Raw genomic sequence first — 55,393 nt, 5'->3', positions numbered from 1 at the left:
CATCGGTGATCAGCTCGTCAGGATCCCGCGGCCGGAGTTCGAAGACCGCAGTGAGCCATTTGCCACCCTCGCCTCCCTCCGGGAAATGGTTCAGCGGCACGGCAACTTGCAGGGAGTCGTTCGGGCCAGGGAAGCGCTCGAACTAATGCGTGTGGGCGCAGATTCCGGCCCGGAAACCCTCTTGCGCCTGGCCATGCTCGACGGCGGCCTGCCGGAGCCGGACTTGCAGCTCAAGCTCTGGAACAGCCCAACGGCACCATCGGCCGACGCCGGATACCGTGCCAGGCGGATTGCGCTGCAATACGACGGGGCCCACCACTTGGACGCCTTGCAGCGGCACAGCGACCGGCGCCGGGACAAGGCATTCGAAGCTGCCGGCTGGACAGTACTTACATTCACCAACGAAGATTTGGCGGACGGATTCGACCAAGCCGTGCGCAAGATCAAGCAGGCGCTCAGGAGTGCGTGGATCGACCCCACAATCGCCTCCGGGTTCGCGTCCGGGACTTGACCGTGCCGCGGAAAAACAGGACGCCCCCAGAACGTCGAGGGAGCGTCGGGCGGAGGGCCGCGAATCCTGAGGGAGCGTCCTGCACAATCCCGCGAATCCTGAGGGAGCGTCGGGCGGAGGGCCGCGAAAAGTGAGGGAGCGTCCTGTTGGTGGTTAGGCGGCGGCCATGGCCTCTTCACGAACGGACTGCAGGGCGCGGGTCCACGGCACCAGCTGGTCGAGCATGGGAGCCAGGGACGCGGCCTGCAGCTCGGTTGGCTTGAAGGTGGAGAAGTTCTCAAAGTCGGTGAACAGGGAGAACATGCCAGTCTTCTGAACATGGGCCACCTGAAGCTCCGACAAGATGCCGCGCAGGTGCTCGACGGCGCGGACGCCAAACGCCGAACCGTAGCCTACAAGCCCGGCAGCCTTGTTGTTGAACTCCACGTTGAGGTAGGAGATGGCGTTGGCGAGGGCGGGCTGGACCGAGTGGTTGTATTCGCCGGTGACGAAAATGTAGCCGTCGAACTCGGCAATCTTGGCAGCCCAGGCCTTGGTGTGGTCATTCTGGTAGTTCTGGAAACCGGCGGGGTAGGCCTCGTCCAATACGGGGAGCTTGAAGTCCGCGATGTCGACCAGTTCGTAGTCGGCATCGCCGCGGAGCTGGGCCTGGGCCAGCACCCACTCCGCAACGCCCTTGTTGATGCGTCCGGGGCGGGTGGAACCGGTGATGATGGCAATCTTCGTCATGGTGCTCTCCTGTACATCCCTGTGACCGTCCCAAAATTGGATGACGTGTCAACTAAAATTTGCTGTCTCCATCATGGACCGCAATAATTGACATGTCAACAACGTGAAGAAAATGTGAGGTGGATCATGTCGGGGCCCTGTGAAGGCGATGCTGAGCCGTGTGAACCCAGGTGGCTCTCCATCGAGGAACAGCACCTGTGGCTGGAGCTGCGCGAATTCGCCTCGGGGCTGCCGCGCGCCATCGACCGGCAGCTCAGCCAGGATTCCGGCGTCTCCGGCGTGGAATATGCCGTGCTTGCCGCGGTGTCCGAAGCGCCCCCCGACGGAGTCCGGTCCGGAGACCTGGCAGCTTTGCTGGAATGGGAAAAGTCGCGCGTTTCACACCTGCTGCGACGGATGGAATGCAAGGGCCTGGTGACCCGCTGTGCCGCCAGCGACGATGGGCGCGGCCAGGACATCTCCCTCACGGGTGCGGGCTGGGACACCGTCCGCGCCGCGGCACCGGGACATGTGACCCTGGTCCGTGAGGCCATTTTCGACCCCCTCACGCCCGAGGAATTGGCACAGCTGCGGGTCTCCCTGCAAAAGATCCGCACCGCAGCCGTAGAGAAAGGCCTCTGGTAGTTTCCAGCGAGGGAGTGCTTGGGTAGGCCCCCGCCTGCGAGGGGCCCCGGGCCGAGGAACGAGGCTCGGGGAGCAGGTGGGGAATACTGGAAGCATGCAGCATCGCAAAGTAATTCTCCTTGGCTCCACCGGTTCCATCGGCACCCAGGCGCTGGACGTCGTCGGCCGGGCCACGCTCCCGGACGGCTCCCCGCGCTTCACCGTCACTGCCCTGAGTGCCGGTGGCGGCAACCTGGAACTGCTGGCCGAACAGGCCGTGCACCTTAGGGTCCTGGCGGTGGGAATTGCCGCGGACGACGCCGGCCCCCTCCGTGCGCTGCTTGCCTCCCGTGCCGCTGCGGCCGGGTTGGGGGAGTGGATGCCGGAAATACTCACCGGCCCCGGTGCCTCGACTGCCATCGCGGCCTGGGGTGCCGGCACGGCGGATGCCGCCGACGTGGTCCTCAATGGCATCACCGGCTCCATTGGCCTGGACCCCACGTTGGCGGCCCTGGGTACCACGGCCATCCTGGCGCTGGCCAACAAGGAGTCGCTCATCGTGGGCGGGCAGCTGGTCAAGGATGCTGCTTCCCCGGGGCAGCTGGTGCCCGTGGATTCCGAACATTCCGCCCTGGCCCAGGCCCTGCGCTCGGGCAGCGCAGGGGAGGTGGAGAAGCTCATTGTCACCGCGTCCGGCGGGCCGTTCCGCGGGCGGAGCCGTGCCGAGCTGGCGGAGGTCACCCCGGAGCAGGCCCTCAGGCACCCCACCTGGGACATGGGCCCCATGGTCACCACCAATTCCGCCACCTTGGTCAACAAGGGCCTGGAAGTTATTGAGGCGCACCTGCTCTTTGACGTGCCGCTGGACCGCATTGAAGCCGTGGTGCATCCGCAGTCCGTGGTCCACTCGATGGTGCAGTTCACCGACGGCTCCACACTGGCCCAGTGCTCGCCGCCGGACATGCGCCTGCCCATCGCCCTCGGTTTGGGCTGGCCCGAACGCGTTCCCGGCGCCGCGCAGGCATGCGACTGGACGAAGGCCGCCACCTGGACGTTTGAGCCGCTGGACAACGCCGCCTTCCCCGCGGTCGAACTGGCCAAGGATGCGGCGCGCCGCGGGGGCACCTGCCCGGCCGTCTACAACGCCGCGAATGAGGAAGCGGTGCATGCCTTTCATGCCGGGACCATAGCTTTCCTGGACATTGTGGACACCATTGCCCAGGTTCTCAGTGAACATACACCGGATTCGCAGCTGACGCTTCAGTCCGTGCTGGATGCTGAAACATGGGCACGGGCACGCGCCAACGAGCTGCTGGCCGCCAGGGGCTGAACTGGTTCGGGCGGACATCAGCTTGCGCGCCTAAGCTTGGTGGTGACGGTTAACTCAGAGCGGGAAAGTTCATTGTGACGGTATTGCTTTTCATTGGCGGCGTGCTCTTTGTCGCCATCGGCGTGGCCTTGTCCATTGCCCTGCACGAGGTGGGCCACCTGCTGCCCGCCAAGCTCTTCAAGGTGCGCGTCACCCGGTACATGATCGGCTTTGGGCCCACCGTGTGGTCCCGCACCAGGGGCGAGACGGAGTATGGCATCAAGGCCATCCCGGCCGGCGGTTATGTGGCCATGATCGGCATGTACCCGCCCAACCCCGTGGACGGCAGTGTCCGCCCCTCCAGCACGGGGCTGTTCCAGACCCTCGCCACCGAGGCCCGCAGCGCCGCCCATGAGGACGTTGGGCCCGAAGACGCCAACCGTGTGTTTTACAAGCTGCCCGTGTGGAAAAAGATTGTCATCATGCTGGGCGGGCCCACCATGAACCTGCTGATCGGCGTGGTGCTGATGGCGGTGCTGCTCATGGGTTTTGGCGCACCCCAGGCCACCACCACGGTGGCCGTGGTCAACGCCTGCCAGGTGGCCTACGGTGCCCCGGAACCGACCGACATGGCCACGTGCACCAAGACGCCGGCCGCGGCGGCCGGGCTGAAGCCGGGTGACACCATCAAGACCTTTGACGGCCGCGCCGTCACGGATTGGACCAGCCTGACGGACTGGATCCGCGCCTCCGCCGGCAAGGCCGTGGAGCTGAGCTACCAGAGGGGCGCGCAAACCATTTCCACCACCATCACGCCCGTGCTGACGGCCCGGCCAGTGCTGGATGCCAACGGCAACGCCAAGGTTGACGCCAGCGGCAAGGCAGTCACGGTCCAGGTGGGCTTCATCGGCATGGGCCCCACCTCCGCCATCGTGCCCCAGCCGGCGTCGGCCGTGCTGCCCGCCGTCGGCCGGAACATTGCCCGGGTGGGCGGCGTGGTGTTCCAGCTGCCGCAAAAGCTCGTGGCAGTGGGCCAGGCGGCCTTCAGCTCAGCCCCGCGCGACCCCAACGGCCCCATTTCCGTGGTCGGCGTGGGCCGGGTGGCCGGGGAGGTGGCCGCGATGGAGCAGGTGCCGCTCAGCTCCCGGGTGGCCACGCTCATTGGCCTGATGGCCGGGGTGAACCTGGCCCTGTTTGTCTTCAACCTCATCCCGCTGCTCCCGCTCGACGGCGGACATGTGCTGGGGGCCCTCTACGAAGGGGCGCGCCGCCAGCTTGCAAAGCTGTTCAAGCGCCGCGACCCCGGCCCCTTCGACATAGCCAGGATGCTGCCGGTGACCTACGTTGCCGCCGTGGTGCTCATGGCCATGGGGGCGCTGCTGATCTACGCCGACATCGTCAAGCCGGTCAATATTTTCGGCTGACGGTTGACGGCTGGCCACCGCCCCGCCCGGACGGGCGCGCCAAAAAAGTCCGTCAGAGCAGGTGGACATGGTCCGGCGTCAGCTCCGAGATTTTGCTGACGCCCAGCAGCGCCATGGTGCGGCGCATGTCCGTCTCGAGGATTTCCAGGGTGCGGTCCACGCCCGCCCGCCCGCCGGCCATGAGCCCGTACAGGTAGGCCCGGCCGACGAGTGTGAAGTCGGCACCCATGGCCAGCGCGGCAATGATGTCCGCGCCGCCCATGATGCCCGTGTCCAGGATGACGGCGGCATCGCTGCTGTCCGCAGCCAGGGCCGCCTTGACGTCGGGCAGGAGGTGGAAGGGAATGGGCGCCCTGTCCAGCTGGCGGCCGCCATGGTTGGAGAGGATGATGCCGTCGGCGCCGTGGTCCACCACCTTGCGGGCGTCCTCGACAGTCTGGATGCCCTTGACCACCAGCTTGCCCTTCCAGGTTTCGCGGAGCCAGTCCAGGTCCGCGTACGTCAAGGTCGGGTCAAACATGGAGTTGATCAGCTCCGCCACGGTGCCCGAATATCGCGAGAGTGAGGCGAAGGCCAGGGGTTCATGGGTCAGGAAGTTGAACCACCAGGCCGGACGGTAGGAGGCATCCAGCACCGTCTTGAGCGTCAGCGCGGGCGGGATCGTCATGCCGTTGCGGACGTCGCGCAGCCGCGCCCCGGCCACCGCGGTATCCACCGTGACCATGAGGGTGTCGTTTCCGGCCCTCGCAGCCCGCTCGATGAGTTCCATGGAGCGCTCGCGGTCGGTCCACAGGTACAGCTGGAACCAGTTGCGGCCGTGGGGTGCGGCCTTTGCCACGTCCTCGATGGACGCCGTGCCCATGGTCGAGAGCGTGTAGGGGATGCCTGCCGACTGGGCCGCCTGTGAGCCGGCGTACTCGCCCTCGGACTGCATCATGCGGGTGAAGCCTGTGGGGGCGATGCCCACGGGCAGCCGGGAGTCCTTGCCAAGGATGGGGGTGGTGAGGTCGATGGAGGAGACGTCGCGCAGGATCCCCGGGCGGAATTCGATGTCCAGGAACGCCCGGCGGGCGCGGCCCAGGGTGATTTCCGCTTCCGCAGCCCCGTCGGTGTAGTCGAACGGCGCCTTCGGTGTGCGGCGTTTGGCCATGGCGCGCAGTTCCCAGATGGTGTTTGCCCTGCGCAGCCGCGCGGCCTGGCCCAGCTCCGGTTTCTTGAACTGCATCAGGGGCGCCAGGTCGGAATACTTGGGGAAGCGGCGCCGGAGGGCGTCAGGCGCCTGCCGGGATCCGCTGCTGCCGTGATCGGTGGTCTGCGTCATTGCCTGCTCCAGGGTGTCAGTCGGGAATCTTGTGGTCCAACCACATGGTACGCCACCTCGCAGGCCTTCGGCAGTCAAATATGGTTGATTCTCAACTATCAACCGATTATGATTTATTCATGTTTGTCATGACGATTGATCAGCGCGGCAGCCGCACAGTGGGCGACCGCGTGCCGGAGCTCCTCGCCACCCTTCGCGGCATCAGGACAGTCCTGCCGTTTGAGCGGTCTGTGGGCGACGAGGTCCAGGGCCTGCTGGATTCCCCTGCGGAGGTGGTTGAGGCGGCCCTGCGCGCCCTCCGTGCGGGCGGCTGGTACGTCGGCATAGGGATCGGCAGCGTTGAGAGGCCCCTGCCCTCCAGCCCCCGCGAGGCCGCCGGACCGGCCCTGGTGCAGGCCCGGCTGGCGGTTGACCGGGCGAAGCGGACGGGGGAGCGGGTGGCCCTCGCCGTTGAGTACGACGGCGGTCCCGGCCTTCCGGGGGAGGGTGCGGCTGCCGCTTCAGCGGCTGAGGCGGTCCTGGTGCTGGTTGGCGACCTGGTCCGGCATCGGTCCGCAGCCGAATGGCGGGTCCTGGATGCGTTGACGGAGCCCGGCCCGCGGCGCCAGGTGGACGTTGCCCAGTCCCTGGGCGTCACGCCCCAGGCCGTGAGCCAGGCGATCCTGCGTTCCGGGCGGCAGGAGGAACAGCGCGGACGGGATGCCGCCGAACTGCTGCTCACGCTGGCCGGCCGTGCTGTGGACGGGGAACCCGTTCCACGTGTCAGTGGCCGCGGATAGGCTCAACGGTAAAGGGGAGGCGCAATGACAGCAGCGGCAATCATGGGTGGAGTGCCCGCCTGGGCCGTGGTGGGCTGGGTGGCCGCCGCGGTCGTCGTCGCCAGCCTGGGCGGCTGGCCCGTAACGGCGGGAATTCTGCGGCTGGCAAAGTCGCACACCGTCCGGGAGGCCGAAAGCCGCGAACGCGGCGATGCGCGGGACGCCGGCGTGCCGCGCCACAGGAACGAGCCTGCGCCGGCGGCTGAACCGGCGGCTGAACCGGCGGCCGAACCGGCGGCCTCCGGCGTTCTCCGCGGCGGCCTGTTGATCGGCGTGTTGGAGCGTGCCGCCGTCGTGCTTGCCATCCTGGCGGGACAGCCCGTGGCCATCGCCTATGTCGTGGCCATCAAGGGCCTGGGCCGCTATCCGGAGCTGAAGGGCACTCCGGGGGCCAGTGAGCGGTTCATTATCGGGACCCTGGCCTCGCTGCTGTGGGCATCCGCTGTGGCCACGCTGGCGAGATTGCTCCTGTTATAGGGTGAAGGCATGACTATCTTTGCCGTTGAATACGTTTATGGTGCCGAAGCGGAAGCTGCCCGGACCGAGCACCGGCCCAAGCACCGCGAATGGCTGGCCGCCCAGGCGGAGGCCGAAGTGGTGCTGGCCTCGGGGCCGTACGGGGACGGGGCCGGTGCGCTGCTGATCTTCCGGGCGGCCGATGAAGCCGCCCTGCACGAGGTCCTGAAACAAGATCCCATGAGCGTTGGCGGCGGCGTCACGGGCCTAAAGATTTCCGAATGGAAGCCTGTCATCGGCCAGCTCAGCAAATATATGTCCTAGGACTCACGCGGAGACGGACGGCGGGGAACACGCCTACAATTTAGAACAGATGGTGCGTGATTATCCCTGCGGCCCAGGGCCTGTGCCGCGCACGCACCGTTCCACCATTTTCAAGGAGCATATTTTGACCTCGGTCAGTCTCGGAATGCCGCCATTGCCACCCCCCGTTCTCGCACCGCGTCGCAAAACCCGGCAGATCAAGGTCGGCTCCGTCGGCGTCGGCTCCGACTTCCCCATCAGCGTCCAGTCGATGACCACCACCAAGACCACGGACATCAATGCCACGCTGCAGCAGATTGCCGAACTGACGGCGTCGGGCTGTGACATTGTGCGCGTGGCGTGCCCGTCGCAGGATGATGCCGAGGCGCTGCCCATCATCGCCAAAAAGTCGCAGATTCCCGTGATTGCGGACATCCACTTCCAGCCGAAATATGTGTTTGCGGCCATCGAAGCAGGCTGCGCGGCTGTCCGCGTCAACCCCGGCAACATCCGCAAGTTTGATGACCAGGTCAAGGAAATTGCGCAGGCCGCCAAGGACCACGGCACCTCCATCCGGATTGGCGTGAACGCCGGTTCGCTGGAGCCGGGCATCATGAAGAAGTACGGCAAGGCAACCCCGGAAGCCCTGGTTGAATCCGCCGTGTGGGAGGCGTCCCTCTTCGAGGAGCACGGTTTCCACGACTTCAAGATCTCCGTCAAGCACAATGACCCCGTGGTCATGGTTGCCGCCTACGAGATGCTCGCCGAACGCGGCGACTGGCCCCTGCACCTGGGTGTCACCGAGGCTGGCCCGTCTTTCCAGGGCACCATCAAGTCCGCCGTCGCCTTCGGCGCCCTGCTCTCCAAGGGCATTGGCGACACCATCCGCGTCTCCCTTTCCGCCCCGCCGGTGGAGGAGATCAAGGTGGGCGACCAAATCCTGCAGTCGCTGAACCTGCGCCCGCGCAAGCTTGAAATTGTCTCCTGCCCTTCCTGCGGCCGTGCTCAGGTGGACGTATACAAGCTGGCGGAGGAAGTCACCGCCGGGCTGGAGGGACTCACCGTCCCCCTGCGCGTGGCCGTCATGGGCTGCGTTGTGAACGGCCCCGGCGAAGCCCGTGAGGCAGATTTGGGCGTTGCCTCCGGCAATGGCAAGGGCCAGATCTTCGTCAAGGGCAAGGTCATCAAGACCGTGCCCGAGGACCAAATTGTTGAAACCCTGATCGAAGAAGCCATGAGAATCGCCGAAGAGATGGAGTCCGATGCCGACAATCCGCTCCCGGGTGGCCCCGTGGTTAGCATCGCGTAAGCCCGCCGCCAGCGGTCCGGTGCGCGCCCTGGTCCATGAGGACACCGACGCACTCCGGGCCTTGGTGGCGCGCGACCCCGTGGCGAACGTCTTTATCGATTCGCTGCTGACCCAGGGCCGCAGCGCCGTGCCCAGCCAGCCGGGGGCCGTGATTCTGGGCTTCTTTGACAATTTCGAGCACGACGGCGGCGAGCTGGCTGCCGCCTGCTGGGTCGGTTCCAATGTGGTCCCCGTCGAGATGACTGCTTCCCAGAGCGCGTATTTTGGCCGGTGGATTGCAGCCAACTGGCGGCCCCATGCCTCGATCTTTGGCCCCGCCGGGGCGGTGCTGGGCATGATGGCCGAGCTCTCCGCCGCAGGCATCACCGCCCACGAGGTCCGCCCCAGCCAGCCGCTGCTGGCCATCGAGGGCACCTCGCCGTTTCCGGCGAACCGGGCGCTGACGGTGAGCCGCAGCGGCCAGTTCGCCGAGGTGCTGGCCGCCGCCGCGGCCATGTTCGAGGAGGAAGTGGGCTATTCCCCCTTTCTGGGCGGCGAGGAAAACTACCGGCGGCGGGTGGCCTGGCTCATCAACCGCGGGCACTCCTTCAGCCACTGCACCTCCGGCGGCGAGGTCATCTTCAAGGCGGACCTTGGCGCCGTGACCATCCGGGCCACCCAGATCCAGGGAGTGTGGATGAACCCCCGGTTCAGGGGGCGCGGCCTGAGCAACGGCTACATGGCGGCCTCCGTGAACCTGGCCCAGGTCCTTGCCCCCGTGACCAGCCTGTACGTCAATGACTTCAATGCCCGCGCCCGGGCCGTCTACGCCAAAGTGGGATTTGAGCAAGTGGGGACTTTCGCCACCGTGCTGTTCTGAGCTCCCCTGCTTGTGCGCTAAGATTATGCAACTTGTTGCGCAAAGGAGTGCATGAATGTCTGCTGAACGGTACCCCCACCTTTTCGAGCCGCTGGACCTGGGCTTCACCATGCTCCCCAACCGGGTGGTGATGGGCTCCATGCACGTGGGGCTCGAGGAGCTCCCGGGCGGCTTTGCCCGCATGGCTGCCTTCTACGCGGAACGGGCGCGCGGCGGCGTGGGCCTCATGGTCACCGGCGGCATTTCACCCAACGACGCCGGCCGGCCCATGAAAGGCGGGGCCAAAATCAGCACACCCGAGGACGCCGAGCGGCACCGGGTGGTCACCGAAGCCGTCCACGCCGAGGGTGCAAAGATTGCGCTGCAGCTGCTGCACTTTGGCCGCTACGCCTCACATCAGGACCTGGTTGCCCCGAGCAGCGTGCAGGCCCCCATCAGCCCCCTCACCCCGCATCCGCTCACCGAGGATGAGGTGGAGTCCACCATTGAGGACTTTGCGGTGGCGGCCCGGTTGGCGCAGGGGGCAGGCTACGACGGCGTCGAAGTTATGGGTTCCGAGGGCTACCTGATCAACGAGTTCATCGCCGAACGCACCAACCGGCGCTCCGACAAATGGGGCGGGCCGTACCTGAACCGGATGCGCTTCCCCGTCGAAATTGTACGGCGCATCCGTGAACGCGTGGGGGAGGACTTCATCATCATCTACCGACTCTCCATGCTGGACCTGGTAGAGGGCGGCTCCACGGTGGAGGAGGTCATTGAGCTGGCGCAGGCCGTTGAAAAGGCCGGGGCCACGCTCATCAACACCGGCATCGGCTGGCATGAAGCCCGCATCCCCACCATCGCCACCTCCGTGCCCCGTGCGGGTTTCGCCTGGGTCACCAAAAGGGTCATGGGGCAGGTGGGCATCCCGTTGATCACCACCAACCGCATCAACACCCCCGAGGTTGCCGAGCAGGTCCTGGCCGAGGGCAATGCGGACATGGTGTCCATGGCGCGCCCGTTCCTGGCGGACCCCTTTTTCCTCCGCAAGGCCGGCCAGGGGCGCAGCGACGAAATCAACAGCTGCATTGCGTGCAACCAGGCTTGCCTTGACCACACTTTTGCCGGCAAGACGTCCTCCTGCCTGGTCAACCCGCGTGCCTGCCATGAAACGGAACTTGTCATTGAGCCGGCAACGCAACTCAAGAAGCTGGCCGTGGTTGGTGCGGGGCCGGCCGGGCTGGCCTTTGCCGTCACGGCCGCGGAGCGCGGGCACCGGGTGACCTTGTTTGAGGCCGCCGCGGAGATCGGCGGCCAATTCAACATTGCCAAACAGATCCCCGGCAAGGAGGAGTTTAGCGAGACCATCCGCTACTTTGGCCGCCAGCTCCAGCTCCGCGGCATCGAACTGCGCCTCAACACCGCTGCCACCGCGGATTCCCTGCTTGCAGGCGGCTTTGACGAGGTGGTGCTGGCCACCGGCGTCAGCCCGCGCACTCCCGAGATCGACGGCGTCGGGCATCACAGCGTCCTGAACTACCTTGACGTGCTGCGGGACAAGCAGCCTGTTGGCACCAACGTGGCCATCCTGGGCGCGGGCGGGATCGGCTTTGACGTGGCCGAATACATCACCGCACAGGGGACAAGTGCCGCCTTGGTGCCGGAGAAGTTTTACCGGGAGTGGGGCATCGATGCCGGCTACAGCGGCGCGGGCGGGCTGGCGGACGCCGTGCGGGAGAAACCGGACCGCCGCGTGGGCCTGTTCCAGCGCAAGGAGACCAAGGTGGGTGCCGGCCTGGGCAAGACCACCGGCTGGATCCACCGCACGGAGCTCAAGACCAGGGGGGTGCAAATGGTCCCGGGTGTCGAGTACCGCCGCATTGACGACGCCGGACTCCACGTGAGCGTCAACGGCACCGACACCGTGCTGGCCGTGGACACCGTGATCCTGTGCACGGGCCAGGAGCCGCGCCGCGAACTCCAGGCTGGGCTGGAAGCAGGCGGCGCCGTGGTGCACCTCATCGGCGGGGCGGACGTTGCCGCCGAGCTGGATGCCAAGCGCGCCATCGACCAGGGCACGCGCCTGGCCGCGCGGATCTAGGGGCCGGAATGTCGCTGCCGCACGCCATCCTGACGTCCCTGCTGGAAAGGCCCTGCACCGGTGCTGAACTGGCACGGCGCTTTGACAAGTCGATCGGCCACTTTTGGCAGGCCACGCACCAGCAGATTTACCGGGCGTTGGGGGCGCTGGAAGCCGGCGGGCTGATTGCCGCCCGGGACCAGGCGACGGCGCGGGGGAGCCAGCGGCATTATGACGTGCAGCCTGCCGGGCGCGCGGAGCTGGAACGCTGGACGGCCGTGGAGGCCCCGCCCCGTCCCATCCGGGACGAGCTACTGGTCCGGGTCCGGGCGGCCGCCGCCCTGGGCACGGTGGACATGGCCGCGGAAATCCGGCGCCAGCAGCGCCTGCACGCCACCGCGCTGCAGCGCTACCGGGACATTGAAGCCCGGGACTTTCCTGCAGATGGGGTGCCGGCCGGCCGCCAGCTTGAGCTCCAGCATGCCGTGCTGCGGGCGGGAATCCTGTTTGAGGAGGCGTGGCTTGCCTGGTGCGCCGAAACCCTCGCAACTGTGCGTCACTAAGTGCACAAAATGACGCTCGGAAAACGGTTTCCAATGCCGTATCTGACTCACAGTTGGGGGGTGGGTTAGCGGCTGGCCTGTTCCTGTTCGGCGGCCTGCGCCTTGATGGTCCGTGCCGTCTCTCCCAGCATGGCGGCTGCCTTGGCTATGACAGGGGCGTAGGAGGACTGCCAGGCGTGCCGGAACACGAAGGCGTCCGGGCCTTCCCAGCGCAGATTGTTGGTGATCCGGGCGCCCAGCTCGCTCCGCAAGGCCAGCAGCCGGTCGTGGGCCTGGTCCAGTTCGTGGGCAAAGCGTCGCATGTCCTCGGGGTCTGCGCCCTGTAGGCCGGTCGTCATTCGCGCTCCCACGATTGGAGTTGATCGTCAGAGTCCAGACTAGGTGCCGGGGCCGGGCTGCGGCGATGGGCAGAGCTACCCATCACCGGGGCTGCATGGGCCGCAGCTTCCGTCCCGCCACCCGGGGCAGCCGGAAAGCCAAGCGGGCCTGTCAGGTAGTTTTGCAGCACGGGAGCCACCAACGCCACCAGCTCGTCGTGCCCGGCGGACGCGAGCGGCTCCACCCGCAGCAGGTACCTGGCCACCATCAGCCCGATCATCTGGCTGGCCAGCAGAGCCCCGCGACGGTCCAGCTCCTCCTGGCTGCCTGGAAGCCCCGCCAGGGCGCGCGTGAGGATGCGCTTGAACAGGACCTGGCGGATCAGCGAACCCTGGGCCTTGGACCCTGCCACGTTGCGCAGGAGGGCAAGCAGGGCCGGCTGCGCGCCGGAGTCCCAGAGGGCAAGCAGCGCGCGGAGCAGCGCCTCGCCCCGGATGTCGGCCGGAGTTTCGCTTACGGCCCCCAGCACCTGGGCCGGATCGGCGGGCAGCTCCACGCAGGCGTTGAACAGTTCTTCCTTGCTGGCAAACCAGTGGTGCACCATGGCCGCATCCACGCCCGCGTCCCTGGCGATTTCCCGCAGGCTCGTGGCGGCGTAACCGTGTTCGGCAAAGAGCTTCCGGGCACTGGCCAGGATGAGCCTGCGGGACGTGGAACGCCCCTGCCGGCGGCCCCGCGCCGGTCCGCCGTGCGCGCCCTGGCCGTTCATGGTCCTAGGCCGTCCGGCGCCGCAGGGTCAGCGATGCCAGCAGCAGCACCACCACCACGATGGCGGCGACCACCACCAGGTCCGTGACCATGGCCGAGGTGGCATCGGCGTGCTGGGCAATCTGCTGGAGGGCGTCCACCGAAAACGTCAGCGGGAGCACATTGGAGATGGCCTCAAGGACCGAATTCATCTGGTCCCGCGCCACGAACAGCCCGCACAGCAGGATTTGCGGGACCACCACCACCGGCATGAACTGCACCGCCTGGAACTCCGTGGTGGCAAACGCTGAGCACAGCAGGCCCAGCGCCACACCCAGCACGGAATTGACCACTGCCACCAGCACCACCAGGCCGGCGTTGCCCTGGATGTTCATGCCGAACACCCAGTACGCAACGCCCGTGGCGGCCAGGGACTGCAGGGCAGCCATGAGGGAGAACGCGAGGGCGTAGCCAAACAGGAGGTCGCCCTTGTGGATGGGTGTGGTGAGCAAGCGTTCCAGGGTGCCGGAGGTGCGCTCCCGGAGCATGGTGATGGAAGTGACCAGGAACATCACCACAAACGGGAAGATGACCAGCATCATCAGGCCAACGCGGTCAAAGGTGCGCGGCACCCCGGGCGGCAGCTTTTCATTTTGGTACAGCCAATACACCACGGCCAGCAGCACGGAGGGCACCACCAGGATCAAGGCAATGCTGCGTGGATCGGCCCTGAGCTGCTGGAGCACCCTCACATTCGTCGCCCACATCATGCGCCAGTTCATCGTGCCCCTCCCAAGGCTTGTGCCCGCATGGCCCCTGGTGTGTGTTCCTGGGCCAGTTCATCCGCCTGGATCAGGTGAAGGAACGCCAGCTCCAGGTCATCGGTCCCTCCGCGCCGGCGCAATTCGGCCGGGGTCAGCTGTGCCAGCAGCCGCGCCTCGCGCAACAGCAGCAGCGAGTCGCAGTGCCCAGCCTCCTCCATGACGTGGCTTGAGATCACCAACGTTGTCCCGGCCTTCGCCATGTCCGCAAACTGTGACCACAAGTCCGCCCGGAGCACAGGGTCAAGCCCTACGGTGGGTTCATCCAGAAAGAGCAGCTGCGGCTTCGCCACCAGTGCGCATGCAAGCGAGACGCGGCTGAACTGCCCGCCCGAAAGATCCGCGGCCCTGCGTTTGAGCAGGTCCCCGAGTCCGACGGCGGTCGCGGCCTCAAGCGCATCCGCCCGGTTGCGTCCGTGCATCGCCCCGAAATACCGGATGTTGTCCAGGACGGTGAGGTCCCGGTAGACGCTGGCCGCCTGGGTGACGTAGCCGACGTCGTTCCTCAGGAGTGCGTCCCCGGCCGGCCGGCCCAGCACGCTGACCTGGCCGGCTGTGATTTTCTGAACGCCGACCAGGGCCCTGATCAGCGTGGTCTTCCCGCTGCCGGAGGGGCCCAGCAGGCCGGTGATGCGCCCGGCGGGGATGGCGAAGCTGAGGTCCGCCAGGACATCCGTGCTGCCGCGGTGCACCGTCAGGTTTTCCACCGTGACACTGGCGGGGCCGGTTCCCGGCGTTCCGCCGGACGCGGCCGCCGGAACCGGCGCGTGCAGCACGGCGCCCGGGTTTGGAAGTTCTGCCCTGTGTGACATTGGCCCTCCAGCCCTTCGTAATTCATCACGTGATGAATTAAAAGTAGACGGCGGATGGGCGCTTGTCCAGTGCCCCGGTTGGGGCGGGTGCGGGCGCCGCCCGGGCATGGCCTGAACGAAGTTAACGGCAAGTTCCCAGCCAAGACCATTGAACTGTCCAGTACGGGTGGCATAGTTTGGCATAGGCGGCGCCGCCAAGGCGCGGCTTCCACCCGGTGGAGCTCGTAAACATAACGGAAGGACACATGCGATGGCTGTTTCTGTTGATTTGGCGAAGGCACTTGACAAGGATTTTGAGGACAAGTCACTGAAGGAAATCCTCGATGCCTCGCCGGCCGCGCTGGCGGGCATCACCGATGCCAAGGCTGCTGCATTGAAGGAGCAGCTGGGCATCAAGACCATCCGTGAGCTCGGCAGCAACAAGTATTTTGCCGTTGCGGGCGTCTTGGTGGCCCTTGAAGGCAAGGCCGGCTAGGCCACATCGATTCCACGGGCGGCACACCTGCCGCGGCGCATCGCCGCGGCAGGTGTGCCGCTCTTTTGCGTGAACCGGTAGATTAGTACTGGCCCGCCAATCGCCGGCGGGCGCCAAACTGCTCAAGAAACGGAAAATACGCGTGGCTCTTCGCCTTTCCACCCTCTTCCTTCGCACCCTCCGTGAGGACCCCGTCGACGCCGAGGTCGACAGCCACAAGCTGCTGCTGCGCGCCGGCTACATCCGCCGTGCGGCGCCCGGCATCTACACGTGGCTGCCGCTGGGCCTGCGCGTGCTGCGCAAGGTGGAGGCCATTGTGCGCGAAGAGATGGATGGGATCGGCGCCCAGGAAGTCCACTTCCCGGCACTGCTGCCCAAGGAGCCCTACGAGGTGACCAACCGCTGGCTGGAATACGGCGACGGCATCTTCCGCCTGCAGGACCGCAAGGGCGCCGACTACCTGCTGGCCCCCACGCACGAGGAAATGTTCACGCTGCTGGTCAAGGACCTGTACTCGTCCTACAAGGACCTGCCGCTGTCCATCTACCAGATCCAGAACAAGTACCGCGACGAGGCCCGCCCCCGTGCCGGACTGCTGCGCGGGCGCGAGTTCATCATGAAGGACTCCTACTCCTTCGACATTGACGACGCCGGCCTGGACGCCAGCTACATGGCCCACCGCGGCGCCTACCTGCGCATCTTTGCACGCCTGGGGCTGGAGGTCATCCCGGTTGCGGCCACGGCAGGGGCCATGGGCGGCTCCCGCAGCGAAGAGTTCCTGCACCCCGTGGCGATCGGCGAGGACACCTTTGTCCGCTCCGCAGGAGGCTACGCAGCGAACGTCGAAGCCGTCACCACGGTAGTGCCGGACGACATTGATTTCAGCAACGCCCCCGCCGCCGACGTCCGTGACACCCCCGAAACCCCCACCATCGACACGCTCGTGGCCGCCGCCAATTCCATGGTGCCGCGCGACGGCGGCGAATGGACGGCGGCAGACACCCTCAAGAACGTGGTCCTGGCCATCGACCTGCCCACGGGCGTCCGCCAGGTAGTGGTCATCGGCGTCCCCGGGGACCGCGCGGTGGACCTCAAGCGCATCGAGGCAAACATTGGCGCACACCTTGGCGTGGGCGGCGAAGTGGGCGTCGAGGCTGCCGGTGAGGAAGACCTCAAAAAGCACCCCGGCCTTGTCAAGGGGTACATCGGCCCGGGCCTTTCCCTGGACGCGCCGGTGCTGGGCAGCGAATCCTCCACCAAGCTGCCGTACCTTGTGGATCCCCGCATTGTCTCCGGCACCAGCTGGATCACGGGGGCCAATGAAGCCGGGAAGCACGTGTTTGGCCTGGTCGCCGGGCGCGACTTCAGCTGGGACGGCACCATTGAGGCAGTGGAAGTGCGCGAGGGCGATCCCGCGCCTGACGGTTCCGGCCCCCTCGAAGCTGCCCGCGGCATCGAAATGGGCCACATCTTTGCCCTGGGCCGCAAGTACAGCGAGGCCCTGGACCTGAAGGTGCTGGATCAAAACGGGAAGCTGGCCGTGGTCACCATGGGCTCCTACGGCATTGGCGTCACCCGCGCCGTCGCCGCCCTGGCCGAGTCCAACCACGACGACAAGGGCCTCATCTGGCCGGCGAACGTGGCCCCCGCCAACGTCCACGTCGTCGCCGTCGGCCGCGGCACCGAGATCTTCGAGGCCGCCGAGCAGCTCACCGCCGAACTGGAGGCCGCGGGACTGGAAGTCATCTACGACGACCGTCCCAAGGTTTCCCCCGGCGTCAAGTTCGGCGACGCCGAGCTCCTGGGCGTCCCCACCATCCTGGCCGTTGGCCGCGGGCTCGTGGACGGCGTGGTTGAGATCAAGGACCGCGCCACCGGCGTTGCCGAGAATGTCCCAGTGGCCGACGCCGTCAAGTACATCCTCGATAAGCAGTAGCCCCCGCGCAGCCCCGCTGGTCGAGCCCGTGCCCCGGTGGTCGAGCAGCGAGCTCTGCGAGCGCGTCGAGACCGTGCGTGGCGTGGCTGGCTTCGGCGCAGGCCCGGCATTTTTCCGGCGACTATCCGACACCACGGCCGCTGGCGGCCTTAGGTGTCTCCTTTACGTCGCCTACAAAAAATACCGGCTCCTGCGCCTGGTGGGCACGTCACCGCAGCCCCTTGCCGCGCGCTGCGCGCGGCAAGGGGCGGCACCTGTGGCACTAGGCTGCGGAGCCGGCGTTTTTGTAGCCCGGCGTAAAGGAGACGGAGGCCGCCCGCGGCCGATCGTCGGGGCCCACGAGCGCGAGGGACCCGCGGCGAGCTTGCGAGCAGTGGGAGCGCTTGGGGAATAGCCGGGCGGAAAACGCCGGGCCGAAGCCGGACCCAACCACTCGGGGGCCACGCGCGGGACCGACGGGGGCCACGCTCGGGGCCACGCGCGGGACAGCCAACGACGAATGGGAAGACATGATTTCCGGTTTTGAGGACATCACCACTGCCACGATCCTGCTGATCCTTGTTGCCGGGTTCGCGGCCGGCTGGATTGACGCCGTCGTGGGCGGGGGAGGGCTGCTGCAGCTGCCGGTGCTGTTGATGATTCCGGGGATTACGCCGGTGCAGGCACTGGCAACGAACAAGATGGGGTCCATCTTTGGCACGTCCACCAGTGCCATCACCTATTATCGGCGCGTGAAGCCGGACCTGCGCACGGCCCTGCCGATGGCCGCGGTGGCACTGGTGGGCAGCGTGTGCGGGGCGGTGGTGGCGGCCAGCCTGCCAGGGTCGGTGTTCAAGCCCATCATCGTGGCCGCACTGGTCGCCGTGCTGGCATTCACGGCGTTCAAGCCAAACATCGGCGAAACCACCGCCCTGCGCCATTCCGGCCGTACCCATTACGTTGTCGCTGCCTGCATTGGCGGCGTGATCGGATTTTATGACGGCCTGATCGGCCCTGGCACGGGTTCGTTTCTGGTGATCGCGCTGGTCAGCCTCATGGGCTACGCCTTCCTGGAGGCAAGTGCCAAGGCGAAAATCGTCAACCTGGCCACCAACGCCGGCGCGCTCATGTTCTTCCTGCCGCACGGCTCACTGTTGTGGGGCGTGGGCCTGGTCCTTGGGGCGGCCAACATGGCGGGCGGCTATCTGGGGGCGCGCACGGCGGTGAAGCAGGGCAACAAGTTCATCCGGATCGTCTTCCTTGCCGTGGTGACGGTCTTGATTGTCAAGCTGGGCGTTGACGTCTGGAATGAAAACGGCGCGGGGGCCTGGTGGGCGGCAAATATCGCCAGGTAGTGCTTTCGGCCCGGCCCCGCAAGGCCTAGTCCAGCATCTTCAAGTCGCGGGCTGCCGGGAGCCCTGGCATCGGCCTGCCTGCCATGGTGCTGGCCACCCAGAGGGAGCGCTGGGCGTCACCCTGGTGCCCGGCGCCCTCCAGGTACCACAGGGCGTTTTCCACCTCCCGGACCACGGCCCATTCGGCAGCAATCCCGGCGTCGAGTCCTGCCGCTGCAGCCAGTTGGGAGGCTCGACGCCGGAGCGCGGCTTCGGCGTTCCGCACAGGCAGCTCTCGGAGCCGGTTCCACAGGCACGGTGCCACGGCGAATTCGGCGTCGCCGAGCTGGGCCTGCGGGTCAATGGCCACGAAACCGGAGCCGTCCACGGTGGCCAGGATGTTCAGGTAATGCAGGTCCGTGTGGACCAGGACGTCATGGGCGCGGCGGCGTGAAACCGCCCCTCGGGTCTGGCACACTTCCAGTGCAGCCTCCAGCAGCCAGCGGGGGAAAGGCCGGTTGAGGTGTTCCCAGCGTTCCGGCAGTTCGTCCGAGTAGCGTTCAGCCAAGGCTGCGACATGGGGAATGTCAACCCATTCCCGGCGGCTGTCCGGCTCGATGGAAAGTTGCCTGACCAGCCCGCCCCACACCTCCACGGCCTCTTCCATGGGGACATCGATGAGGGACTTCACGGCATCGAGGCGGGCGATCAGCATGGAGCAGCTGCCGGCGTCGTCGGCCAGGAGCCTGACGGTGCCGCGGCCGTCCCACAGGCGCAGGGCTGGAGCCTCGAGCCGCGACTCGTCATACGGAAACGCAATTTTCAGGGCCGCCGCTGCCCCGTCCGGCAGGCGCACAGGGACGACAATGGCTGTGTGGCCATGCCATGCCTGGACCCCCCGGGGCAGGTCAACGGCAAGCCCCCAGCGCGCCAATGCGCCCTCCATCAGCGTGGGGAGGGCGGCCAGCCACTCACGGCCAGCCGGCGTCCGGCCGAAACGCGCCTGCAGGGCGTCGGGGATGTCAACGGTGGCGGCCATGGCACCCAGCCTATCGTCAGCCGACCAATCCGCTCGCGCCGAGCAGGTGGCCAATGGCAAACGTGGCAGCCAGGGCCAGGGCCCCGCCCAGGACCACCCGGGAGGCGGCGCGCAGCCGCGATCCGCCACCAATAGTCGCACCGATCCAGCCCGTGATGCCCAGGGCTGCCAGGACCACGGCGAAGGTGACAGGCACCCGGACCGCATCCGGCGGGAGGAGGATGGCCAGCATGGGCAAGATGGCACCCAGCGTAAAGGCCACGGCGGAAGCGAAGGCGGCGTGCCAGGGGCTGACGACGTCGTCCTCGTCCAGGTTTAGCTCGGCCGCCAGGTGTGAGCCCAAAGCATCAAAATCCGTGAGCTCATCCGCCACCCGCGCCGCCGTGGAGGGGCTGAGCCCCTTGTCCTCATACAGCCGGGCCAAGTTTGCCCGGTTCTCCTCGGGACGCAGTTCCAAGTCGCGGCGCTTTTCGGCAATCATGTGCTTTTGGCTGTCGCTCTGACTGCTGACGGAGACGTATTCGCCCAGGGCCATGGAAATCGCACCGCCCACCAGCGCGGCCATGCCGGCCGTCAGGATGGGGCCTGCGCTGCCGGTGGCTCCGGCAACCCCAACCACGACGGCGGCAACAGAGACAATTCCGTCATTGGCGCCCAAAACACCAGCCCGGAGCCAGTTGAGACGCTGTGCAATCTCGCCGGTGTGCACAGGCTCCCGGGGGGCTTGAAGATCAACTGCTCGCTTCATGCTTATAGCAAAGCACTCGCGTGATTTGGCCGCCAGCAAGGTGAGGATGTCCTCGCTGAGGGAAGGCTCACCTGCCCTTAGGGCCGCGCCGGGGCGGAGGGGAATGCCGAGGCAGTTGCGGAATCGGAGGCGGTGCTGGAAGCGCCGCCGGGGGCGCTGCCGGAAGCGCCACTGGACGGAGCCGCCGTGGCGGTGGCTGTGGGTGTGACGGCGATGCCGGGGAGCGGAGATGCATTGCCGCCCCATGCCTGCGCAGTGAGGGACGACTCCAGCAGCCAGGAAACCGCCATGGCCCTGGCCGATGCAGGCGTGCCGCCATCGGGGCCGGAGGCTGATCCGGAGGCTGATCCGGAGGCTGATCCGGCAGCCGTGGCGGCGTCCGTTGCCCGGGCAGCGCCCGTGGAAGGCTGCGAGGAAGCGAAACTGCCGGCCGGCGTCGTGCTTGGGCTGCTCAGGGCTGCCAGGTCTCCGTAGGCTGCAGCCAATTGTTGTTCCAGCTGCGCAAGGGCCTGCTCCGGTTGGGCCGTGAAACGGGGGTCGAGGACAAAGCCGGGGGCGCCGGCAACAATGGGCAGGCAACTGACCGCCAGCTGGGCGTTGAGCAGCTCAAGTCGCTGGCTGTGGACGGCGAGGATCGCAAGGGCCTGGGTGTGTGCTTGCCCGACGAGCCGGGAACCGGCCACTTGGTAGGCGTAGACGGCCTTTTGCTCGCTTTGGGCGGCGCTGGTCAGCGCGTTGTCTGCGTTGGCCCCGGGTGACGGCGTCAGTGTGGCCTGGCAGGCCGGCCCCGTCGCGGCGTCAAAGCGGCTGTTTGCCGGCAGGGCCGGGGAGTCCGGGACGGGAAGGCCGTTTTCCCGCGCGATGGTCCTGGCCTGCAGCAGCTGGCCGGTGCCCGCCGACGCGAAGACCCGGCCCATGGCCCCCTCGGCCGTCAGCGCATGCTCCAGGAGCGTGTTGGCGCTTGCCGCGAGGGCGCGGTTAAAATCTGCCAGCGTGGGGCGCGGACCGGTTGTGGCGGTGGATTTGGGCTGCGCGCTGGCCGTGGGAATGCCGTCGGAGAGGGCTGCGGACTGGATTTGCAGCGCAGACACCACGCCAGCCGGCAGGGTCGCGGTGGATGCACCGGACGCCGGGCCCGCCAGGGCGGTGGCCTGCGCCAGCAGGGATTCGGTGGCCTCCCAGGCCTGGGACCGGTTCGACTCGGTGGCCGAGGCCTTGGCGGAACCAGCCCCGTTGCCTGTGACCACCGTTCCCATGGCCACGACAACCGCAGCAATCACCAGAAACAGCAGCACGCCGCGCAGCAGCGACCAGCCGCGTTTGCGGTGCCTGCGTCCAGGATGGCCGGACGACCGCCCCGAAGTGTCCGCGCCGGCAGGGAGAGCAGGGGCGACCCCTGGGGCCGCAGCCGCGCCCGGCCAGGCAGGCTGGTCCGCTTGGGGCTCTCCGGCCAGAGGCTCGACGCCGTCCGGCCGGCCCTGTTCGGCAATCCGCCGCTCCCGCCGGGAAAGGGGTGCCGCGACTGGGTCACCGGCGTCGGGTTCGGTGGGCTCGGAGGTGGTGGGGTCGGAGTCGGTTTCTAGTTCGGATTTGGTGTCAGTGCTGGAAGCGGCGCCAGTGGCGGAACCGGTGTCTAGCCCGGAGCCGGCGTTGGGTTCGGTGACTTCCGCGAGGGTGGATTCGGGCACTGGGTCGACGCCCCCGTCGCCAACAGTGAGAGATTCTGCGGCGCTGTCCCCGGATGTGCCCTTCGAATCGGAAGCCGCATCCCCGTTTGGTGCGTCCGGCTCTGCATTGACACCTGGTGCCGCCGCATCGCCATCCGCGTCGTTACGTGAACTTGTTGCCGCAGTGACAGTAGGTGCTGCGGAGGCCGGCACAATTTCCGGCTCGGCCCGGTCGGCTCCCTCCGCATCGGTGGGGCTGTCGCCGCCCGGTTGGGCCACGTCGCCATCGTCGTTGTTGGCCTCAGGATCGTCGTCGGCCACGGTTTCGGCCGCGGCCTCGGCTTCCGCTTCAACCCCGGCCTCGGCTTCCGGTTCGGCTCCCGGTTCGGCGTCGGCCGCAGTTTCGGTCTCGCCCTCGGCTTCATCCCCGGAGTCGGCGACGGTTTCTGCTTCGCCCCCGGCATTGTCGACGCCCCCATCGGCCAAGGCAGGAGCCGCGCTGGAAGGCTGGGGGCCGCCGTCGTTCTTCAGCGGAAGCTGCACTTCAGTGTGCGTGGCGGATGCTTCGGGCAGCGGTGCCGCGTCCGTGCCAACTGTGAGGAGGGCCGGCTGCCCGCTCGAAATCCGGGGAGGCCCGGCGGGGGCGGTGGCCCGGCGGGGGCCGCGCCGGGGCTTGGGCGCGGGCGTGCCGGGGGTCGGCTGGCCGCTGGCGGAAGCGCCCGTATGCTGGTCGGACGAGGAACGGGAATTGGTCACAACTGTTGATGATCTCACGCTGGGCGGTGTTTACACACACTTTGACCTTCCCTTTAAGGCGCCGGGGGTCCATAATGCGTTCTTACTCACAGCAAAAACGTTCTGCGGCACAGTCTGAAACTCGGTAGTCTGTATACCTACAACATCATTTAAGGGAGGCGGGAGTTTCATGACCAAGCCGGAGCGGCCCAAAACGGCCCGAAGCTCGGGAAACCTGCACCCAACCGCCGATCCCCTTGCGGAAGCCCAGCGGCTCATGGTGCTGCTTGGCCCCACTGTTGATGCTGCCGGGTTGTTCCTGGAGGACGTCAAGGTCCACCTGGCCGGGGTGCACCGCACGGTCTCAGTCGTGGTGGACCTGCCGGAGACGGAAATTGGCGGCGTGGGCCTGGACGCCATATCCAAGGTGTCCAAGGCGCTCTCCGAGACCATGGACGCCGATCCCCGCGATGACGGCCAGCCCTATGACCTTGAAATTTCCTCCCCCGGCGCCACTCGCCCCCTGACTGAACCCCGCCATTGGCGCCGCGCCCTTGGACGCATGGTGAAGGTCAATGCCAGTGACCGGGACAACCTGGTGGGCCGGATTCTTGCGGTGGAGCCCGACGGCGTGATCTTGCGGCCGGAACTGCCCGTGAAGAAGGGGATGAAGCCCAAACAGGGCGAACCCGAGAAAGTATTGTTTTCCGTGATTCGCCGGGGCGTTGTGGAAATAGAGTTTGCTCGCCTGGATGAGGCCGAGCTTGATTTGGATTTTGAGCCGACCGGCGGCAACGCGGTCGATGGAGAGGAAAGCTGACCATGGATATCGATATGAGCGCGCTGCGAATACTGGAGCGTGAACGCGAGATCCCGCTGGATCTGCTGATCCCCACCATCGAGCAGGCCCTGCTGATGGCCTACCACAAGTCTCCGGGCGCCATCGAACAGGCCCGGGCAGAGCTGGACCGCAAGAGCGGCCACGTCACCATCTGGGCGGCTGAGGTGGATGAGGAAGGCGAGCGGATCGGCGAATTCGACGACACCCCCGCCGGGTTTGGCCGCATTGCCGCCAGCACCGCCCGCCAGATCATCCTGCAGCGCCTGCGCGACGTGGAGGATGACAATGTGTTGGGCGAATTCCGCGGCAAGGAGGGCGAGCTGGTCTCCGGGCAGATCCAACAGGGCAACAACCCCAACATGATCCAGGTCAACCTCGGCGCCGTGGAGGGTGTGCTGCCTCCCAACGAGCAAGTGCCGGGGGAGAGCTACCGCCACGGCACACGCGTGCGCGCCTTTGTGGTTGATGTGCACCGCGGCTTGAAGGGCCCGTCCATCACCCTGTCCCGCTCCCACCCGGGCCTGGTGCGCAAGCTCTTTGAAATGGAAGTCCCGGAAATCGCGGACAACACCGTGGAGATTGTTGCCCTCGCCCGCGAGGCCGGGCACCGCACCAAGATTGCGGTCAAGGCCAACAAGGCCGGCGTCAACGCCAAGGGCGCCTGCATCGGGGAAATGGGGTCCCGTGTCCGGGCGGTCATGACTGAACTCAACGATGAAAAGATCGACATTGTTGACTTCAGTGAGGATCCGGCCACATTTATCGCCAGCGCCCTCTCCCCGTCGAAGGTGATTTCCGTCACCATCGTGGATGCAGACGGACGTTCCGCACGGGTGGTGGTGCCCGATTATCAGCTGTCCCTGGCCATTGGCAAGGAAGGGCAGAACGCCCGCCTGGCGGCAAAGCTGACAGGATGGCGCATCGACATCATCTCGGACGCCGCCGCAGAATAGGAAAGCAGCTTGCTGGCACGGTAGAATAGTGGGGACCGGGTGTCCGGGCTGCCTGCCAGCAGTTTTGAACAAGTTTGAACAAGCTGATTGGGCAGGCATCGTCCGGTATGGCCAGTAAGGGTTGCATAGTTGGGAAAGAACGCTGAAGAAGCGCGGACCTTGTCCGTTGCCTCCTCCGAAGCTGTGCGAACCTGCATTGGTTGCAGGAAAACCGATGCCCGGGAAAAATTAGTGCGACTGGTCAAGTCAGCCAGCGAAACCGGCGAGCCGGAGGCGCTGGTTGATTTACGACGTCGCATGCCTGGCCGGGGAGCGTGGCTGCACCCCAGTACGAAATGTTTGCAACTGGCGCTCAAGCGCCGCGCCATTGGGCGGGCCCTTCCGGGCGTGACCAGCGCGGGCGGCTTGGAAGCCGTGTTTGCAGGCTTTTCCGGCCACGCCGACTGAACCACCGTCAACCGACATTGTCCCTTTGTGAAAGCGGGTCAGAAAACCGATGGAAACCCGATGAGTACCCAGCGATGAGTGCCCAAAAATGAGCATCTTCGTGCTCACTCATGCCGCCCATTCCGACATGGAATGTTGCAGTAAGAATTAAGCGGTTCGTACCTGTCCGGTGCGGGCCGAGACAGGAGAAATGTGGCCAAGGCCCGCGTCCACGAGCTTGCAAAAGAGCTCGGCATCACTTCCAAAGAGGCAGTGAGCAAATTGCAGGAACTCGGCGAATTCGTTCGCTCAGCGTCCTCCACCATTGAAGCCCCCGTCGTGAAGAAACTTCGCGACGCCTTCCCGGCTGCGAAGCCGGCGGCCAGCAAGCCTGCCCCCGCGGCGGCTGTGAAGGTAACCCCGGCAGCTCCGGCCCCCGCCCCGGCTGCCCCCGCCAAGGCTGCGGATGCCGCTCCGGCCCAGGCCGCGGCTCCGGTCCAGGCTGCCGCTACGGCCGCCCCGGCTGCCGCGCCCGCAGTGGTTCCCGGCCCGAAGGCTGCCAGCCCGGCCAAGCCCGGCGTCAAGCCTGCCCCGGCTGCGGACACCGCAGCCAAGCACACTCCTGCCGCAGGCGGCCCCCGCCCCGGCAACAACCCGTTTGCCTCCTCCCAGGGCATGCCCCGTGGCGGTTCGCGCCCCGACCGCCGTGAGGACCACGACGGCGGCCGCCCCTCCCGTTCCGCGGGTACGGGTGCCGGTGGCCCGCGCCCCGGCAACAACCCGTTTGCACCGTCCCAGGGGATGCCCCGTCCGGGTGCCCCGCGCAGCGCCGAGCCCGGAGCCGGCGGCCCCCGTCCGGGCGGTCCCCGCCCCGGCGCACCCCGTCCGGCAGCTGCCGGCGCCGGCGGTCCGCGCCCCGGTGCACCCCGTCCGGGCGCCCCGCGTCCGGGTGGTCCCCGCCCCACTCCGGGCATGATGCCCAACAGGACCGAACGTCCCGCAGCCCCCGGCCGCGGAAACGACCGTCCCGGCGGAGCAGGCAGGGGCCGTCCGGGTGCCCCCGGCGCAACGCCGGGTGCCGCACCAGGCGGCGCTCCCGCCGGAGGAGGCTTTGGCAAGGGCGGCCGCGGCCGCGGCGGCACCCAGGGTGCCTTTGGCAAGGGCGGCGCAGGCCGTGGCAAGCAGCGCAAGTCGAAGCGTGCCAAGCGCCAGGAACTGGAGCAGATGAGCGCTCCATCGCTCGGCGGCGTCAGCGTACCCCGCGGCGACGGCAACACCGTTGTCCGGTTGCGCCGCGGCTCCTCCATCACGGACTTTGCCGACAAGATTGAGGCAAACCCGGCAGCACTGGTGACCGTGCTCTTCCACCTGGGCGAAATGGCCACAGCCACGCAGTCCCTGGATGAGGACACCTTTGCCCTGCTGGGAGCCGAACTTGGCTACAAGGTCCAGGTTGTCTCCCCCGAAGACGAAGAGCGCGAGCTGCTCAGCAGCTTCGACATCGACTTTGAGGCTGAGCTTGAGGCTGAAGGCGACGAGGACCTCGAGGTCCGCCCGCCCGTCGTCACTGTCATGGGCCACGTTGACCACGGTAAAACCCGCCTGCTGGACGCCATCCGCAAGTCGGATGTCGTGGCAGACGAGCACGGCGGCATCACGCAGCACATCGGTGCCTACCAGATCGTGCATGAGCACGAAGGCAACGAACGCCGCATCACCTTCATTGACACCCCCGGCCACGAGGCGTTCACCGCCATGCGTGCCCGTGGTGCCAAGGTCACCGACATCGCCATCCTGGTGGTTGCGGCCGACGACGGCGTCATGCCCCAGACTGTTGAGGCGCTCAACCACGCCCAGGCAGCCAACGTGCCGATCGTCGTCGCGGTCAACAAGATTGACAAGGACTCGGCAAACCCGGAGAAGATCCGCGGCCAGCTGACCGAATACGGCCTGGTGCCCGAAGAATACGGTGGCGACACCATGTTCGTGGACGTCTCTGCACGCAACGGCATCAACATCGAGGAACTTCTCGAAGCGGTGCTGCTGACGGCCGACGCCGCCCTGGACATGCGCGCCAACCCGAACAAGGATGCCCGCGGCATCGCCATCGAGGCGAACCTGGACAAGGGCCGCGGTTCCGTGGCCACCGTTCTGGTTCAGTCGGGCACCCTGCATGTCGGTGACACGATCGTTGCCGGTACCGCCCACGGCCGCGTCCGTGCCATGTTCGATGAGAATGGCGACATCATCAACGAGGCCGGCCCGTCGCGTCCGGTCCAGGTGCTGGGCTTGTCCAACGTGCCCCGCGCCGGTGACACCTTCTTTGTCACGGGAGATGAGCGCACGGCCCGCCAGATCGCTGAAAAGCGTGAAGCTGCGGACCGCAATGCCGCCCTGGCCAAGCGCCGCAAGCGCATCAGCCTGGAAGACTTCGACCAGGCCGTTGCCGACGGGAAGGTTGACACCCTCAACCTCATCCTCAAGGGTGACGTGTCCGGTGCCGTCGAGGCCCTGGAAGACTCGCTGCTCAAGATCGACGTCGGCGAAGGCGTGCAGCTGCGCGTCATCCACCGCGGCGTCGGTGCCATCACGCAGAACGACGTCAACCTGGCCACGGTGGACAACGCCATCATCATCGGGTTCAACGTCAAGCCGGCCGAACGCGTTGCCGAACTGGCTGACCGCGAGGGTGTCGACATGCGCTTCTACTCGGTCATCTATGGCGCCATCGATGACATTGAGCTGGCCCTGAAGGGCATGCTCAAGCCCGAGTACGAGGAAGTCCAGCTGGGCACCGCTGAAATCCGCGAAGTGTTCCGCTCCTCGAAGTTCGGCAACATTGCCGGCTCGATCGTCCGCTCCGGCATCATCCGCCGCAACACGAAGGCCCGAGTCCTTCGCGGCGGCAAGGTGATTGGCGACAACCTCACGGTTGACTCGCTCAAGCGCTTCAAGGATGACGCCACCGAAGTCCGCACCGACTTCGAGTGTGGCATCGGCCTGGGCTCGTTCAACGACCTGCAGGTCGAGGACATCATCGAGACGTTCGAGATGCGCGAGAAGCCCCGCGTCTAACGCTCCACGGCCGGCCGGGCGCCCCTCACGGGCGCCCGGTCGGCTTTGCATTCCCATTAAGCTTCCCCAAAGGAGATCATCATGGCTGATTCAGCCCGCGCCGCCAAGCTGGCCCAGCGCATCAAGGTTGTGGTGGCCGAGGGCCTCCGCAGCCGGGTCAAGGACCCGCGCGTCGAAGGCATTACCGTCACCGACGCCCGTGTCACCAACGACCTTCAGCACGCCACCGTCTACTACACCGTCTTCGGCGACGAGACGGCCCAGTCGGAGGCCAAGACCGGCCTGGAACGCGCCAAGGGCGTGCTCCGCGCCGAGGTTGGCAGGAACATCACCGTCCGCCTGACCCCGACCCTGGAGTTCGTGGCGGATGAAGTTCCCGTCAATGCCTCAAACCTTGAGGCCCTGCTCCGCGTGGCCAAGGAACGCGACGCCAAGCTGGCCGAGCTGTCCGCCAATGCCGAGTTCGCCGGCGATGCCGACCCGTACAAGAAGGACGAAGAGGACGCCGACGGGGCGTAATCTCCGCTTGTCGAATCACCTCAGTTGAGGGACGACGGCGGCCGGTCACCTGTGGTTCACAGGTGACCGGCCGCTGTTGCTACTTCAGGCCCATCGTGACCAGGCTGCCCCCGTTCATCTCATCAAGGGCGTTCGTCAGCGCCACGAGGGAATTGCCGCTGACGGCAACGTGGGAGGCCATCATCGCGGGCAGCACCGTGGTGGTGGTGCCGTTCTTGACGGTGCTGACGCCGTCGCCCATGAGATGGGCAACGTAGACGGTGTTGTCCTGCCCCACGGCAACTCCCGTCGGGGCGCCCAGGCCCTCGGCCAGCAGCTGTGTCACGCCGCTTTGCAGCTGGGTCCGGTAGACCTTGCCAATGCCCAGGAGTTCACCCGGCACGCCCGGCAGCACGGTGTAGTACAGCCACTGCCCCTTGACCGCAATGTCGGTCGGAACTGCCTGGGCGTAGTAGGTGTGTCCGAGCATGCACTCCGGCACGTCCATATTCATTTCCTGGGCAACGGCCGCCACCACGGCGGCATCGATCAGGACCGGTTCCGGTGCCAGTGCCTTGACAAGGCTGACCCTGCCGTCGTTGGCGACAAACAGGATGTCATTGGCTCCGGCATCACCCACATACACGCCCCCTGCCACGGGGGCTGAGGAATACGGGTGCGAAAACACCTCGCCTGGGGTGGGCCCCATCCAAGGGGCCTCGGCAAGGCATTCCGCCGTCGCGTCACGAACCCCGTAGACGGTGGCACTGTCAGGGTTGTTGGCGGCTTCGAAGTCGCCCAGATCGGCCAGCTGGCGGCTGGTCCCGCTGCCGTCCATGGCCATGAGCCGGGCCGGGAGCAGTTCGGCACCCGGCTCCGGCCCGGATCCCATGTCGTTGTTGAAGTAGTACGTGGTGCCATTGAGATGGGACACGCCGGCAATTTCCTGCCCCGGCTCATTGACCAGGGTGGTCCTTGCGCCGGTGCTGGAGATGCTGGTCAGCATGCCGGCAAAGGATTCGGCGACCAGGAAGCTGCCGTTCGGCCCGAAGGCGACCTTGAGCGGGCTGATCAAATGGGCGGCAACTTCAGTGGCCGGGGCGGGTTGGGGCTTGTTGCCGGGATTGGCGGCTTGGGCCGTTGGGGCGAGGGCGAGGGCCATGGCAAGTGCGCAGGCAGCGCCGATGGCCTTGGGAGCGATTCTCATAAGGGTTTCCTTGGAACGGTGCCCGGTGATGACGGGCTGCGATCAATGGAGGTGGCCCGAAATTGGATACCGCACCTTGTGCACCAGCGACGGACCAGACACCCAAAAGGGTGAACTGGAAATCGCCCCCAGTACATGATTTCCACAGCTAATCGCCGCAGACGCGGCAATTCCAGCCAGCCTATGAGAGATGCATCACACCGTCAAGGGTGAGGCCTGCCGCGGACGGCGGGAAAGGGCGCCCATGGGGCGCCGCGGGGTGAGGATATACTTCAAGACGTGCTTTCCGGACTGGTAATCGTTGACAAACCGCAGGGATGGACCAGCCATGACGTGGTGGGCCGAATGCGAAGGCTTGCAGGGACCCGAAAAGTGGGCCATGCCGGCACGCTGGACCCCATGGCGACGGGGGTTTTGGTGGTGGGCGTCAACAAGGCCACCCGTTTGCTCACCTATATTGTGGGAACATCCAAAAGCTACGACGCGACCATCAGGCTCGGCGCCACGTCCATAACCGACGACGCCGAAGGTGAGATCACCCACACCGCCACCACGGCGGCTGTCACGGAAGAGGCCGTCCGGGCAGGGGTGGCCCTGCTCACCGGCCCCATCAGCCAGGTGCCCAGCAGCGTCAGCGCCATCAAGGTCAACGGTGAACGGGCCTACGCGCGTGTCCGTGCCGGCGAAGACGTCCAGCTTGCCGCCCGCCCTGTCACGATCCATTCCTTTGACATCCACGGCATGCGCCGCATCGAAGGGGCCGGGGTGGAGCAATTGGAGGTTGACGTCACCGTGGTGTGCTCCTCCGGCACCTACATCCGCGCGCTGGCCCGAGACCTCGGGACGGGGCTGGGTGTGGGCGGACACCTGACGGCCCTGCGCCGCACCAGCGTGGGGCCGTACACGCTGGCGCAGGCACGCACACTGGAAGCGCTGGCCGAAAACCTGGAAATGCTGGACATCGCCGATGCCGCCCGCGCCCTAATGCCCGTCCGTGAGCTGACGGCTGCGGAAGCTGTGGAGCTGTCCTTTGGCCGCCGCATCGCCTCCAGCGCGGACGGGGGCCACACGGCCGACAAGCCTGCCGCGGCCTTTGCGCCGGACGGCACCCTGGTGGCCCTCCTCGCCGACGCCGGGAAGTACGCCAAGCCCGTGCTCGTATTCCCGCCTGACCCGGCACCCAAGGTGACCAGCCCCGGCGCCACGGACGCCGCCCCCGGGGAGGGCGGCCGATGACCATTGACGGATGGTTCATCGCAGGAGCCATCATCGGGCTCGCCTCAACCATCACCTGCGCCGTCGCTGCGGTGATGAAGAAGAAACCCAACGACATCACCCTGCTGGCGCTGGCCGCCGTCGAACTTTTCATCCTGACCTACGCCGCGGCCTCCGTGGTGCGCCTCGCGAACGGCGGGCACATTGCCGGCCAGCCGTGGGAGTTTTGGGGGTACATCGCCACGGCGGCGGCCCTGCCCGTCGGCGGGTTTTACTGGGCCATGATGGAGCGGACGTTCTGGTCCAACTACGTCATGGGCGCCGTCGGCGTCACCGTGGTGGTCATGATGGCCCGCATGGCCCAGATTTGGTACGGCATCAGCACGCCCGCCTAGCACTTTCAACACAAACTACCCGGAATTGGACCATGAAGAACACCCCCTCCACGCCCGCCGATGACGTGGTGCCCTCCCGCACCACGGGCGCCGGCCGGCTCCTGATCACCGTTTACGGCGTTTTCGCCATCTCCGCCAGCGCCCGCGCCGGTTACCAGATCGCCACGCAATTTGGCGACGCCCCCGTTGCCTACCTGCTCTCCGCCTTTGCCGCCGTCGTGTACATCGCCGCCACCATTTCCCTGGCCAAGCCGGGCCACAAATGGGCCGTGGCCGCGACCGCCGCCATCTGCATTGAACTGCTCGGCGTGCTGGTGGTTGGCGTCCTGAGCCTTCTTGACGCCAAGGCCTTCCCGCACGCCACGGTCTGGAGCATGTTCGGGCAGGGCTACGGCTATGTGCCCCTGGTCCTGCCGCTGATCGGGCTGTGGTGGCTGTACCGGCACCGCGCCGCGGCGTCCCGCTGATGGCCGCCCCAGCCATGGAAGCTGCCCGCCCTGAAATCACGACGCCGGGTCCCCGGCTCAGCGACGGCGCCACCGTGCTGCGCCGGTTCAGTGCGGCCGGCGCCGCCGCCTACGCGGCGATTCACCGGGATCCGCTGAACGTACAGTGGGCTGGTTCAGACCCGTCCATGACCGCCGAATCGGCGGCCGTTGCCATTCGGGACCACATCGACACGGGGTGGGACGACGGGCGCTCCCTGCGGTTTGCCGTGGAGGAACTGGTGGACGGAAATGCGGCCGTGGTTGGCACGGTCAGTGTCCACGATGTGCTCCGCACGGCCAGCGGTGGCTCGGCTTCCGTGGGGATCAAGATGCTGCCCGCCGGGCGAGGGCAGGGGAGTGCGGCCCGGGCCATCCGCCTGCTGTGCGGATATGCCTTTGGCACCCTGGGGCTGGACGCCCTGCATTGGCGCGCCACGGTGGGAAACCTCCCCAGCCGGCGGCTTGCAGAACGGTGCGGTTTTGTGCTGGCCGCTGAGATCCCGGGCTACGGCCACGTGGACGGCGGCATCGCCGCAGGCTGGGTGTTCGTGCTGACGGCGGCGCAGTGGCTCGGGGGCCCCTCTGGTGCGGGCCGGTCTGACGCTGGCCGGTCTCATGCGGACCCGGGCGAGGCGGGGCTGCCGGTTCGGGGGCTGGAGCTTGAGCCCGTGGTGCCGCGCCTTTCGGACGGTTCCGTGGTGCTGCGCGCGCTGGCCGACCGCGACGCCCCGCAACTGGTGGAGAACTGCACCGACCCTGACGCCGTCCGCTGGACCACCGTGCCGCTGGGTTACACCAGCGCGCACGCCGCGCACTTCATCGGAACCATCACCCCGGACGGCTGGCGCAGCGGCAAGGTGCTCACCTTCGCCGTTGCCAGCGCGGAAAGCGATGAGTTTTACGGCACCGTGGACCTGCAGTGCAACGATCCGGGCACGGCTTCCATCGGCATTCTGATGGGCACACACGCCCGCGGCACCGGCGCGGCGGAGCAAGCTGTCCGGCTGCTGGCCGGCTATGCCTTCGACCAGCTGAACCTGGGCTACCTGCACTGGCACGCCCTGGTGCCGAACTGGGGAAGTCGGAAGCTCGCGTGGAAACTTGGCTTCCGCCTCGAAGCGGAAGTTCGCGGCGGCTACAACGACCGTGGCACGCCGGGGGACCGGTGGACGCTGTCCCTGGCGGCAGGGGACCCGCGCACGCCGCAGGAACCGTGGACGGGCCCGGACCCGCTGACGCGATAACCTAGGAAGTGCTTCCGCCGGGAAGCAGGTCATGTACGGAATGGGCGAAGGAACAGCAGTGCACATTTGGAACTCCCTGGAGCAGGTTCCGCGCGGTTTTGGGCCCTGCGTGGTCACCCTGGGCAACTTCGACGGGCTGCACCGGGGGCACCAGGAGGTGCTGGAGCAGGTCAAGGCAGTGGCGCGTGAGCGCGGTGCCCTGGCCGTGGCCCTGACCTTTGACCCGCACCCCGCCAGGGTGCACCGGCCGGAGACGGCCCCCGCCCAGATCATGGGGTTGGCGGACAAGCTGGCCGCCATGGAGCAGCTGGGCCTGGACGGCGTCCTGGTGGTGCCCTACACGCTGGAATTCGCCCAGCAGACGCCGGAGGAATTTGTCCGCAGCGTCTTCGTCGACACCCTCGGTGCCTGCACGGTGGTGGTGGGCCATGACGTCCGCTTCGGCAAGGGCAACACCGGGGACCTGGCAACCATGGTGGGGCTGGGCGCCCAACTGGGGTTCGACGTCGTCGTGGTGGACGATGAAGGCCACGACAGGCGCTGGTCCTCGACCTGGGTGCGCGAGGTCCTGGAAAAGGGGGACGTTGACACGGCCGCGCAGGTTTTGGGGCGCTGGCACAGCATGAGCGGGGAAGTGGTGCACGGGGCGGCCCGCGGCAGGGTCCTGGGATTCCCCACGGCCAACCTTTCCCCCGACGCCTGCGGGATCATCCCGGCCGACGGCATTTATGCCGGCTGGCTCACGGATGAACACGGCAAATTGTGGCCGGCCGCCGTGTCGGTGGGCTCCAACCCCACCTTTGCCGGCGTCAGCAGGCAGGTGGAGGCATTTGTCATCGACCGCCCCGAGGAGCCCGTTGAGGCGTTCGACCTCTACGGGCAGCATGTGGTGGTGGCGTTCGTGAAGCGGCTGCGCGGCATGGTGGCCTACACCGGGCCGGAGGCGCTCATCGAACAGATGCACCACGACGTCGCGGAGGCGCGGGACATCCTGGCCCCGGCGCCGCGCTGAGGCGCACCCCACATGCGCCGCTTCGACTTAACGCGCCCTCCTGCCGTAAACTGGGGGACGGGTCCGGCTGCAGTCCGTGGTGGCTGGATTCAACTGTGTTTGGGGACTGCCGGCGTGCCGGCGGGTCCAGATGTGGTTCCACCACGTTCACGGCACCTATGAGGAGTTACCTGTGGCACTTGAAGCCGCTGTAAAGCAAGAAATCATGCAGGCATATGCAACCAGCGAAGGTGACACTGGTTCGCCTGAGGTTCAGATCGCGATGCTCTCACGACGCATCTCGGACCTGACTGAGCACTTGAAGATGCACAAGCACGACCACCACACCCGCCGCGGCCTGATGGCCCTGGTTGGTCGCCGTCGTCGCCTGCTCAGCTACCTGAAGGACACCGACATCACGCGCTACCGTACGCTCATCGAGCGTCTCGGCCTGCGCCGCTAGCATGACCGTGAGGCGGTCTCTCCCAGCCGGGGGAGGCCGCCTTTCACAGCAATGACCCAAGGCAGCAGTGCCTTGTGCCGGTGCGCGTCCGCGCCCGGCGCACCACTTGAGCCAAGCGACTTGCCGCCATCGCGCATTCGCGGTCCTCGGTAGTGGTCTCCGGGAACGGCCTCGCAGCCGGAGCCCGTGGGCCTCGATCGAAGACCGGGTGCTGTACAGGCCCACCAGCAATTTCGGTGGGAGCCTGGGCTGATGGTCCGCCAAGTTCCTTGGAGCAGGGGTATTTGAACACCTACAAGGAAATGGAGGTGACTCTCTATGGAGGGTCCCGAGATTCAGTACGCAGAGGCCGTCATTGACAACGGCCGCTTTGGCAAGCGCGTGGTCCGCTTTGAGACCGGCCGCCTTGCCCAGCAGGCAGCGGGCTCCGCGATGGTCTACATCGACGAAGACACCGTCATGCTGTCCGCCACCACGGCCGGCAAGCACCCGCGTGAAGGCTTTGACTTCTTCCCGCTGACAGTCGATGTGGAAGAGCGCATGTACGCCGCCGGCCGCATCCCCGGCAGCTTCTTCCGCCGCGAAGGCCGCCCGTCCACGGACGCCATCCTGGCCTGCCGCCTCATGGACCGCCCCCTGCGCCCCGCCTTCAAGAAGGGCCTGCGCAACGAGGTCCAGATTGTGGTCACCATCCTGGCGATCAACCCGGACGTGCTTTACGACGTGGTTGCGATCAACGCCTCCTCGATGTCCACCCAGCTGTCCGGCCTGCCGTTCTCCGGCCCGATCGGCGGCGTGCGCGTGGCCCTGGTTGAAGACGGAAACGGCCCCCAGTGGGTTGCCTTCCCGAAGCACTCCGAACTGCAGAATGCAGTGTTCAACATGGTGGTGGCCGGCCGCATTGCCGGCGACGACGTTGCCATCATGATGGTGGAAGCCGAAGCCACGGACAACTCCTGGAACCTCATCAAGGAAGAGGGCCACCAGGCCCCCACCGAGGAGGTCGTAGCCGAGGGCCTCGAGGCTGCAAAGCCCTTCATCAAGGCCCTGTGCGACGCCCAGGCCGACCTGGCCGCCCGCGCCGCCAAGCCCACGGTTGAATTCCCCGTCTTCCTGGACTACGAGGACGACGCATACGACGCCGTCAGCGCAGCGTCCGCCGAGAAGCTCGCCGCCGTGTTCTCCATCGCCGACAAGCAGGAGCGCGACGCCGCCTCCGACGCCTTGAAGGACGAGACGGTTGCCGCCCTGGCCGGGGACTTCGAAGGCCGCGAGAAGGAACTCTCCGCAGCCTTCCGCGCCGTCACCAAGCACGTCATCCGCCAGCGCATCCTCACCGAGCAGATCCGCATCGACGGCCGCGGCCTGACGGACATCCGCCAGCTCACGGCCGAGGTTGAGGTACTGCCCCGCGTGCATGGCTCCGCCATCTTCGAACGCGGCGAAACCCAGATCATGGGTGTCACCACCTTGAACATGCTCAAGATGGAGCAGCAGATTGACTCGCTCTCGCCTGTGACGCGCAAGCGCTACATGCACAACTACAACTTCCCGCCGTACTCCACCGGTGAAACCGGCCGCGTGGGCTCACCCAAGCGCCGCGAAATCGGTCACGGTGCCTTGGCTGAGCGCGCCCTGGTGCCCGTGCTGCCTTCGCGTGAGGAATTCCCCTACGCCATCCGCCAGGTCTCCGAGGCGCTGGGCTCCAACGGCTCAACGTCCATGGGCTCCGTTTGTGCATCGACCCTGTCGCTGCTCAATGCCGGTGTGCCCCTGAAGGCCCCCGTTGCCGGCATCGCCATGGGCCTGGTCTCCGACCAGGTTGACGGCCAGACCCGCTACGCCGCACTGACGGACATCCTGGGCGCCGAAGATGCTTTCGGCGACATGGACTTCAAGGTTGCCGGTACGTCCGAGTTCGTCACGGCCATCCAGCTGGACACGAAGCTCGACGGCATTCCGGCGTCGGTCCTGGCCGCCGCCCTGAAGCAGGCCCGCGAAGCCCGCCTCCACATCCTCAGCGTGCTCAACGCCGCCATTGACGTCCCGGACGAGCTCTCCGAGTTCGCGCCCCGCGTCATCGCGGTCAAGATCCCCGTTGACAAGATTGGCGAGGTCATTGGGCCCAAGGGCAAGATGATCAACCAGATCCAGGAAGACACCGGCGCCGACATCTCCATCGAAGATGACGGCACGGTCTACATCGGTGCAACGAACGGACCCTCTGCCGAGGCCGCACGTTCAGCGATCAACGCCATCGCGAACCCGCAGGTTCCCGAAATTGGCGAACGCTACCTGGGCACCGTCGTCAAGACCACCACGTTTGGCGCGTTCATCTCGCTCACGCCCGGCAAGGACGGACTGCTGCACATCTCGGAACTGCGCAAGCTCTCCGGCGGCAAGCGCGTTGACAATGTCGAGGACGTGGTTTCCGTCGGCCAGAAGATCCAGGTGGAAATCACCAAGATCGACGACCGCGGCAAGCTGTCCCTCTCCCCGGTGGTTGCCGAGGAAGAAACCGTTGAAGAGGCTGTTTCCGAAGGCGCTGCTGAGTAATTCATGGCAATCACCCTTTTGCCGCTGACTTCCGCCGCGGACGGTTCGGCACAGCCCGACTCCACACTGATCTCGGGGAAGGCCGGAGGCGCCGCCGTGCGCCGCTCGGTCCTCCCCGGGGGTGTCCGGGTCCTGACCGAGTCCATGCCGGGGCAGCGAAGCGCGACAATTGGTTTTTGGGTCGGTGTTGGCTCCCGGGATGAAACCGAGGGCCAACACGGCTCGACCCATTTCCTTGAACATCTGCTGTTCAAGGGCACCTTGCGCCGGACCGCGTTGGAGATCGCCTCCGCCTTTGACGAGGTGGGCGGGGAATCCAACGCGGCCACGGCCAAGGAAAGCACCTGCTACTACGCACGGGTGCTTGACACCGACCTGCCCATGGCCATCGACGTCATCGCCGACATGGTCACCTCCGCCGTGCTTGACCCGGCCGAGCTGGAGCAGGAACGCGACGTCATCCTGGAAGAAATCGCCATGGACAGCGATGACCCTACGGATGTCGCCCACGAAAAGTTTGTGGCCGCCGTCATGGGCAGCCACCCCCTGGGACGCCCCATCGGCGGCACCCCGGATGCCATCAAGGCCGTGCCGCGGGCCTCCGTCTGGGCCCACTACCAAAAGCACTACCGCCCCGACACGCTGGTCATCACGGCAGCAGGCGGCCTCGACCACGACGATGTCTGCGCCCACGTGCTTTCCGCACTGCGCACGGCCGGCTGGTCCCTGGACGACGGCGTCGCCCCGGCACCGCGGCGCAGTTCCGACCGGGCATCAATCACCGGCACCGCCGGGTTGCACGTCCACAACCGACAGGTGGAACAGGCCAACATCATCCTGGGCTGCCCCTCGCTGAGCGCCAACGATTCCCGCCGCTACGTCATGAGCGTGCTCAACTCCATCCTCGGCGGCGGAATGTCCTCCCGCCTGTTCCAGGAAATCCGCGAAAAGCGCGGGCTGGTCTACTCCACCTACTCCTTCGCGTCCTCCTACGCCGACGCCGGCTACTTCGGCATGTACGCCGGCTGCTCCCCGCAAAAGGTGGGCCAGGTCATCGGCCTCCTGACGGCCGAGCTCGAAAAGCTGGCGTCCGACGGCGTCACCGAGGCCGAGCTGGCCAAGGCATTGGGCCAAATGTCGGGCGGCATCGTGCTGGCCCTTGAAGACACCGGTTCCCGCATGTCCCGTCTGGGCCGCGCCGAACTCGTCTCCGGCGAGTTTGTCGACATCGATGAAACCCTGGACCGCATCCGCGCTGTCACCACCGACCAGGTCCAGGAGCTGGCCCGCGAGCTCGCCGAGGCACCCCGGACGATCACCGTCGTCGGCCCCTTCAAGGAAACCGAAACCTTCGGCCTGTAGCCGCTCCGCTGGTCGAGCCTGCGGGGTGCCCGGCAACGCGGACTCCCTCGCGGGCAGTAAGATTTCCTCGGCCGCGGGCGGCCTCCGAAATCCATGCCCGCTCCGGAAGCCCGTGTTGCCGCGCCTGCCACGGCCGCCGGAGCCGGCATTTTTTGTAGGCGACGTAAAGGAGACCCGCAGGCCGCCCGCGGCCGAGGAGTCGGATAGTCGCCGGAAAAATGCCGGGCCGGCGGCTAGCCACCCGCGAACGGGGGGAGGACGTCCACTATGTCGCCGGGCGCAAGTTCTGTGGCCAGGTCCCTCTGGGAGACCTCGTTGACCAGGAAACTGCACCGGGTCAGCAGCTCGGACAGTGGCGGCGTGCTGGCGGAGGCAGACACCGGGAACGTGGAGACCAGCAGTTTCGACAGCTCCGCGAGCGTGAACGGGTCGGCGCCTGCCACTGATTCCAGATCCACCTGCTGCTCCTCGACGCCGGTGGCGGCTGCTGCGGCGGCAAAAAATCGTACGTCCATTCTCATCCTCCGATGGCACTCATGCTGCGGTCGGGCTGGACAAAGTCGGCATCGCCCAACCCGGGGTGGCCCATGCCGTGGGCGCGGGGCTTCGCCCACATGGCGTCCTGCCAGCGCTCGGCAACGGCGTCGTCGTCGGCCGGCGAGGAACCGGCACGGAGCAGGGCCAGCAGGTCGACTTCCGTCCTGGAAAAGAGGCAGCTCATCACCTTCCCCTCGGCCGTGATGCGGGTGCGCCGGCAGTCGGCGCAAAAAGGCTCCGTCACGGAGGCGATGATGCCCACCGTGCCCAACAGCGTGGGCGAGCCGTGACGACGGACCTCAAAGCGTTCTGCCGGGGCGCCGTCGCGGGCGCGCGGATCCGGGACCAGCTCGAAGCTGGCGGCGAGGAGCTCCCTGATTTCTGCGGCGGTGATCATGCCGTCCCGGGTCCAGCCGTGATCGGCGTCCAGTGGCATTTGCTCAATGAAGCGCAGCTCGTAGCCCCGCTCAAGGCACCAGCCCAGCAGTTCCGCGGCATGGCCCTCATTGACGCCGCGCAGCAGCACCGCATTGACCTTGATGGGGCGCAGCCCCGCGGCATCGGCAGCCTCGATCCCGGCCAGGACCTGGTCCAGGAACGGCCGGCGCGTCAGCTGCAGGAAGGCGTCGTGGTGCAGGGTGTCCATGGAAACATTCAGGCGCGACAGCCCGGCGTCGGCCAGGGCCTGTGCCTTTCCGGCCAGCCCCACGCCGTTGGTGGTCAGCGAAATGGGCAGGGACGGGTGGTTGCGCCGCAGGGCTGCGATGATCTCCACCAGGTCCGCCCGGACCAGCGGCTCCCCGCCTGTCAGCCGGAGCTCGCGCACGCCCAACCGGTCCACGCCCAGGCCCACCAGGCGTACGATTTCCGCCGCCGTCAGCAGTTTGGCCTTGGCCAGCCAGGCCAGGCCCTCGGCAGGCATGCAGTAGCTGCAGCGCAGGTTGCATTTGTCCGTCAGCGACAGGCGCATGTCCGTGGCCACGCGGCCAAATTGGTCCACGAGCCCGGATCCAGGGGCGCCGGGCCGCGATGCAGCTCCGGGCCGCGGCGCAGCGCCGTCTGCCGGGCCTCCAACGGTGCCCGGCGCGCCGGGTGCGGCGGCCGGCATGCCGAGTGAAACGCGTTCCGTGTTCATGCCACCACGCTAGCCCATTGCCGCGGTTTGGGCGCCTGGGGCGCTTTGTGGTCCACACAAAACTAGAATTGTGACACGGGCTGCCGGACAGGGGCCCGAATGGAGAGGTTGCCATGGAATTGCGTCGTTATTGGGGCTTGGCCGGGGTGGTCTGCGTTGGCGTGGGCGTAGCGGCGGGCGAATTGCTGGCGGCGTTGCTCAGCCCGTCGGACTCGCCCGTCACCGCCGTGGGCCAGGTGGTCATTGGAATGCTGCCCGGCGGCACGAAGGAATGGGCCATCCACCTGTTCGGCACCTTGGACAAGACGGTTTTCCTGACCACCATGGTGGTGCTCATGGCGCTGCTGGCAGCCGCCGCAGGGCTGCTGGAGCGCCGGTTCAGGGGTGCCGGCCTGGTCCTTGTGGGTTTGTTTGGTGTGGCGGGCATCGCCGCCGTGGCGAGCCGGCCCGACACCACGCCGCCTGCCTACTTCGCACCGGTGCTCGCCGCCGCGGCGGCGATGGGACTGCTGGCCTGGGTGCGTGGACGTTTTCTCAGCCAGGGCCCGGGAGGCGCCCGGACGCCGCAGCGTGGTGGCCTGCCGGCCGCCCAGGCCCGGCCAACAAGCCGGCGCACCTTTCTGGCGTATATGGGTGGCGGTGCCGTGATTGCCGTTCTGGCCGGCGGCGCTTCGACCCTGTTCCGCCAGGCCGCCGTGGCCGTCGCGGATGTGCGTGCCAAGGTCCGCCTGCCCCTGCCGGCCAAGGCCGCCCCGCCCATCCCGGCGGATGCCCGGCTTGACGTTCCCGGTATTTCGGCACTGGTCACCGATCCCAACAACTTCTACCGGATCGACACGGCCCTGGTGGTTCCCGCGGTGAACTCGGACAGCTGGACCCTGAAGGTGACGGGCATGGTGGAGCGTGAGGTCACCATGACCTTTGCCGAGCTGCTGGCCAAGCCCATGGTTGAGTTGTACGTGACCATCGGCTGCGTGTCCAATGACGTCGGCGGGGGGCTGGTGGGCAATGCCCGCTGGCTGGGCTGGCCGGTCCGCGAGCTCCTGGCCGAGGCAGGCGTCAAGCCGGGGGCCGACATGGTCCTGTCAACCAGCACCGACGGGTTCACGGCCGGCACGCCGCTGGAGGCCATGACGGACGGGCGCAGCGCCATGATCGCCGTGGGCATGGACGGTGCGCCGCTCCCGCTGGTGCACGGCTACCCGGCCAGGCTGGTGGTCCCCGGGCTCTATGGCTATGTGTCCGCCACGAAGTGGCTGGCGGAGCTGAAGGTGACCACCTTTGCCGCGGACCAGGGCTATTGGACGCCCCTGGGCTGGAGCGCGCTGGGGCCCATGAAGACGGCGTCGCGCATTGACACGCCCCGCAACCAGGGCCGGCCCGCAGCCGGTCCACTCACGGCAGCCGGGGTGGCGTGGTCCCCAACGCGCGGCATCTCCGCCGTGCAGGTCCAGCTCGACGGCGGCCCATGGCAGACGGCCACCCTCGCCGAGGCGCTCAACAAGGACACGTGGGTGCAGTGGAAGGCGCCGCTGGTGGCCGGTGCGGGGCACCATGAGCTCAAGGTCCGCGCCGTTGACGGCTCCGGAACGGTGCAGACGGCGGACATTGCCCCGCCCGCCCCCAACGGGGCCACCGGCTACCACACGGTGCAGTTCACGGCCGCGTAAACCGGTCCGCCGCACTTTCCCGCAGCCGCTCACCTAGGATGGGAAGAGGACCACATCCATGCGCAGGGCCGGGAGGAAACGCTGATGAGAAGGACTGTCGCCGAGCACCACAAGGCCGTCCGGGAGCTGCTTGCCGGAGCCTGGCTGGGCCCGGATTCCACGCTGAAGAACGACGCCGGCACCCGGGTGCCGCTGATGGAGTCGCTGGGGCGGGTGCTGGCTGCGGAGCTGCTTGCCCCGGTTGACCTGCCGCCGTTTGCCAACTCGCAAATGGATGGCTTTGCGATTTGGGCCGAGCCGGCCGACGATCAACCTGGAAACGTTGTTTCCGAGAAATCAACCCCTTACCTAACGGCCGCCACCATTCCGGCGGGCTTTGTGCCGGACAGCCTCGCGCCCGGCCGGGCCGCCCCCATCATGACGGGAGCCATGATGCCCCAGGGGGCCAACGCCGTCGTGCCCGTGGAACAGGCGGTGCCCGCCCGCTTCCCGGGACCGGGGGAAAAGGTTGGGCTGCCGGCCACGGTGCCCGGCGCCTTTGTCCGGCAGCAGGGCAGCGACTTGCCCGCCGGCAGCGTGGCCATCCCGGCGGGGACGCTGCTGAACGCCGCCCACCTGGGGCTTGCGTCGGCGCTGGGCTGCACGGGGCTGGTGGTGCGCCGGCGGGTGCGCGTGCTGCTGGTGACCACGGGGGATGAGGTGCTGCTGCCCGGTGACCCCCGTGCTGCCGGCGGGCTGCCGGCGGGCAAAATCTTTGACGCCAACATGGCGCTGCTGCGGGCCAAGCTGCTCGAAGCGGGCGTGGAGGTGGTCCTGGCCCCCGTGGTGGAGGACAAGCCGCATGCGCTGCTGGAGGCCCTGGACCAGTTCGTGGAACCGGACGGCGAGTCCCGGCGCGACAGGGTGGACCTGATCCTGTCGACCGGCGGCATCAGCGCCGGCGCCTTCGAAGTGGTGAAACAGGCCCTGGACGGATTCGACGTCGAATTTGTCCAGCTGGCGCTCCAACCCGGGGGACCGCAGGCCATCGGCAGCTACAAGGGCGTGCCGTTCCTTGGCTTTCCCGGCAATCCGGTCAGTGGCGTGGTGTCCTTTGAACTGTTCCTGCGCCCCGTGCTCAGCGAGCTGCTGGGCGCGCCCGTGCCGCGCCGCCGTGTGCTGGCCACCCTGGCCCACCCGATGTCCTCGCCCGCGGGCAGGCATCAGGTGCGGCGCGGCATTTACGAGGGACCGGAATTCGAGTCCGCCGCGTCCGTCCGGGAGGTTGGCGGGCCGTCCTCCCACCTGCTGGGTGCACTCGCCCAGGCAAACGCGCTCATCCAGGTGCCGGCCGGCGTCACGGAACTGCACGCCGGTGCAAAAGTGGAAGTATGGCTGTTGTGAATGAATCCCAGACCCCGGAATTGACCCATCTGCGAAGCGACGGCACGGCCCAGATGGTGGACGTGTCCGCCAAGCCGGTCACCGTGCGCGAGGCCACGGCAACCGGCACCGTCCACACCACCACGCAGGTCATGGAACTGCTGGGCGCCGGCCGGCTGCCCAAGGGAGACGCCCTGGCCGTGGCGCGGGTGGCCGGCATCATGGGCGCCAAAAAGACCGCTGAACTCATCCCCCTGTGCCACCCGCTGCCCATCTCCAAGGTCACAGTGGATTTTGTCCTTGGAGCCTCCGCCGTGACTGTGTCGGCAACGGTCAAGACGCGCGGCGTCACCGGCGTCGAAATGGAAGCCCTGACCGCCGTGTCCGTTGCCGCCCTGAGCGTGTACGACATGGTCAAGGCCGTGGACAAGCACGCCGTCATTTCCGGCATCCAGGTCCTGGCCAAGAGCGGCGGCAAAAGCGGGGACTGGTCCGTGGCCGGTGCCGCGGGCGAACCCGGCCCCTTGGCCGGAGGCCACCCCGGGCCCCTGGCCGGTCCGGACGTGCGGGCATGACTGCCTGCGAACCCGGCACCGGGCCGGGCGCGGCGGGCGTGGTGATTGCCTCCACCCGGGCGGCCCTGGGCGTGTATGGGGACAAGACCGGTCCCGTCATCGTTGACTGGCTCCGGGAGCACGGCTTCGAGGTCTCGGAACCGATTGTGGTTCCGGACGGCCCTCCCGTGGGCGCGGCGCTGCGGGCACTGCTCACGCAGGGCCCCGCCGTCGTACTGACCAGCGGCGGCACCGGACTGAGTCCCACCGACCAGACACCGGAGATGACCCTGCCGCTGCTGGAGCGGGAGGTGCCCGGCATCATGGAGGCCATCCGGGCGGCCGGACTGGCCAAGACCCCGATGGCCGCCCTGAGCCGCGGGCATGCCGGCACGGCCGGGCGCACGCTGATCGTCAACCTGCCCGGCTCGCCCAAGGGCGTCATGGACGGGCTGGCCGTGCTGTCCCCGATCATTGGGCACATTTGCGAACAAATAGGCGGCGGCCATGGGCATTAATGCGCAGGTTGTTTACGCCGGCTTGAGCGCCGACCCCATTTCCGTGGATAGGGCCATTGCTGCCGTGGAATCAGACACGGCCGGTGCCGTGGTCAGCTTCAGCGGCGTGGTTCGCAACCACGACGGCGGCAAGGACGTGCTGCGGCTGGCCTACAGCGCCCACCCCCTCGCCAAAAACGTGCTGCGCGAACTGGTGGCGTCCCTCGTGGAAGGGGCGGCCGATCCTGACGGCCATCCCGTGCGGATCTGGGTGGCCCACCGCGTGGGGCCGCTGGGGATTGGCGAACCCGCGCTGGTGTGCGCCGTCGCATCCTCGCACCGGGCCGAGGCCTTTGAGCTGTGCTCGGCACTGGTGGAGCGGGTCAAGGCCGAGGTGCCGATCTGGAAGGAACAGTTCTACGCCGACGGCACCGTTGAGTGGGTGGGCGCCGGCGCCCTGCCCGACGCTGCGCCTGACGCGCCTGCTGCGCCTGCTGGGCCTGCCGGGCCCGCTGCGCCTGCCGCGCAGCCGGAGAAACACGCACCCGAAAGCCAGTAAAGTTGAACGCATGAGTGAATTGCTGAAAGTGGCCGTGCTGGGCGCCAAGGGACGAATGGGAACGGCGGCCGTGGAGGCGCTCGGCGCCGCCGCGGACATGGAGCTGGTGGCAGCCCTGGGCCGGACCGACTCCCTGGACACGCTGGTTGACGCCGGGGCCGAGGTGATCGTTGACTTGACGGTCCCCGCGTCCACGGAAGCCAACGTCCGCTTTGCCGTGGAACACGGCATCCACGCCGTGGTGGGCACCACCGGCTGGGACGCCGGCCGCCTCGCCGCTCTGACGGCGCTGTTGGCCAAGCACCCCGCAACGGGCGTCCTCATCGCCCCGAACTTTGCCCTGGGCTCCGTGCTGGCAACCCATTTTGCCGCCCAGGCAGCAAAGTACTTTGACTCCGTGGAGATCATCGAGCTGCACCATCCGCGCAAGGTGGATTCGCCGTCGGGCACGGCCTTGCGCACGGCGCAGCTGATATCCGCAGCCCGGGCCGGCCTCCCGGCTGCCCCGGATGCCACGGAAACCGCGCTCGACGGCGCCCGCGGCGCCTCCGTCCACGGCGTCCCCGTCCACAGCGTCCGGCTCGCAGGCCTGGTGGCACACCAGGAGGTGCTCCTGGGCAGCCCCGGCGAACAGCTGACCATCCGGCACGATTCGTTCAACCATGCCTCGTTCATGCCCGGCGTGCTGCTGGGCGTGCGCACCGTGGGCACACGCCCCGGCCTGACCGTGGGCCTGGACGGCTACCTTGACCTCGAAGGCTGAACCCATGCCAAAGCTGCGCATCTCCAAGACCAAAATCTGGGTCACCCTGATCTCCCTGCTGCTGGTTTTCTACCTCGTGGTCATGGTCCAGCGTTCCTTCACCCTGATGTTTGTTTCGCCCGAATGGCAGGCCAAGCTGATGGGCGCTGCCTACTTCCTCATCCCGTTCGTGGCTGCCTGGGCGCTCATCAGCGAGGTGCTGTTCGGTGCCCGCACCGAGAAGTTGGCCCGGATCCTGGAGTCCGAGGGCGGGCTGCCCGAAGACAATCTGCCCCGCACGCCGGGCGGGCGGATCGTCCGGGCCGCGGCGGATGCCGAATTTGAAAAGTACAAAGACGAAGCCGAAATGGCGCCGGGGGACTGGCGCTCCTGGTTCCGGCTCTCCTGCGCCTATGATGCCTCCGGGGACCGCAAGAGGGCCCGGAAGGCCATGCGCGACGCCGTCGCCATGTACCGCGCGGGCTGACACCCCAAATCTGTGTCTCACTAATTGCATCCAGAAACCGTTTTCTGGCCGAAAATACTGCAACAACTGGAACACAGATTCCAGGGACGGGGACCCCATGGCGAGCAGCACCTTCAACCCGCGCGACGGCGTCGAACTTTCCTACGATGAAACCGGGGAGGGCGAACCCATCCTGCTGGTCCACGGCAGCGCCCTCAGCCGGGCCATCTGGAGGGGGTTCGGGTACACCCGCGCCTTGAGCCAGCGCCACCGCGTCATCACGATGGACCTGCGCGGACACGGGCGCAGCGGCAAACCGTACACGCAGGGCTCCTACGCCATGGACGTGCTGGTGGCTGACGCGCTGGCCGTCCTCGACGCCGCCGGCGCGCCCCGGGCACACTTTGGCGGCTACTCCGTGGGCGCCCGCGTCGGATTCTCGCTCGCCGTGGCCGCCCCTGAGCGGCTGCTGTCGCTGACCACCCTGGGCGGCACGTTCCGGATCCAGCCCGGCAGCGTCGGCCAGCTGTTCTTCCCCGAGTACGACGACGCCCTCGGCTCGGGCGGGATGCCCGGCTTTGTGGCCGGCTGGGAAGGGCGGATGGGCCGCCCCCTGGACCCCCAGACCAGGGCAGCCTTCCTGGCCAACGACGCCGCCGCCCTGCGGGCCTATTTCCGCCAGACCGAGGCCGAGCCGGCCATTGCGGAGGATCATGTTGCCGCGATCAGCGTGCCGGCGCTGCTGCTTGCAGGGACGCGGGACACTGCCAGGCTGGAGGATTCCCGCCGCGCCGCCGAGCTCATGCCGGATGCCCGCGTGGTGGAACTGCCGGGCCGCGACCACGGCACCACGCTGTTCCCCGCCCAGCCCGTCCTCGACGAATGGCTGCCGTTCCTGGGGCGTTAGTCGGCGGGGTCCTGCGTGGCGGGCCGGGGGAGCCTGCCGGACTGGGCTTCGCGGGCCTCGAACTCGCCGTACGCCGCCACAACGGCCGGGACCAGCGCCCCCGCCGCCCTGCGGTAGCCCAGGCTGGAGGGGTGGAAGCCGTCAATGGCAAACATGTCGTGGGGCTCCACCAAAAAGATTTGCCGCACCGCCCTGCCCAGCAGGACAGGGTGGGCGCCGGCCGCCTTGGCCGCCTTGAACTGCGCCCCGGCCAGCCGCCGGGACAGCTGGCCGCCCACCTCGCGCAGCGGCGACGGAAGCGAGGGCAGGGTGTCAAAGTCCGGGCAGGTGCCCACCACCACCTCACCGCCCAGGCCACGCAGCCGGGCCACGAAGTCCTTCAGCGCCTTGATGGAATCGACCAGGGGGACGTGGTTGGTCAAATCGTTGCCCCCCACAATGATCACCGTGATGTCCGGTCTGAAAGTGCCGGCCAGCGTGTCCAGCTGACTGTCCAGGGTTGCAGTCTGGGCGCCGACCGTGGCAATCGTGCGCAATTCCACCGCCCGGTGTGCATGGTCTGACAGCGCCACGGCCAGGTTGGCACCCAGGGTTGCGGCCGCCGTCGTCGCCCCCAGGCTGTCCGCCACCGAGTCCCCGGCCATCACCAGGCGCACCGGCCGGCCCCAATCGCTGCGATACATGCCGTCGGCGTCCGGGCCGCGGTCTCCAAGCCGGTGGCCGACTGCTTCTTGGGCCATGCGGCCCTCCGTGCGGAACACCACGGCCAGAGCACCCACGGTTGCCGCCACGCTGGCAGCCACAATGGCACCGGCCAGGGACGCCTTGCGAAGCTGCGGCAGGTCCATGCTGGAAGTATAGGCGCAGGCCGGTGCACGGGGTGTCCGGAGTGCGGCACGCGTTGAACGAAATGGTGCCGGAGCAGGTAACGTTTTATGCATGCTTGCCATTGATACAGCCCTGCGCCCCTTCGGAACCCTCATGCCCGCCATGGTCACCCCCTTCACCGCAGACGGGGCAGTGGACTACAAGCAGGCAGCGGCGCTGGCCAACAAGCTGGTCGACGACGGCTGCGACGGCATCCTGGTCACCGGCACCACGGGCGAAACCTCCACCCTGACGGACGAAGAGAACCTCGGCATGTTCCAGGCAGTCCTTGAGGCTGTCGGAGGGCGTGCCCGGGTCATTGCCGGCACCGGCACCAACGACACCCGGCATTCCATCAGCCTGTCACAGCGGGCGGCGGCCTTGGGCGTCCACGGCCTGCTGATCGTCACCCCGTACTACAACAAGCCCAGCCAGGCCGGAATCCAGGCCCACTTCGAGGCCATCGCCGACTCCACTGAACTGCCCGTCATGCTCTACGACATCCCTGGCCGCGCCGGTGTTCCCATCGAAACTGAAACCATCATCAAGCTGGCCGGGCACCCGCGCATCACGGCACTCAAGGACGCCAAGGCCGACTTCACCGCCACCTCCCGCGTGCTGGCCAACACGGACCTTGACGTGTACTCGGGCGACGACGGCCTGACCCTGCCGCTGATGGCCGCCGGCGCCGTCGGGCTGGTGTCCGTCAGCGCCCACGTGGCCCCGCAGCAGTTCCGCGCGCTCATTGACGCCGCTGCCGCCGGGGACTTCGCCACGGCCCGGAAAATCCACTTCGCGCTGGACCCGGTGATCCGCGCCACCATGGGCCACGTGCAGGGCGCGGTGGCCGTGAAGCAAATTCTTAAGTGGCAGGGAATCCTGTCCAACTCGGTGGTCCGGCTTCCCCTCGTGGAACCGGGCGAGGCCGAGATCGCCATGATCAAGGCTGACCTTGCGGAAGCTGGAATGGATTTGTAAACATGACCCAAATGACTGAGCCCGGACTGCGCACCCCGCCGGCCCTGGCCGACGGAACGTTGCGCGTTGTTCCCCTGGGCGGCATTGGTGAGATTGGCCGCAACATGACGGTCTTTGAGATCGGCGGCAAGCTGCTCATTGTGGACTGCGGCGTCCTGTTCCCGGAAGAAGACCAGCCCGGCGTGGACGTGATCCTTCCCGATTTCTCCTACATCAAGGACCGCCTCGAGGACGTGGTCGGCGTGGTCCTCACGCACGGCCACGAGGACCACATTGGCGCCGTTCCGTACCTGCTGCGCCTGCGCGATGACATCCCCCTCATTGGTTCGCAGCTGACGCTGGCCTTCGTCGAGGCCAAACTTGCCGAACACCGCATCAAGCCGTGGACGCTAACGGTGAAGGAGGGCCAGGTGGAGCAGCTGGGCCCGTTCCAGTGCGAATTCGTGGCCGTCAACCACTCCATCCCGGACGCCCTGGCGGTGTTCATCCGCACCGCGGGCGGCACCGTGCTGCACACGGGCGACTTCAAGATGGACCAGCTGCCCCTGGACGGGCGCCGCACGGACCTGCGCCACTTTGCCCGCCTGGGCGAGGAAGGCGTGGACCTGTTCCTGGTGGACTCCACCAACGCCGACGTCCCGGGCTTCACCACCAGCGAGGCTGAAATCGGCCCCACGCTGGAGGCGCTGTTTGGCAAGGCCGACAAGCGCATCATCGTGGCCAGCTTTTCCTCCCACGTGCACCGCGTCCAGCAGGTCCTCAATGCCGCCGTGCTGCATGGCCGCAAGGTGGCGTTTGTGGGCCGTTCCATGGTCCGCAACATGGCCATCGCCGCCAAGCTGGGCTACCTGAACGTTCCCGCCGACGTGCTGGTGGAACTAAAAAACGTGGACAGCCTGCCGGACAACAAGGTGGTCCTCATGTCCACCGGGTCCCAGGGCGAACCCATGGCGGCGCTGTCGCGGATGGCCAACGGCGACCACAAGATTTCCGTGGGCGTCGGCGACACCGTAATCCTGGCCTCGTCGTTGATCCCCGGCAATGAGAACGCCGTCTACCGGATCATCAACGGCCTGCTCAAGCTCGGCGCCGACGTGATCCACAAGGGAACGGCCAAGGTTCACGTGTCAGGCCATGCCGCCGCGGGGGAGTTGCTCTACTGCTACAACATCCTCCAGCCCAAAAACGTGATGCCGGTGCACGGGGAAACCCGGCACCTGATCGCCAATGGCAAGATCGCACAGCAGTCCGGCGTGCCGGCGTCGAACGTGCTGTTGACCAGCGACGGCGCAGTCATTGACCTGGCCGGCGGCACGGCGCGCATCGTGGGCCAGGTTGAGTGCGGCTTTGTCTACGTGGACGGCCACAGCGTCGGTGAAATCACCGACGAGGACCTGAAGGACCGCCGCATCCTGGGCGACGAGGGGTTCATCTCCATCATCACGGTGGTGAACCGATCCACCGGCAAGATTGTCTCCGGACCGGACATCCATGCCCGCGGCGTGGCCGAGGACGACTCCGTCTTTGACGACATCAAGCCCAAGATCGCCGCGGCCCTGGAAGAAGCGGTCACGGCCAGCACCGACCACACCACCCACCAGCTCCAGCAGGTGGTGCGGCGGGTGATCGGCACCTGGGTCAACAGGAAGCTGCGCCGGCGCCCCATGATCATCCCGGTGGTTCTGGAGGCCTGAGCCACCGAACCCCGCGCCAGCGGGCAGTTAACGTGGATGTTGGGCGAAAACATCCACGTTAAGTGCCCGTTCGGCGTTCCGGCGACGGGCCGGAGGCAGGCAAATTCGCCGGAATTCAGGCCGCTGCGGGTACCTTTAGAAGCATGGCGACTCGTTCTTCCCCCGCTCGCGCGTCCGCCGGCAAGCAAGGCGGCGCTTCCGCGCGCCCTGCGAAGACCGCGAAAATGCCGAGCACCCGCAGCAGGCAACCCGCACCCGAACCCGAGCAGCAGCTGATCTGGCCGCTTCGCCTGGTCATTGGCACGTGGCAGGGCCTGGGACACCTCATTGGCGGCGCTGTCCGCCGCATGGGCACCGATGTCAGTGCGCTGCCGGCCGAGGAACGGCGCGACGGCAGCGGGCTGTTTTTCATCCTGCTGGCGGCGTTCATCGCGACCTTTGAATGGTGGGGCCTTGCGGGCGGTTTCGCGGACGCCGTCCACGGCGTCTTTCAGGGCACCTTTGGCTGGTTTGCCGCCATGCTCCCGCCCATGCTCTTGATTTTCTCCATCCTCGTGTTCCGCCAGCCGGCGAACATCCGCAGCAACAACCGCGTGGCCATCGGCTTTTCCGTCATGATCATTTCCGGCTGTGCCCTGGCCCACGTGGCCGGCGGACAGCCGAGCGCGGCCGCGGGCTTTGCCTCCGTCAGCGCCGCCGGCGGCATGGTCGGCATGATCGCCGGCGGCCTGGTCGCGGCAGCCAGCCCCCTACTGGCCATTGCCCTGTATTCCGTCCTGGCGTTCTTCAGCATCCTGGTCCTGACTGCCACGCCGGTGCGCCACATTCCCTCGCGCCTGCGCGGCCTCTACGAGCAACTGGTCGGAGCTGCGCCCCAGCGCGAACTGGATCCCAACGGGCACGACCAGAGCTACCTCTATGACCGAGATACGCTCCCTGCCCCCGCGAAGCGGCAGCGCGGCCTGCGCGGGCGCAAGAAGGCTGCCGCGGACGCCGCCGCCCTTGACTACGACGGCGAGGGCGCCTTCGAGACCGCGCTGGTGAACGCGGACGACGACGCAGCCCACCCGGCGCCGTCGGCCGCGCCTTCCCTGCCGCCAGGGGTCCGCCGCCCCACCCGCGACGAGCTCGCCGCGGACAGGATCAAGGCCAGCCAGGGGCTGCCCACCAGCTCGCCGCAGCCCCACTTTCCGGGTTCCGCCGAGAATGTGGACACCGAGGCCATCACCATTGTGGGGGCGGGATCACCCGCGGTTGCGGCTGCCTACGACCCGGCTACCCGGGCCATCCCCAAACCGCCGGCCAGCCTCCCCACGCCCATCCCCGCCCGCTCGGAACAGCTCCAGCTCTCCGGCGACGTCACCTACACCCTGCCGGAATCGGACTTCCTGCCGTCCGGGCCGCCCGCCAAGGAAGCCACGGAGGCCAATGACTCCGTTGTGGCTGCGCTGACGGACACGCTGAACCAGTTCAACGTCGATGCAGCCGTCACCGGCTTCAGCCGCGGGCCCACCGTCACCCGCTATGAGATCGAGCTGGCACCGGGCACCAAGGTGGAGCGTGTCACGGCACTGAGCAAGAACATCTCCTACGCCGTGGCGTCTTCCGATGTGCGCATCCTCAGCCCCATCCCCGGCAAGAGCGCCATCGGCATTGAAATTCCCAACGCCGACAAGGAAATCGTGGTTTTGGGCGATGTGCTGCGCTCAGCCAACGCCCGGCGCACCGACCACCCCATGGTCATGGGGGTGGGCAAGGACGTGGAGGGCGGCTTTGTGGTCGCCAACCTGGCCAAGATGCCCCACCTGCTGGTGGCCGGTGCCACGGGTGCGGGCAAGTCGTCCTTTGTGAACTCCATGATCGTCTCCATCCTGATGCGTTCCACGCCCGACGAGGTGCGCATGGTCATGGTGGACCCCAAGCGCGTTGAACTGACGGCCTATGAGGGCGTGCCGCACCTGATCACCCCCATCATCACCAACCCGAAGAAGGCAGCCGAGGCACTGCAATGGGTGGTCCGGGAAATGGACCAGCGCTACGACGACCTCGCCAACTACGGCTTCAAGCACATTGATGAATTCAATAAGGCGGTCAAGGCCGGCAAGGTCCACCCGCCCGTGGACTCCAAGCGCGTGATCCGGCCCTACCCCTACCTCTTGGTGATTGTGGACGAGCTCGCGGACCTGATGATGGTTGCCCCCCGCGACGTGGAGGATTCCATCGTCCGCATCACGCAGCTGGCCCGCGCAGCAGGCATCCACCTGGTCCTGGCCACCCAGCGCCCGTCCGTGGACGTGGTGACCGGCCTCATCAAGGCCAACGTGCCCTCGCGCATGGCGTTCGCCACCTCCTCCGTGACCGACTCCCGCGTGGTCCTGGACCAGCCGGGCGCCGAGAAACTCCTGGGCCAAGGTGACGCGCTCTTCCTGCCCATGGGCAAGTCCAAGCCGATCCGCGTGCAGGGCGCCTGGGTCACCGAGGCCGAAATCAAGCGCGTTGTGGAGCACGTCAAGGGCCAGCTGAAGGTCCACTACCGCGACGACGTGGCCGTGGAGGCGCCCAAGAAGCAGATCGAGGACGACATTGGCGACGACCTGGACCTGCTGCTGCAGGCCACCGAACTGGTCGTCACCACGCAGTTCGGCTCCACCTCCATGCTCCAGCGCAAGCTGCGCGTCGGCTTCGCCAAGGCGGGCCGGCTCATGGACCTGCTGGAATCCCGCGGCGTGGTGGGCCCGTCCGAAGGCTCGAAGGCCCGCGACGTCCTCGTCAAGCCGGACGACCTGGCCGCCACCCTGGCCGCGATCCGCAGCGGCGGCTCCGGGGACGGCCACGGGGACGGGCAGCCCGGGGGCGCCGGCGTCGAACCCGGCACAGACCCCCAGCCGCCCGCGGATCCCATGGCAGCCGCCCTCGCCGACAACGCCAACGCGAACCACGGCTGGGGCACCGACCTGGTGGCCGAGGACCTGGCCAACCGCACGGAAGCCGTGGAGTACTACGACGGCGACGACGAAGACGGCGGGGAGGACGCCTGGTCCCTGACCGGGCGCTGACCGGCGTTATCCCGCTGGCGGCCGAATGACGATAGCCTTGAAGCGTGACTGAAGCCGCCGCACCAACTCCGTCCCAGCCGGTTCCCTCCAACTGGAACCTGCCCAACGCCCTGACCATGCTTCGCATCGTCCTGGTGCCGTTCTTCATCTGGTTCTTCCTGGCCGACGGCGGCGCCTACAGCTGGTGGCGCTGGGCGGCAGTGCTCCTCTTTCTCGTGGCGATCTACACTGACAAGCTCGACGGCGACATTGCCCGGTCCCGCGGCCTTATCACCAGCTTTGGAAAGATTGCCGACCCCATCGCGGACAAGCTGCTGATTGGCTCCGCGCTCATCATGCTCTCCGCAGTGGGGGAGCTGTGGTGGTGGGTCACGATTGTGATGCTGGTGCGTGAATTTGGCATCACCCTGCTGCGCTTTGTGGTGATCCGCTACGGTGTCATGGCCGCCTCCAAAGGCGGAAAGCTGAAGACAGTCCTGCAAACCATTGCCATCTTCCTCTACCTCCTGCCAGTGACGCCCGCCGTGCCGTGGCTGTCCGTGGTGGCCCTGGTAATCATGCTGGCCGCCCTGGCCGTCACCGTGGTTACGGGCGTGGACTATGTGGTCAAGGCCGTGCAGCTGCGAAACAGCGGCCGAAGCAGCCGGACCAACGGGGCGGGATAAGGCTGCAATGTCACTGACCCGGGATGAATTGGCGGAGCTGGTTGCGGCCGCAACGGCTGCCGGGCTGACCGTTGCCACGGCGGAATCACTGACCGGCGGCATGCTCGCCGCGACGATCGTTGACATTCCGGGTGCCTCCGGGATGCTCCAGGGGGGCGTCATTGCCTACCAAAACGAGGTCAAGGTCCGTGCCTTGGGAGTTCCGGCCGCGCTGCTGGCCGAAAACGGGGCCGTTGACCCTGGCGTGGCGCAGGCCATGGCGCTCGGGGCATGCAGCGTGACCGGGGCCAGGGTGGGGTTGTCCACAACCGGCGTGGCGGGACCCGAGCCGCACCAAGGCAAGGACGTGGGACACGTGTACATTGGTATTTCGGTGGACGGGCGTGCCAGCGCGCACGAATTCCACTTTGCCGGCGGGCGTGCGGCCATCAGGGCCCAAGCCACTGGCGAAGCACTGTTGCTGCTGCGGGAACTGGTCCGCGGGCATGTCAAGGGCACCGGGGAACAAAAGTTGTAACCAGATAGTTAGTCATAGTGAACGCACTGGGCAGGGTTCCCCTTTAGTATGGGAACACCAAGTGGGCGTAGCCTTTTTGGAACAGCCAAAAAGGTGTACCAACGAACAAGGAGCAAGGCGATACCGATGGTGAAACAACCCGTATCCGTAAACGGCGTGGTGCGCTGGCGGGATGTGGGTTTGGCAGAGGCGACAAAGCATCCGGCAAAGGAGCGCAAAATGGTGGTACTACGCCATGAAATTGGAGACGTTCTGCGGGATGTCCGTCAGCGTCAAGGCCGCACACTCCGTGAAGTCTCACACAATGCACGCGTCTCACTCGGTTACCTGAGTGAAGTGGAGCGAGGTCAGAAGGAAGCTTCCTCCGAGCTGCTTGCCTCGATCTGCTCCGCACTCGACGTGCCGCTCTCACTCATGCTTCGAGAAGTGAGTGATCGTTTGGCCATTGCCGAAGGCGTGGCTGTCCCGGATACTGTTCCCCAGGAATTTGCGGTGCGTTATGGCCGTGACCTGAACCAGGAACTCTCCGACGAACTCAACAAGGGCTTGATCTCCAGCGCCTACTAGGCCTTTCGTTGACCACATCCGCCGGAAC

At 67.1% G+C, this 55,393-nt stretch carries 53 protein-coding genes and 1 pseudogene; 41 read left to right on the top strand and 13 right to left on the bottom strand.

Annotated elements, in window-relative coordinates; genetic code table 11:
* The first annotated feature begins 145 nt into the window (after nt 1-145).
* Nucleotides 146-511, top strand: coding sequence for an endonuclease domain-containing protein (locus G6N77_RS20245; RefSeq protein ID WP_306987464.1), 366 nt, complete (start codon nt 146-148; stop codon nt 509-511).
* 153 nt (nt 512-664) lie between these two features.
* Here G6N77_RS20245 and G6N77_RS00540 read toward each other — a convergent pair whose 3' ends face one another.
* Entirely contained in the window at nt 665-1,240 is a 576-nt protein-coding gene (locus G6N77_RS00540; protein ID WP_165180050.1) for an NADPH-dependent FMN reductase, read from the bottom strand.
* A gap of 126 nt (nt 1,241-1,366) precedes the next feature.
* Here G6N77_RS00540 and G6N77_RS00535 point away from each other — a divergent pair, with 126 nt between their 5' ends.
* From G6N77_RS00535 to G6N77_RS00525, 3 genes are all read left to right on the top strand, one after another.
* A complete protein-coding gene (locus G6N77_RS00535) occupies nt 1,367-1,864 on the top strand; it encodes a MarR family winged helix-turn-helix transcriptional regulator (RefSeq protein ID WP_165180049.1) in 498 nt (165 codons plus the stop codon).
* Between the two features lie 94 nt (nt 1,865-1,958).
* The gene (dxr, locus tag G6N77_RS00530; RefSeq protein ID WP_165180048.1) at nt 1,959-3,173 is read left to right on the top strand and encodes a 1-deoxy-D-xylulose-5-phosphate reductoisomerase; all 1,215 of its coding nucleotides are present in this window, start codon (nt 1,959-1,961) and stop codon (nt 3,171-3,173) included.
* Between the two features lie 71 nt (nt 3,174-3,244).
* Nucleotides 3,245-4,576, top strand: coding sequence for a M50 family metallopeptidase (locus G6N77_RS00525; RefSeq protein WP_165180210.1), 1,332 nt, complete (start codon nt 3,245-3,247; stop codon nt 4,574-4,576).
* Nucleotides 4,577-4,628: 52 nt separating this feature from the next.
* Here the strand turns inward: G6N77_RS00525 and G6N77_RS00520 are convergent, their stop codons facing one another.
* Complete coding sequence (locus tag G6N77_RS00520; RefSeq protein WP_165180047.1) at nt 4,629-5,897, bottom strand: alpha-hydroxy acid oxidase; 1,269 nt, start codon at nt 5,895-5,897, stop codon at nt 4,629-4,631.
* Between the two features lie 119 nt (nt 5,898-6,016).
* On the opposite strand from G6N77_RS00520, the gene G6N77_RS00515 reads away from it, so the two are divergent.
* The 7 genes from G6N77_RS00515 to G6N77_RS00485 all read left to right on the top strand — a co-directional run bounded on the left by G6N77_RS00515 (nt 6,017) and on the right by G6N77_RS00485 (nt 12,267).
* Nucleotides 6,017-6,676: a MarR family transcriptional regulator gene (locus G6N77_RS00515; RefSeq protein WP_165180046.1), complete on the top strand. Its 660-nt coding sequence runs from the start codon at nt 6,017-6,019 to the stop codon at nt 6,674-6,676.
* A gap of 24 nt (nt 6,677-6,700) precedes the next feature.
* A complete protein-coding gene (locus G6N77_RS00510) occupies nt 6,701-7,192 on the top strand; it encodes a hypothetical protein (protein WP_240901559.1) in 492 nt (163 codons plus the stop codon).
* A gap of 9 nt (nt 7,193-7,201) precedes the next feature.
* Nucleotides 7,202-7,495, top strand: coding sequence for a YciI family protein (locus G6N77_RS00505; RefSeq protein ID WP_165180045.1), 294 nt, complete (start codon nt 7,202-7,204; stop codon nt 7,493-7,495).
* 124 nt (nt 7,496-7,619) lie between these two features.
* A complete protein-coding gene (gene ispG / locus G6N77_RS00500; protein WP_165180044.1) occupies nt 7,620-8,783 on the top strand; it encodes a flavodoxin-dependent (E)-4-hydroxy-3-methylbut-2-enyl-diphosphate synthase in 1,164 nt (387 codons plus the stop codon).
* Nucleotides 8,737-9,642 (top strand): GNAT family N-acetyltransferase, encoded by a 906-nt coding sequence (locus tag G6N77_RS00495; protein ID WP_205677858.1) that lies wholly within the window; start codon nt 8,737-8,739, stop codon nt 9,640-9,642. The genes ispG and G6N77_RS00495 overlap by 47 nt, the downstream gene beginning before the upstream one ends.
* A gap of 55 nt (nt 9,643-9,697) precedes the next feature.
* Nucleotides 9,698-11,725 carry an oxidoreductase gene (locus G6N77_RS00490; protein WP_165180043.1) on the top strand — a complete coding sequence of 676 codons (2,028 nt, stop codon included), beginning with the start codon at nt 9,698-9,700 and terminating at the stop codon, nt 11,723-11,725.
* 8 nt (nt 11,726-11,733) lie between these two features.
* Nucleotides 11,734-12,267 (top strand): PadR family transcriptional regulator, encoded by a 534-nt coding sequence (locus G6N77_RS00485; protein ID WP_165180042.1) that lies wholly within the window; start codon nt 11,734-11,736, stop codon nt 12,265-12,267.
* Nucleotides 12,268-12,332: 65 nt separating this feature from the next.
* Here G6N77_RS00485 and G6N77_RS00480 read toward each other — a convergent pair whose 3' ends face one another.
* From G6N77_RS00480 to G6N77_RS00465, 4 genes are read right to left on the bottom strand one after another with little or no spacing between them, the layout of a single operon-like run.
* Nucleotides 12,333-12,605: a hypothetical protein gene (locus G6N77_RS00480; protein WP_165180041.1), complete on the bottom strand. Its 273-nt coding sequence runs from the start codon at nt 12,603-12,605 to the stop codon at nt 12,333-12,335.
* Nucleotides 12,602-13,354 carry a TetR/AcrR family transcriptional regulator gene (locus G6N77_RS00475; RefSeq protein ID WP_165180040.1) on the bottom strand — a complete coding sequence of 251 codons (753 nt, stop codon included), beginning with the start codon at nt 13,352-13,354 and terminating at the stop codon, nt 12,602-12,604. Before G6N77_RS00475 ends, G6N77_RS00480 begins: the two co-directional genes overlap by 4 nt.
* Before the next feature lie 4 nt (nt 13,355-13,358).
* Nucleotides 13,359-14,114, bottom strand: a complete 756-nt coding sequence (locus G6N77_RS00470) for an ABC transporter permease (RefSeq protein WP_240901558.1) — start codon at nt 14,112-14,114, stop codon at nt 13,359-13,361.
* The gene (locus G6N77_RS00465) at nt 14,111-14,965 is read right to left on the bottom strand and encodes an ABC transporter ATP-binding protein (RefSeq protein ID WP_165180039.1); all 855 of its coding nucleotides are present in this window, start codon (nt 14,963-14,965) and stop codon (nt 14,111-14,113) included. Before G6N77_RS00465 ends, G6N77_RS00470 begins: the two co-directional genes overlap by 4 nt.
* Nucleotides 14,966-15,215: 250 nt before the next feature.
* Here G6N77_RS00465 and G6N77_RS00460 point away from each other — a divergent pair, with 250 nt between their 5' ends.
* The 3 genes from G6N77_RS00460 (at nt 15,216) to G6N77_RS00450 (ending at nt 18,710) form a co-directional block, all read left to right on the top strand.
* Nucleotides 15,216-15,440 carry a hypothetical protein gene (locus G6N77_RS00460; RefSeq protein ID WP_165180038.1) on the top strand — a complete coding sequence of 75 codons (225 nt, stop codon included), beginning with the start codon at nt 15,216-15,218 and terminating at the stop codon, nt 15,438-15,440.
* A gap of 142 nt (nt 15,441-15,582) precedes the next feature.
* Nucleotides 15,583-17,376 carry a proline--tRNA ligase gene (locus tag G6N77_RS00455; RefSeq protein WP_165180037.1) on the top strand — a complete coding sequence of 598 codons (1,794 nt, stop codon included), beginning with the start codon at nt 15,583-15,585 and terminating at the stop codon, nt 17,374-17,376.
* A gap of 509 nt (nt 17,377-17,885) precedes the next feature.
* Nucleotides 17,886-18,710, top strand: a complete 825-nt coding sequence (locus G6N77_RS00450) for a sulfite exporter TauE/SafE family protein (protein ID WP_165180036.1) — start codon at nt 17,886-17,888, stop codon at nt 18,708-18,710.
* Nucleotides 18,711-18,735: 25 nt separating this feature from the next.
* Here the strand turns inward: G6N77_RS00450 and G6N77_RS00445 are convergent, their stop codons facing one another.
* From G6N77_RS00445 to G6N77_RS20240, 3 genes are all read right to left on the bottom strand, one after another.
* On the bottom strand, nt 18,736-19,728 hold the full coding sequence (locus tag G6N77_RS00445; protein ID WP_165180035.1) for an aminoglycoside phosphotransferase family protein: 993 nt from the start codon (nt 19,726-19,728) through the stop codon (nt 18,736-18,738).
* 16 nt (nt 19,729-19,744) lie between these two features.
* Complete coding sequence (locus G6N77_RS00440) at nt 19,745-20,476, bottom strand: VIT1/CCC1 transporter family protein (protein WP_165180034.1); 732 nt, start codon at nt 20,474-20,476, stop codon at nt 19,745-19,747.
* Between the two features lie 77 nt (nt 20,477-20,553).
* Nucleotides 20,554-22,899, bottom strand: coding sequence for a DUF4439 domain-containing protein (locus G6N77_RS20240; RefSeq protein ID WP_165180033.1), 2,346 nt, complete (start codon nt 22,897-22,899; stop codon nt 20,554-20,556).
* Nucleotides 22,900-23,068: 169 nt separating this feature from the next.
* Here G6N77_RS20240 and G6N77_RS00430 point away from each other — a divergent pair, with 169 nt between their 5' ends.
* From G6N77_RS00430 to rbfA, 5 genes are all read left to right on the top strand, one after another.
* Complete coding sequence (locus tag G6N77_RS00430) at nt 23,069-23,698, top strand: ribosome maturation factor RimP (RefSeq protein WP_165180032.1); 630 nt, start codon at nt 23,069-23,071, stop codon at nt 23,696-23,698.
* A gap of 2 nt (nt 23,699-23,700) precedes the next feature.
* Nucleotides 23,701-24,672, top strand: a complete 972-nt coding sequence (gene nusA, locus G6N77_RS00425; protein ID WP_165180031.1) for a transcription termination factor NusA — start codon at nt 23,701-23,703, stop codon at nt 24,670-24,672.
* Nucleotides 24,673-24,801: 129 nt separating this feature from the next.
* Nucleotides 24,802-25,119 carry a YlxR family protein gene (locus tag G6N77_RS00420; protein WP_165180030.1) on the top strand — a complete coding sequence of 106 codons (318 nt, stop codon included), beginning with the start codon at nt 24,802-24,804 and terminating at the stop codon, nt 25,117-25,119.
* Nucleotides 25,120-25,311: 192 nt separating this feature from the next.
* Nucleotides 25,312-28,173: a translation initiation factor IF-2 gene (infB, locus tag G6N77_RS00415; protein ID WP_165180029.1), complete on the top strand. Its 2,862-nt coding sequence runs from the start codon at nt 25,312-25,314 to the stop codon at nt 28,171-28,173.
* A gap of 81 nt (nt 28,174-28,254) precedes the next feature.
* Nucleotides 28,255-28,692 (top strand): 30S ribosome-binding factor RbfA, encoded by a 438-nt coding sequence (gene rbfA / locus G6N77_RS00410; RefSeq protein ID WP_165180028.1) that lies wholly within the window; start codon nt 28,255-28,257, stop codon nt 28,690-28,692.
* Between the two features lie 79 nt (nt 28,693-28,771).
* Here the strand turns inward: rbfA and G6N77_RS00405 are convergent, their stop codons facing one another.
* Nucleotides 28,772-29,878, bottom strand: a complete 1,107-nt coding sequence (locus tag G6N77_RS00405) for a ScyD/ScyE family protein (RefSeq protein ID WP_165180027.1) — start codon at nt 29,876-29,878, stop codon at nt 28,772-28,774.
* Between the two features lie 279 nt (nt 29,879-30,157).
* Here G6N77_RS00405 and truB point away from each other — a divergent pair, with 279 nt between their 5' ends.
* The 8 genes from truB (at nt 30,158) to G6N77_RS00365 (ending at nt 38,592) form a co-directional block, all read left to right on the top strand.
* Nucleotides 30,158-31,114: a tRNA pseudouridine(55) synthase TruB gene (gene truB / locus G6N77_RS00400; RefSeq protein ID WP_165180026.1), complete on the top strand. Its 957-nt coding sequence runs from the start codon at nt 30,158-30,160 to the stop codon at nt 31,112-31,114.
* Nucleotides 31,111-31,488 carry a hypothetical protein gene (locus G6N77_RS00395; protein ID WP_165180025.1) on the top strand — a complete coding sequence of 126 codons (378 nt, stop codon included), beginning with the start codon at nt 31,111-31,113 and terminating at the stop codon, nt 31,486-31,488. The genes truB and G6N77_RS00395 overlap by 4 nt, the downstream gene beginning before the upstream one ends.
* Before the next feature lie 32 nt (nt 31,489-31,520).
* On the top strand, nt 31,521-31,955 hold the full coding sequence (locus G6N77_RS00390) for a hypothetical protein (protein ID WP_165180024.1): 435 nt from the start codon (nt 31,521-31,523) through the stop codon (nt 31,953-31,955).
* Complete coding sequence (locus tag G6N77_RS00385; protein WP_165180023.1) at nt 31,955-33,220, top strand: GNAT family N-acetyltransferase; 1,266 nt, start codon at nt 31,955-31,957, stop codon at nt 33,218-33,220. Before G6N77_RS00390 ends, G6N77_RS00385 begins: the two co-directional genes overlap by 1 nt.
* A 58-nt stretch (nt 33,221-33,278) precedes the next feature.
* Nucleotides 33,279-34,232: a bifunctional riboflavin kinase/FAD synthetase gene (locus G6N77_RS00380; RefSeq protein WP_262453155.1), complete on the top strand. Its 954-nt coding sequence runs from the start codon at nt 33,279-33,281 to the stop codon at nt 34,230-34,232.
* 172 nt (nt 34,233-34,404) lie between these two features.
* Entirely contained in the window at nt 34,405-34,674 is a 270-nt protein-coding gene (rpsO, locus tag G6N77_RS00375) for a 30S ribosomal protein S15 (RefSeq protein WP_165180022.1), read from the top strand.
* A gap of 318 nt (nt 34,675-34,992) precedes the next feature.
* Nucleotides 34,993-37,230 carry a polyribonucleotide nucleotidyltransferase gene (locus tag G6N77_RS00370; protein WP_165180021.1) on the top strand — a complete coding sequence of 746 codons (2,238 nt, stop codon included), beginning with the start codon at nt 34,993-34,995 and terminating at the stop codon, nt 37,228-37,230.
* Between the two features lie 3 nt (nt 37,231-37,233).
* Nucleotides 37,234-38,592, top strand: coding sequence for a M16 family metallopeptidase (locus G6N77_RS00365; RefSeq protein WP_165180020.1), 1,359 nt, complete (start codon nt 37,234-37,236; stop codon nt 38,590-38,592).
* A gap of 233 nt (nt 38,593-38,825) precedes the next feature.
* Here G6N77_RS00365 and G6N77_RS00360 read toward each other — a convergent pair whose 3' ends face one another.
* The gene (locus G6N77_RS00360; RefSeq protein ID WP_165180019.1) at nt 38,826-39,107 is read right to left on the bottom strand and encodes a MoaD/ThiS family protein; all 282 of its coding nucleotides are present in this window, start codon (nt 39,105-39,107) and stop codon (nt 38,826-38,828) included.
* A gap of 2 nt (nt 39,108-39,109) precedes the next feature.
* The gene (gene moaA, locus G6N77_RS00355; RefSeq protein ID WP_370875278.1) at nt 39,110-40,237 is read right to left on the bottom strand and encodes a GTP 3',8-cyclase MoaA; all 1,128 of its coding nucleotides are present in this window, start codon (nt 40,235-40,237) and stop codon (nt 39,110-39,112) included.
* Nucleotides 40,238-40,377: 140 nt separating this feature from the next.
* Between moaA and G6N77_RS00350 the strand changes: the two genes are divergently transcribed.
* From G6N77_RS00350 to G6N77_RS00315, 8 genes and pseudogenes are all read left to right on the top strand, one after another.
* Nucleotides 40,378-41,934, top strand: a complete 1,557-nt coding sequence (locus tag G6N77_RS00350; RefSeq protein ID WP_165180017.1) for a molybdopterin-dependent oxidoreductase — start codon at nt 40,378-40,380, stop codon at nt 41,932-41,934.
* 84 nt (nt 41,935-42,018) lie between these two features.
* Entirely contained in the window at nt 42,019-43,317 is a 1,299-nt protein-coding gene (locus tag G6N77_RS00345) for a molybdopterin molybdotransferase MoeA (protein ID WP_165180016.1), read from the top strand.
* Entirely contained in the window at nt 43,305-43,871 is a 567-nt protein-coding gene (gene moaC / locus G6N77_RS00340) for a cyclic pyranopterin monophosphate synthase MoaC (protein WP_165180015.1), read from the top strand. The genes G6N77_RS00345 and moaC overlap by 13 nt, the downstream gene beginning before the upstream one ends.
* Nucleotides 43,868-44,368: a MogA/MoaB family molybdenum cofactor biosynthesis protein gene (locus G6N77_RS00335; protein WP_165180014.1), complete on the top strand. Its 501-nt coding sequence runs from the start codon at nt 43,868-43,870 to the stop codon at nt 44,366-44,368. The genes moaC and G6N77_RS00335 overlap by 4 nt, the downstream gene beginning before the upstream one ends.
* A pseudogene (locus tag G6N77_RS00330) lies at nt 44,358-44,804 on the top strand (molybdenum cofactor biosynthesis protein MoaE); the annotation flags it as partial. The gene G6N77_RS00335 and the pseudogene G6N77_RS00330, both read left to right, overlap by 11 nt.
* Before the next feature lie 112 nt (nt 44,805-44,916).
* Nucleotides 44,917-45,669, top strand: coding sequence for a 4-hydroxy-tetrahydrodipicolinate reductase (dapB, locus tag G6N77_RS00325; RefSeq protein WP_165180012.1), 753 nt, complete (start codon nt 44,917-44,919; stop codon nt 45,667-45,669).
* Between the two features lie 4 nt (nt 45,670-45,673).
* Nucleotides 45,674-46,135, top strand: a complete 462-nt coding sequence (locus G6N77_RS00320; protein WP_165180011.1) for a hypothetical protein — start codon at nt 45,674-45,676, stop codon at nt 46,133-46,135.
* 97 nt (nt 46,136-46,232) lie between these two features.
* The gene (locus G6N77_RS00315) at nt 46,233-47,021 is read left to right on the top strand and encodes an alpha/beta fold hydrolase (RefSeq protein WP_165180010.1); all 789 of its coding nucleotides are present in this window, start codon (nt 46,233-46,235) and stop codon (nt 47,019-47,021) included.
* On the opposite strand, the gene G6N77_RS00310 is transcribed toward G6N77_RS00315, so the two are convergent.
* The gene (locus tag G6N77_RS00310) at nt 47,018-47,869 is read right to left on the bottom strand and encodes an SGNH/GDSL hydrolase family protein (RefSeq protein WP_165180009.1); all 852 of its coding nucleotides are present in this window, start codon (nt 47,867-47,869) and stop codon (nt 47,018-47,020) included. The two genes, G6N77_RS00315 and G6N77_RS00310, sit on opposite strands and share 4 nt — an antisense overlap.
* A 91-nt stretch (nt 47,870-47,960) precedes the next feature.
* On the opposite strand from G6N77_RS00310, the gene dapA reads away from it, so the two are divergent.
* The 6 genes from dapA (at nt 47,961) to G6N77_RS00280 (ending at nt 55,365) form a co-directional block, all read left to right on the top strand.
* Nucleotides 47,961-48,866: a 4-hydroxy-tetrahydrodipicolinate synthase gene (gene dapA, locus G6N77_RS00305; RefSeq protein WP_165180008.1), complete on the top strand. Its 906-nt coding sequence runs from the start codon at nt 47,961-47,963 to the stop codon at nt 48,864-48,866.
* Nucleotides 48,867-48,868: 2 nt separating this feature from the next.
* Nucleotides 48,869-50,560, top strand: coding sequence for a ribonuclease J (locus G6N77_RS00300; protein ID WP_165180007.1), 1,692 nt, complete (start codon nt 48,869-48,871; stop codon nt 50,558-50,560).
* Nucleotides 50,561-50,703: 143 nt separating this feature from the next.
* The gene (locus G6N77_RS00295; RefSeq protein WP_165180006.1) at nt 50,704-53,616 is read left to right on the top strand and encodes an FtsK/SpoIIIE family DNA translocase; all 2,913 of its coding nucleotides are present in this window, start codon (nt 50,704-50,706) and stop codon (nt 53,614-53,616) included.
* A 44-nt stretch (nt 53,617-53,660) separates the two neighbouring features.
* The gene (pgsA, locus tag G6N77_RS00290; protein ID WP_262453171.1) at nt 53,661-54,281 is read left to right on the top strand and encodes a CDP-diacylglycerol--glycerol-3-phosphate 3-phosphatidyltransferase; all 621 of its coding nucleotides are present in this window, start codon (nt 53,661-53,663) and stop codon (nt 54,279-54,281) included.
* 7 nt (nt 54,282-54,288) lie between these two features.
* Entirely contained in the window at nt 54,289-54,798 is a 510-nt protein-coding gene (locus tag G6N77_RS00285) for a CinA family protein (protein WP_165180005.1), read from the top strand.
* Nucleotides 54,799-54,924: 126 nt separating this feature from the next.
* Nucleotides 54,925-55,365 (top strand): helix-turn-helix domain-containing protein, encoded by a 441-nt coding sequence (locus G6N77_RS00280; protein WP_165180004.1) that lies wholly within the window; start codon nt 54,925-54,927, stop codon nt 55,363-55,365.
* Nucleotides 55,366-55,393 lie beyond the last annotated feature (28 nt).

The organism is Arthrobacter silviterrae (assembly GCF_011045165.1).
In the GTDB taxonomy this organism is placed as follows: Bacteria; Actinomycetota; Actinomycetes; order Actinomycetales; family Micrococcaceae; genus Specibacter; species Specibacter silviterrae.
Note: the sequence above shows the minus strand (reverse complement) of the source record. Positions and strands in the feature narration are given on the sequence as shown.

What these genes read in the sequence shown, in the direction of transcription:
- G6N77_RS00515 (WP_165180046.1), top strand. Translation starts at nt 6,017, where the DNA reads ATGTTTGTCATGACGATTGATCAGCGCGGCAGCCGCACAGTGGGCGAC.
- G6N77_RS00445 (WP_165180035.1), bottom strand. Translation starts at nt 19,728, where the DNA reads ATGGCCGCCACCGTTGACATCCCCGACGCCCTGCAGGCGCGTTTCGGC.
- G6N77_RS00450 (WP_165180036.1), top strand. Translation starts at nt 17,886, where the DNA reads ATGATTTCCGGTTTTGAGGACATCACCACTGCCACGATCCTGCTGATC.
- G6N77_RS00385 (WP_165180023.1), top strand. Translation starts at nt 31,955, where the DNA reads ATGGCCGCCCCAGCCATGGAAGCTGCCCGCCCTGAAATCACGACGCCG.
- G6N77_RS00295 (WP_165180006.1), top strand. Translation starts at nt 50,704, where the DNA reads ATGGCGACTCGTTCTTCCCCCGCTCGCGCGTCCGCCGGCAAGCAAGGC.
- G6N77_RS00475 (WP_165180040.1), bottom strand. Translation starts at nt 13,354, where the DNA reads ATGAACGGCCAGGGCGCGCACGGCGGACCGGCGCGGGGCCGCCGGCAG.
- G6N77_RS00370 (WP_165180021.1), top strand. Translation starts at nt 34,993, where the DNA reads ATGGAGGGTCCCGAGATTCAGTACGCAGAGGCCGTCATTGACAACGGC.
- G6N77_RS00395 (WP_165180025.1), top strand. Translation starts at nt 31,111, where the DNA reads ATGACCATTGACGGATGGTTCATCGCAGGAGCCATCATCGGGCTCGCC.
- G6N77_RS00465 (WP_165180039.1), bottom strand. Translation starts at nt 14,965, where the DNA reads ATGTCACACAGGGCAGAACTTCCAAACCCGGGCGCCGTGCTGCACGCG.
- G6N77_RS00280 (WP_165180004.1), top strand. Translation starts at nt 54,925, where the DNA reads ATGGTGAAACAACCCGTATCCGTAAACGGCGTGGTGCGCTGGCGGGAT.
- G6N77_RS00505 (WP_165180045.1), top strand. Translation starts at nt 7,202, where the DNA reads ATGACTATCTTTGCCGTTGAATACGTTTATGGTGCCGAAGCGGAAGCT.
- nusA (WP_165180031.1), top strand. Translation starts at nt 23,701, where the DNA reads ATGGATATCGATATGAGCGCGCTGCGAATACTGGAGCGTGAACGCGAG.
- G6N77_RS00440 (WP_165180034.1), bottom strand. Translation starts at nt 20,476, where the DNA reads ATGAAGCGAGCAGTTGATCTTCAAGCCCCCCGGGAGCCTGTGCACACC.
- G6N77_RS00520 (WP_165180047.1), bottom strand. Translation starts at nt 5,897, where the DNA reads ATGACGCAGACCACCGATCACGGCAGCAGCGGATCCCGGCAGGCGCCT.
- G6N77_RS00335 (WP_165180014.1), top strand. Translation starts at nt 43,868, where the DNA reads ATGACTGCCTGCGAACCCGGCACCGGGCCGGGCGCGGCGGGCGTGGTG.
- G6N77_RS00460 (WP_165180038.1), top strand. Translation starts at nt 15,216, where the DNA reads ATGGCTGTTTCTGTTGATTTGGCGAAGGCACTTGACAAGGATTTTGAG.
- G6N77_RS00365 (WP_165180020.1), top strand. Translation starts at nt 37,234, where the DNA reads ATGGCAATCACCCTTTTGCCGCTGACTTCCGCCGCGGACGGTTCGGCA.
- G6N77_RS00485 (WP_165180042.1), top strand. Translation starts at nt 11,734, where the DNA reads ATGTCGCTGCCGCACGCCATCCTGACGTCCCTGCTGGAAAGGCCCTGC.
- G6N77_RS20245 (WP_306987464.1), top strand. Translation starts at nt 146, where the DNA reads ATGCGTGTGGGCGCAGATTCCGGCCCGGAAACCCTCTTGCGCCTGGCC.
- moaA (WP_370875278.1), bottom strand. Translation starts at nt 40,237, where the DNA reads ATGCCGGCCGCCGCACCCGGCGCGCCGGGCACCGTTGGAGGCCCGGCA.
- G6N77_RS00315 (WP_165180010.1), top strand. Translation starts at nt 46,233, where the DNA reads ATGGCGAGCAGCACCTTCAACCCGCGCGACGGCGTCGAACTTTCCTAC.
- G6N77_RS00470 (WP_240901558.1), bottom strand. Translation starts at nt 14,114, where the DNA reads ATGAACTGGCGCATGATGTGGGCGACGAATGTGAGGGTGCTCCAGCAG.
- G6N77_RS00345 (WP_165180016.1), top strand. Translation starts at nt 42,019, where the DNA reads ATGAGAAGGACTGTCGCCGAGCACCACAAGGCCGTCCGGGAGCTGCTT.
- G6N77_RS00540 (WP_165180050.1), bottom strand. Translation starts at nt 1,240, where the DNA reads ATGACGAAGATTGCCATCATCACCGGTTCCACCCGCCCCGGACGCATC.
- G6N77_RS00495 (WP_205677858.1), top strand. Translation starts at nt 8,737, where the DNA reads ATGCCGACAATCCGCTCCCGGGTGGCCCCGTGGTTAGCATCGCGTAAG.
- G6N77_RS00480 (WP_165180041.1), bottom strand. Translation starts at nt 12,605, where the DNA reads ATGACGACCGGCCTACAGGGCGCAGACCCCGAGGACATGCGACGCTTT.
- G6N77_RS00510 (WP_240901559.1), top strand. Translation starts at nt 6,701, where the DNA reads ATGACAGCAGCGGCAATCATGGGTGGAGTGCCCGCCTGGGCCGTGGTG.
- dapB (WP_165180012.1), top strand. Translation starts at nt 44,917, where the DNA reads ATGAGTGAATTGCTGAAAGTGGCCGTGCTGGGCGCCAAGGGACGAATG.
- moaC (WP_165180015.1), top strand. Translation starts at nt 43,305, where the DNA reads ATGGCTGTTGTGAATGAATCCCAGACCCCGGAATTGACCCATCTGCGA.
- dxr (WP_165180048.1), top strand. Translation starts at nt 1,959, where the DNA reads ATGCAGCATCGCAAAGTAATTCTCCTTGGCTCCACCGGTTCCATCGGC.
- G6N77_RS00360 (WP_165180019.1), bottom strand. Translation starts at nt 39,107, where the DNA reads ATGGACGTACGATTTTTTGCCGCCGCAGCAGCCGCCACCGGCGTCGAG.
- G6N77_RS00320 (WP_165180011.1), top strand. Translation starts at nt 45,674, where the DNA reads ATGCCAAAGCTGCGCATCTCCAAGACCAAAATCTGGGTCACCCTGATC.
- G6N77_RS00350 (WP_165180017.1), top strand. Translation starts at nt 40,378, where the DNA reads ATGGAATTGCGTCGTTATTGGGGCTTGGCCGGGGTGGTCTGCGTTGGC.
- G6N77_RS00535 (WP_165180049.1), top strand. Translation starts at nt 1,367, where the DNA reads ATGTCGGGGCCCTGTGAAGGCGATGCTGAGCCGTGTGAACCCAGGTGG.
- G6N77_RS00310 (WP_165180009.1), bottom strand. Translation starts at nt 47,869, where the DNA reads ATGGACCTGCCGCAGCTTCGCAAGGCGTCCCTGGCCGGTGCCATTGTG.
- dapA (WP_165180008.1), top strand. Translation starts at nt 47,961, where the DNA reads ATGCTTGCCATTGATACAGCCCTGCGCCCCTTCGGAACCCTCATGCCC.
- G6N77_RS00430 (WP_165180032.1), top strand. Translation starts at nt 23,069, where the DNA reads ATGACCAAGCCGGAGCGGCCCAAAACGGCCCGAAGCTCGGGAAACCTG.
- G6N77_RS00490 (WP_165180043.1), top strand. Translation starts at nt 9,698, where the DNA reads ATGTCTGCTGAACGGTACCCCCACCTTTTCGAGCCGCTGGACCTGGGC.
- G6N77_RS00405 (WP_165180027.1), bottom strand. Translation starts at nt 29,878, where the DNA reads ATGAGAATCGCTCCCAAGGCCATCGGCGCTGCCTGCGCACTTGCCATG.
- G6N77_RS00285 (WP_165180005.1), top strand. Translation starts at nt 54,289, where the DNA reads ATGTCACTGACCCGGGATGAATTGGCGGAGCTGGTTGCGGCCGCAACG.
- G6N77_RS00300 (WP_165180007.1), top strand. Translation starts at nt 48,869, where the DNA reads ATGACCCAAATGACTGAGCCCGGACTGCGCACCCCGCCGGCCCTGGCC.
- rbfA (WP_165180028.1), top strand. Translation starts at nt 28,255, where the DNA reads ATGGCTGATTCAGCCCGCGCCGCCAAGCTGGCCCAGCGCATCAAGGTT.
- G6N77_RS00390 (WP_165180024.1), top strand. Translation starts at nt 31,521, where the DNA reads ATGAAGAACACCCCCTCCACGCCCGCCGATGACGTGGTGCCCTCCCGC.